General features: G+C 50.4%; 51 protein-coding genes and 1 tRNA gene (2 of these 52 only partly in view). 16 read left to right on the forward strand and 36 right to left on the reverse strand.

The window, feature by feature from the left end:
- The 24 genes from rplE to DKB62_RS03975 all read right to left on the reverse strand — a co-directional run.
- On the reverse strand, positions 1–42 hold the 5' portion of the coding sequence (gene rplE / locus DKB62_RS03860; RefSeq protein WP_087478751.1) for a 50S ribosomal protein L5. 498 nt of this gene lie to the left of the window's left edge; the window shows 42 of its 540 coding nt (coding positions 1–42); it begins with the start codon at positions 40–42; its stop codon lies beyond the left edge, outside the window.
- 23 nt (positions 43–65) lie between these two features.
- Positions 66–383, reverse strand: a complete 318-nt coding sequence (gene rplX, locus DKB62_RS03865) for a 50S ribosomal protein L24 (RefSeq protein WP_087478752.1) — start codon at positions 381–383, stop codon at positions 66–68.
- Between the two features lie 18 nt (positions 384–401).
- A complete protein-coding gene (gene rplN / locus DKB62_RS03870) occupies positions 402–770 on the reverse strand; it encodes a 50S ribosomal protein L14 (RefSeq protein ID WP_007391728.1) in 369 nt (122 codons plus the stop codon).
- Between the two features lie 26 nt (positions 771–796).
- Positions 797–1051 carry a 30S ribosomal protein S17 gene (rpsQ, locus tag DKB62_RS03875; protein WP_087478753.1) on the reverse strand — a complete coding sequence of 85 codons (255 nt, stop codon included), beginning with the start codon at positions 1049–1051 and terminating at the stop codon, positions 797–799.
- A 44-nt stretch (positions 1052–1095) separates the two neighbouring features.
- Complete coding sequence (rpmC, locus tag DKB62_RS03880) at positions 1096–1296, reverse strand: 50S ribosomal protein L29 (protein WP_014015743.1); 201 nt, start codon at positions 1294–1296, stop codon at positions 1096–1098.
- Position 1297: 1 nt separating this feature from the next.
- A complete protein-coding gene (gene rplP / locus DKB62_RS03885; RefSeq protein WP_087478754.1) occupies positions 1298–1723 on the reverse strand; it encodes a 50S ribosomal protein L16 in 426 nt (141 codons plus the stop codon).
- Entirely contained in the window at positions 1723–2394 is a 672-nt protein-coding gene (rpsC, locus tag DKB62_RS03890; RefSeq protein WP_087478755.1) for a 30S ribosomal protein S3, read from the reverse strand. Before rpsC ends, rplP begins: the two co-directional genes overlap by 1 nt.
- Positions 2395–2407: 13 nt before the next feature.
- Positions 2408–2743, reverse strand: a complete 336-nt coding sequence (gene rplV / locus DKB62_RS03895; protein ID WP_087478756.1) for a 50S ribosomal protein L22 — start codon at positions 2741–2743, stop codon at positions 2408–2410.
- 14 nt (positions 2744–2757) lie between these two features.
- Complete coding sequence (gene rpsS, locus DKB62_RS03900) at positions 2758–3033, reverse strand: 30S ribosomal protein S19 (protein ID WP_087478757.1); 276 nt, start codon at positions 3031–3033, stop codon at positions 2758–2760.
- 23 nt (positions 3034–3056) lie between these two features.
- Complete coding sequence (rplB, locus tag DKB62_RS03905; protein WP_087478758.1) at positions 3057–3884, reverse strand: 50S ribosomal protein L2; 828 nt, start codon at positions 3882–3884, stop codon at positions 3057–3059.
- Positions 3885–3915: 31 nt separating this feature from the next.
- Positions 3916–4200 carry a 50S ribosomal protein L23 gene (gene rplW / locus DKB62_RS03910; protein ID WP_087478759.1) on the reverse strand — a complete coding sequence of 95 codons (285 nt, stop codon included), beginning with the start codon at positions 4198–4200 and terminating at the stop codon, positions 3916–3918.
- Positions 4200–4823, reverse strand: a complete 624-nt coding sequence (rplD, locus tag DKB62_RS03915; protein WP_087478760.1) for a 50S ribosomal protein L4 — start codon at positions 4821–4823, stop codon at positions 4200–4202. The genes rplW and rplD overlap by 1 nt, the downstream gene beginning before the upstream one ends.
- A 32-nt stretch (positions 4824–4855) precedes the next feature.
- Positions 4856–5494 (reverse strand): 50S ribosomal protein L3, encoded by a 639-nt coding sequence (gene rplC, locus DKB62_RS03920; RefSeq protein ID WP_087478761.1) that lies wholly within the window; start codon positions 5492–5494, stop codon positions 4856–4858.
- 14 nt (positions 5495–5508) lie between these two features.
- Positions 5509–5820 carry a 30S ribosomal protein S10 gene (gene rpsJ, locus DKB62_RS03925; RefSeq protein ID WP_006791160.1) on the reverse strand — a complete coding sequence of 104 codons (312 nt, stop codon included), beginning with the start codon at positions 5818–5820 and terminating at the stop codon, positions 5509–5511.
- Between the two features lie 312 nt (positions 5821–6132).
- Positions 6133–7320, reverse strand: coding sequence for an elongation factor Tu (tuf, locus tag DKB62_RS03930; RefSeq protein ID WP_115759885.1), 1188 nt, complete (start codon positions 7318–7320; stop codon positions 6133–6135).
- A gap of 29 nt (positions 7321–7349) precedes the next feature.
- Positions 7350–9422 carry an elongation factor G gene (gene fusA / locus DKB62_RS03935; RefSeq protein ID WP_087478714.1) on the reverse strand — a complete coding sequence of 691 codons (2073 nt, stop codon included), beginning with the start codon at positions 9420–9422 and terminating at the stop codon, positions 7350–7352.
- A 36-nt stretch (positions 9423–9458) separates the two neighbouring features.
- Positions 9459–9929: a 30S ribosomal protein S7 gene (gene rpsG / locus DKB62_RS03940; protein WP_087478713.1), complete on the reverse strand. Its 471-nt coding sequence runs from the start codon at positions 9927–9929 to the stop codon at positions 9459–9461.
- 57 nt (positions 9930–9986) lie between these two features.
- Complete coding sequence (gene rpsL, locus DKB62_RS03945) at positions 9987–10358, reverse strand: 30S ribosomal protein S12 (protein WP_087478712.1); 372 nt, start codon at positions 10356–10358, stop codon at positions 9987–9989.
- 79 nt (positions 10359–10437) lie between these two features.
- Positions 10438–10683, reverse strand: coding sequence for a ribosomal L7Ae/L30e/S12e/Gadd45 family protein (locus DKB62_RS03950; protein WP_087478711.1), 246 nt, complete (start codon positions 10681–10683; stop codon positions 10438–10440).
- Positions 10684–10898: 215 nt separating this feature from the next.
- Positions 10899–15149 (reverse strand): DNA-directed RNA polymerase subunit beta', encoded by a 4251-nt coding sequence (gene rpoC, locus DKB62_RS03955; protein ID WP_107195751.1) that lies wholly within the window; start codon positions 15147–15149, stop codon positions 10899–10901.
- An 18-nt stretch (positions 15150–15167) separates the two neighbouring features.
- Positions 15168–18887 (reverse strand): DNA-directed RNA polymerase subunit beta, encoded by a 3720-nt coding sequence (gene rpoB / locus DKB62_RS03960; RefSeq protein WP_087478709.1) that lies wholly within the window; start codon positions 18885–18887, stop codon positions 15168–15170.
- A 224-nt stretch (positions 18888–19111) separates the two neighbouring features.
- Complete coding sequence (gene tyrS / locus DKB62_RS03965) at positions 19112–20368, reverse strand: tyrosine--tRNA ligase (protein ID WP_107195752.1); 1257 nt, start codon at positions 20366–20368, stop codon at positions 19112–19114.
- A gap of 121 nt (positions 20369–20489) precedes the next feature.
- The gene (nhaA, locus tag DKB62_RS03970) at positions 20490–21698 is read right to left on the reverse strand and encodes a Na+/H+ antiporter NhaA (protein WP_232818763.1); all 1209 of its coding nucleotides are present in this window, start codon (positions 21696–21698) and stop codon (positions 20490–20492) included.
- Between the two features lie 201 nt (positions 21699–21899).
- A complete protein-coding gene (locus DKB62_RS03975) occupies positions 21900–23819 on the reverse strand; it encodes a fructose-1,6-bisphosphatase (RefSeq protein ID WP_107195753.1) in 1920 nt (639 codons plus the stop codon).
- Positions 23820–24312: 493 nt separating this feature from the next.
- On the opposite strand from DKB62_RS03975, the gene gdhA reads away from it, so the two are divergent.
- Positions 24313–25662: an NADP-specific glutamate dehydrogenase gene (gdhA, locus tag DKB62_RS03980; protein ID WP_107195754.1), complete on the forward strand. Its 1350-nt coding sequence runs from the start codon at positions 24313–24315 to the stop codon at positions 25660–25662.
- A 75-nt stretch (positions 25663–25737) separates the two neighbouring features.
- Here gdhA and DKB62_RS03985 read toward each other — a convergent pair whose 3' ends face one another.
- From DKB62_RS03985 to DKB62_RS03995, 3 genes are read right to left on the reverse strand one after another with little or no spacing between them, the layout of a single operon-like run.
- Positions 25738–26904: an amidohydrolase gene (locus DKB62_RS03985; RefSeq protein ID WP_107195755.1), complete on the reverse strand. Its 1167-nt coding sequence runs from the start codon at positions 26902–26904 to the stop codon at positions 25738–25740.
- Positions 26905–26927: 23 nt separating this feature from the next.
- Complete coding sequence (locus DKB62_RS03990) at positions 26928–27884, reverse strand: AEC family transporter (protein WP_107195756.1); 957 nt, start codon at positions 27882–27884, stop codon at positions 26928–26930.
- Between the two features lie 18 nt (positions 27885–27902).
- Positions 27903–28688, reverse strand: coding sequence for a carbon-nitrogen family hydrolase (locus tag DKB62_RS03995; RefSeq protein WP_107195757.1), 786 nt, complete (start codon positions 28686–28688; stop codon positions 27903–27905).
- Between the two features lie 200 nt (positions 28689–28888).
- Between DKB62_RS03995 and ybaK the strand changes: the two genes are divergently transcribed.
- The 4 genes from ybaK (at position 28889) to DKB62_RS12530 (ending at position 32287) form a co-directional block, all read left to right on the forward strand.
- Entirely contained in the window at positions 28889–29401 is a 513-nt protein-coding gene (gene ybaK / locus DKB62_RS04000) for a Cys-tRNA(Pro) deacylase (RefSeq protein ID WP_087478702.1), read from the forward strand.
- Positions 29398–30057: a uracil-DNA glycosylase gene (locus DKB62_RS04005; protein ID WP_087478701.1), complete on the forward strand. Its 660-nt coding sequence runs from the start codon at positions 29398–29400 to the stop codon at positions 30055–30057. The genes ybaK and DKB62_RS04005 overlap by 4 nt, the downstream gene beginning before the upstream one ends.
- Before the next feature lie 148 nt (positions 30058–30205).
- On the forward strand, positions 30206–31873 hold the full coding sequence (locus tag DKB62_RS04010) for an AAA family ATPase (protein WP_107195758.1): 1668 nt from the start codon (positions 30206–30208) through the stop codon (positions 31871–31873).
- 129 nt (positions 31874–32002) lie between these two features.
- On the forward strand, positions 32003–32287 hold the full coding sequence (locus DKB62_RS12530) for a hypothetical protein (protein WP_157949671.1): 285 nt from the start codon (positions 32003–32005) through the stop codon (positions 32285–32287).
- 150 nt (positions 32288–32437) lie between these two features.
- On the opposite strand, the gene DKB62_RS04015 is transcribed toward DKB62_RS12530, so the two are convergent.
- Positions 32438–32511 (reverse strand) — tRNA-Gly (locus DKB62_RS04015).
- Positions 32512–32706: 195 nt separating this feature from the next.
- Here DKB62_RS04015 and DKB62_RS04020 point away from each other — a divergent pair.
- Positions 32707–33180 (forward strand): hypothetical protein, encoded by a 474-nt coding sequence (locus DKB62_RS04020; RefSeq protein ID WP_087478699.1) that lies wholly within the window; start codon positions 32707–32709, stop codon positions 33178–33180.
- 169 nt (positions 33181–33349) lie between these two features.
- Here the strand turns inward: DKB62_RS04020 and nifJ are convergent, their stop codons facing one another.
- The gene (gene nifJ / locus DKB62_RS04025) at positions 33350–36859 is read right to left on the reverse strand and encodes a pyruvate:ferredoxin (flavodoxin) oxidoreductase (protein ID WP_107195759.1); all 3510 of its coding nucleotides are present in this window, start codon (positions 36857–36859) and stop codon (positions 33350–33352) included.
- 209 nt (positions 36860–37068) lie between these two features.
- On the opposite strand from nifJ, the gene DKB62_RS04030 reads away from it, so the two are divergent.
- Genes DKB62_RS04030 through DKB62_RS04040 form a run of 3 tightly spaced genes read left to right on the forward strand, consistent with a single transcriptional unit; the run spans position 37069 to position 39857 of the window.
- The gene (locus DKB62_RS04030) at positions 37069–37971 is read left to right on the forward strand and encodes a LysR family transcriptional regulator (RefSeq protein WP_107195760.1); all 903 of its coding nucleotides are present in this window, start codon (positions 37069–37071) and stop codon (positions 37969–37971) included.
- Between the two features lie 54 nt (positions 37972–38025).
- Complete coding sequence (locus DKB62_RS04035) at positions 38026–38943, forward strand: ketopantoate reductase family protein (protein WP_107195761.1); 918 nt, start codon at positions 38026–38028, stop codon at positions 38941–38943.
- The gene (locus DKB62_RS04040; protein ID WP_107195762.1) at positions 38940–39857 is read left to right on the forward strand and encodes a ketopantoate reductase family protein; all 918 of its coding nucleotides are present in this window, start codon (positions 38940–38942) and stop codon (positions 39855–39857) included. Before DKB62_RS04035 ends, DKB62_RS04040 begins: the two co-directional genes overlap by 4 nt.
- A 243-nt stretch (positions 39858–40100) precedes the next feature.
- On the opposite strand, the gene DKB62_RS04045 is transcribed toward DKB62_RS04040, so the two are convergent.
- From DKB62_RS04045 to DKB62_RS04075, 7 genes are all read right to left on the reverse strand, one after another.
- Positions 40101–40517, reverse strand: a complete 417-nt coding sequence (locus tag DKB62_RS04045) for a MaoC family dehydratase (protein ID WP_087478693.1) — start codon at positions 40515–40517, stop codon at positions 40101–40103.
- A 39-nt stretch (positions 40518–40556) separates the two neighbouring features.
- Entirely contained in the window at positions 40557–42098 is a 1542-nt protein-coding gene (locus DKB62_RS04050; RefSeq protein WP_107195763.1) for an acyl CoA:acetate/3-ketoacid CoA transferase, read from the reverse strand.
- Between the two features lie 64 nt (positions 42099–42162).
- Positions 42163–43578 carry a GntP family permease gene (locus DKB62_RS04055; protein ID WP_107195764.1) on the reverse strand — a complete coding sequence of 472 codons (1416 nt, stop codon included), beginning with the start codon at positions 43576–43578 and terminating at the stop codon, positions 42163–42165.
- Positions 43579–44370: 792 nt separating this feature from the next.
- Positions 44371–44787 carry a MaoC family dehydratase gene (locus DKB62_RS04060; RefSeq protein ID WP_087478870.1) on the reverse strand — a complete coding sequence of 139 codons (417 nt, stop codon included), beginning with the start codon at positions 44785–44787 and terminating at the stop codon, positions 44371–44373.
- 38 nt (positions 44788–44825) lie between these two features.
- On the reverse strand, positions 44826–46367 hold the full coding sequence (locus tag DKB62_RS04065; protein WP_107195765.1) for an acyl CoA:acetate/3-ketoacid CoA transferase: 1542 nt from the start codon (positions 46365–46367) through the stop codon (positions 44826–44828).
- Between the two features lie 53 nt (positions 46368–46420).
- Positions 46421–47836, reverse strand: coding sequence for a GntP family permease (locus tag DKB62_RS04070; RefSeq protein ID WP_107195766.1), 1416 nt, complete (start codon positions 47834–47836; stop codon positions 46421–46423).
- Between the two features lie 311 nt (positions 47837–48147).
- Complete coding sequence (locus DKB62_RS04075; RefSeq protein ID WP_087478515.1) at positions 48148–49029, reverse strand: LysR family transcriptional regulator; 882 nt, start codon at positions 49027–49029, stop codon at positions 48148–48150.
- 867 nt (positions 49030–49896) lie between these two features.
- Between DKB62_RS04075 and DKB62_RS04080 the strand changes: the two genes are divergently transcribed.
- From DKB62_RS04080 to aroD, 7 genes are all read left to right on the forward strand, one after another.
- On the forward strand, positions 49897–51450 hold the full coding sequence (locus DKB62_RS04080; protein ID WP_107195767.1) for an acyl CoA:acetate/3-ketoacid CoA transferase: 1554 nt from the start codon (positions 49897–49899) through the stop codon (positions 51448–51450).
- A gap of 25 nt (positions 51451–51475) precedes the next feature.
- Positions 51476–52384: a VOC family protein gene (locus DKB62_RS04085; protein WP_107195768.1), complete on the forward strand. Its 909-nt coding sequence runs from the start codon at positions 51476–51478 to the stop codon at positions 52382–52384.
- 27 nt (positions 52385–52411) lie between these two features.
- Positions 52412–53188, forward strand: a complete 777-nt coding sequence (locus DKB62_RS04090) for an acyl-CoA dehydratase activase (RefSeq protein WP_087478518.1) — start codon at positions 52412–52414, stop codon at positions 53186–53188.
- A 16-nt stretch (positions 53189–53204) separates the two neighbouring features.
- On the forward strand, positions 53205–54491 hold the full coding sequence (locus DKB62_RS04095) for a 2-hydroxyacyl-CoA dehydratase subunit D (protein ID WP_107195769.1): 1287 nt from the start codon (positions 53205–53207) through the stop codon (positions 54489–54491).
- Positions 54491–55612 (forward strand): 2-hydroxyacyl-CoA dehydratase subunit D, encoded by a 1122-nt coding sequence (locus DKB62_RS04100; protein ID WP_107195770.1) that lies wholly within the window; start codon positions 54491–54493, stop codon positions 55610–55612. The genes DKB62_RS04095 and DKB62_RS04100 overlap by 1 nt, the downstream gene beginning before the upstream one ends.
- A gap of 105 nt (positions 55613–55717) precedes the next feature.
- The gene (locus DKB62_RS04105; RefSeq protein ID WP_087478521.1) at positions 55718–56863 is read left to right on the forward strand and encodes an acyl-CoA dehydrogenase; all 1146 of its coding nucleotides are present in this window, start codon (positions 55718–55720) and stop codon (positions 56861–56863) included.
- A gap of 155 nt (positions 56864–57018) precedes the next feature.
- Positions 57019–57671, forward strand: the 5' portion of a protein-coding gene (aroD, locus tag DKB62_RS04110) for a type I 3-dehydroquinate dehydratase (protein ID WP_107195771.1). Its footprint extends 106 nt past the window's final position; 653 of the gene's 759 nt are visible here — the first part of the coding sequence; it begins with the start codon at positions 57019–57021; the stop codon falls past the right edge of the window.

Raw genomic sequence — 57671 nt, forward strand, 5'->3', positions numbered from 1 at the left:
TTTAGTGACTTCGGAAAGATATTTATCTTTTAATCTGGACACTTCTCAAGGGCCTCCCTTCTCAATTAGATGTTCTTGCCGCTCTTAACGGCAACGCGTACTTTCGTACCGTCGGCCTGCTGAACCGTTCTGACGCGGGTCGGCTTGCCGCTTTCAGGATCTACGAGCATAACGTTGGAAACGTGGATAGCTGCTTCCTTCGTGATAATGCCGCCTTGAGGATTGTTCTGACTCGGTTTCGTATGGCGCTTAACCAGATTAAGGCCTTCTACTACAACGCGGTCCTTTTTCGGATATGCTGCAATGATTTTGCCTTTTTTGCCTTTTTCTTTGCCGGCGATGACGATAACCGTATCGCCTGTCTTAACGTGCATTTTTCCCATCGAGAACACCTCCTCCGATTATAATACTTCCGGAGCCAGGGAGATGATCTTCATGAAATCTTTTTCACGCAGTTCTCTGGCAACCGGCCCAAAAATACGAGTGCCTTTAGGGCTTTTATCATTATTGATTACGACAGCTGCATTTTCGTCGAAACGGATGTACGAACCGTCTACGCGGCGCAATCCTTTTTTAGAACGAACGATAACAGCCTTTACTACGTCGCCTTTCTTGACAACGCCACCGGGTGATGCATCTTTAACAGACGCTGTAATGATATCGCCAATGTTGCCATATTTACGATATGAGCCACCCATGACCTGGATGCACAAAAGTTTCTTGGCACCGGTGTTATCGGCAACATTCAACATAGTTTCTTGCTGAATCATGGCTTAACCTCCTAGTTAATTCAAGCTTATTTAGCTGCTTCTACGATCGTCACAACTCTCCAGTGTTTCTGCTTGGACAGGGGACGGGTTTCTTCGATGCGTACGATATCGCCGATATGGCATTCGTTGTTTTCATCATGCGCTTTGAATTTTACAGTCGAAATAATCGGTTTTTTGTACAGCTTATGCTGCGTCTTATATTCTACAGCAACAACAACGGTTTTGTCCATTTTATCGCTGACAACTTTACCTACGCGGATTTTCCGTTCGTTTCTTTCCATCTGTGCTTGTAACCTCCTTTTAGATTCCAATCGAGTACGTTATCTTACGCCTGCGCTTTCAATTCTGCTTCACGCTGTACCGTTTTGATGCGGGCGATAGTCTTTTTAACTTCGCGGATACGCATTGGATTTTCTAATTGGCCGGTCGCATGTTGAAAACGGAGGTTAAACAATTCTTCTTTAAGGCTAACCACCTTTTCATCCATTTCGGCAGCGCTCAGAGCACGGATTTCTTTAACCTTCATTTTATTCACCACCTAATTCCTGACCTCTAACAACAAACTTCGTTTTAATCGGCAGTTTATGGCTTGCAAGACGCATAGCTTCGCGAGCTACTTCTTCGCTTACACCGCCCATTTCAAAAAGTACGCGGCCCGGTTTAGCAACGGCTACCCAGTATTCGGGAGCGCCTTTACCGGAACCCATACGAGTGCCAGCCGGTTTAGCCGTAATCGGCTTATCCGGGAAAATTTTAATCCAAACTTTACCGCCACGTTTGATATAACGAGTCATAGCAATACGGGCAGCTTCGATCTGACGGTTTGTAATCCAAGACGGTTCTGCTGCTACCAAACCGAAATCGCCGTGAGCGACTTTATTGCCGCGCTGAGCCTGACCTTTCATGCGGCCGCGGAACTGTTTACGATATTTAACACGTTTTGGAATTAACATTATGCTTCACTCCCTTCGTGTTTTTTCTGCGGAGCTTTTTTAGCTTCCGGCAGGATTTCACCTTTGTAAATCCAGCATTTTACGCCGATGCAGCCGTATGTCGTATGAGCTTCGGCAAAGCCGTAGTCGATATCGGCACGGAGCGTATGCAGAGGAATGGAGCCGTCGCGAACGCTTTCGCTGCGAGCGATTTCAGCGCCGCCTAAACGGCCGGAGCACATAATTTTAACGCCTTTAGCGCCCATGCGCATCGTACGGCCTACGCACTGTTTCATAGCGCGGCGGAAGCCGATACGGCGTTCGAGCTGGCTGGCTACGTTTTCAGCAACGAGGGTTGCGTCCATTTCAGCCTGTTTGATTTCGGCGATGTTAACGTCGACAGTTTTCGTCGTGAAAGCTTTCAGCGCTTTCTTAATATCTTCAATGCCTGCGCCGCCGCGGCCGATAACCATGCCCGGTTTAGCAGTATGGATAATCAATTTGATACGTTTTGCAGAACGTTCGATTTCAATACGAGAAACGCCTGCGATGAACAACTGTTTCTTTAAGAATTCACGGATTTTTACGTCTTCATTCAGAAGTGTTGCATAATCCTTTTCAGCATACCATTTCGCATCCCAGGGTTTTACAACGCCAACACGAAATCCATGGGCATTAACTTTTTGACCCACTACGTTTCCCTCCTTATGCTCTTTCTTTTACGACAACAGTCAAATGACTGGAATGTTTCAAAATCTTGAAAGCCTGTCCACGGCTGCGCGGGTGAATACGTTTCATCGTGGAGTCCTGGTCGACAAAAATTTCCGAAACATACAATTTATCTACATTCATGTCGTTGTTGTGTTCCGCGTTCGCTACGGCGGAGCGCAGTGCTTTTTCAACTACGCGGGAACCGACTTTCGGCGTAAATTTCAAGATAGAGAAAGCTTCGCCTACGTTTTTGCCCCGAACCAAATCAGCTACGATTCGAATTTTACGGGGGGCAATGCGGATATGTCTAGCAATTGCTCTTGCTTCCATTGATGTTACCTCCCTTATTTCGTTGCTTTTTCAGATTTAGCGTGGCCTTTGAACGTACGAGTCGGCGCAAATTCGCCCAACTTATGACCTACCATGTCTTCTGTAACATATACAGGAACGTGTTTCCGGCCGTCGTGAACAGCAATCGTATGACCTACGAAGCTAGGCAAAATCGTGGATGCACGAGACCAGGTTTTTACTACTTTCTTTTCATTAGCTTCATTCATAGCGTCGATCTTCTTCAGCAGGTGGAATGCTACGAATGGGCCCTTTTTAACGGATCTGGACACTTAATTATCTCCTTTCCACAATCTTATTTACGTCTCTTCACAATAAATTTATTGGAAGCTTTTTTAGATTCACGAGTCTTAACGCCATAAGCAGGTTTACCCCAAGGAGTAACCGGACGTTTACGGCCGACAGGAGACTTGCCTTCGCCGCCGCCATGCGGATGGTCGCACGGATTCATAACGACGCCGCGGTTGCCCGGACGGATACCCTTCCAACGGGAACGGCCGGCTTTACCGACGGTAATGTTTTCATGGTCCGTATTGCTGACTACGCCGACCGTAGCGCGGCATTTGATATGGACCTGGCGAAGTTCGCCCGAAGGAAGACGGAGCAGCGCATAGTTGCCTTCTTTAGCCATGAGCTGTGCCGATTCGCCGGCAGAACGAACCATCTGGCCGCCTTTGCCGATTTTCAATTCAACGTTGTGCACCAACGTACCGAGAGGAATATTAGCCAAGGGCAATGCGTTGCCGATTTTGATATCCGATTCGGGGCCGCTGTAAACAACGTCACCTACTTTAAGGCCGTTCGGAGCGATGATATAGCGTTTTTCGCCGTCTGCATAGAACAGAAGGGCGATATTAGCAGAGCGGTTCGGATCGTATTCGATCGTCGCTACTTTTGCAGGAATGTTATCTTTAATACGTTTGAAGTCGATCAAACGATAACGGCGTTTGTGACCGCCACCCTGATGACGGACTGTCATTCTGCCGCTGTTATTACGACCGCCCTTGCTGCTTACTTTAGCCAGCAAGGATTTTTCCGGTTTGGACGTCGTGATGTCTTCGAAAGTCGAAACAGTCATGAAACGACGGCCGGCGGAATACGGTTTAAATGATTTAATGGCCATTGTAGTGCCTCCTCCTTTATTTCGTTATCCCTTAAGCTCCTTCAAAGAATTCGATTGTTTCGCCTTCCTGAAGTGTTACGATGGCTTTCTTGTAATCCGGGCGTTTGCCGATATATTTGCCCATGCGTTTGAATTTACCCATCATACGAATCGTGTTGACGCTCTTTACTTTTACGCCGAACACAGCTTCAACAGCTTTACGGATTTCGATTTTATTGGCATGGAGCGGTACTCTGAAAGTATATTTGCCATCAGACATCATCATCGTTGTCTTTTCAGTAATAACCGGTTTTAACAAGATATCATGCATCATCATTACGCGAGCACCTCCTCAATCTTGGCTACAGCGCTCTTTGTGACAAACAATTTTGTGTGGTGGAGCAAATCAAAGATGTTCACGCCTTCAGTGGAAACAGCTTTGACGCCAGTGATGTTACGGGCGCAGCGCGCGACGATTTCGTCATTATCCGTAATGAAGAGAACTTTTTCACCGGCAAACTTGAAGTTGTTGATGATGTTGACGATTTCTTTCGTCTTCGGAGCTGCCAAGGTGATTTCGTCCAATACGAACAATTCATTCGTATTTACTTTATCGCTCAGAGCAGATTTAACAGCCAGACGTCTTGCCTTGCGAGGCATTTTCTGAGCGTAAGAACGCGGATGGGGACCCCAAATGGTGCCGCCGCCAACCCACAACGGGCTGCGGGTGCTGCCTACACGGGCCCGGCCGGTTCCTTTTTGTTTCCAAGGTTTCTTGCCGCCGCCACGAACCAAACCTCTGGTTTTCGTGGAGTGCGTGCCTAAACGTTCGTTAGCGAGCTGACGAAGAACGGCCTGTCTCATGACAGCTTCGTTTACTTCAACGCCAAATACGCTATCGTTTAATTCGATTTCACCGGTCTGTGCGCCGGCAATATTATACGTGCTTACTTTTGGCATTATTATTTATCCTCCTTCCTGTGTGACAACAATTAGCGGGGTTTTACAGTATCACGGATCATGACAAGGCTGCCTTTAGCACCCGGAATACCGCCTTTGATCAAGATAAGGTTTTTATCCATGTCGACTTTTACGACGGAGAGATGAAGAACCGTTGCCTGATTACCACCCATTTGTCCAGGAAGTTTTTTACCTTTGATGACTTTACCGCCACCGCCGCTGATCATAGGTCCGAGAGAACCAGGTTCACGGTGAGATTTAGAGCCGTGAGTCATTGGCCCGCGATGGAAGCCGTGACGTTTGATGGTACCTGCAAAACCTTTCCCCTTGCTGGTGCCAATTACGTCGACGAGATCGCCGCTTGCGAATATATCAGCTGCCAGAGTTTGGCCTACCGTGTATTCCGGCGTATCTGTCAAACGGAATTCGCGAAGATACTTAACAGGAGCTACGCCTGCTTTGTCGAATTGACCCTTAACGGGTTTTGTCAGATGTTTTTCTTTGATTTCGCCATAGCCCAGCTGAATGGAGTTGTATCCGTCCGTATCAACGGTTTTTACGCGGACAACGACATTCGGCGAAGCTTCGACGACTGTTACGGGGATGACTGCGCCTTCTTCAGTAAAAATCTGAGTCATACCCAACTTTTTCCCCAAAATAGCTTTAGACATAATCGCACCTCCTCCTATAATTTGATTTCAATGTCTACGCCAGCCGGCAGGTCGAGTCTCATCAAAGCGTCAACAGTTTTATTGGAAGCTTCGAGAATATCGATCAAGCGTTTGTGCGTACGCAGTTCGAACTGTTCACGAGAATCTTTGTTTACGTGGGGCGAACGCAGAATCGTGAAGATGTTCTTTTCCGTCGGAAGCGGAATCGGGCCAGATACCATAGCACCTGTCCGTTTCGCCGTATCGACGATTTTCGCCGCGCTCTGATCCAACGTCTTGTGGTCATAAGCTTTGAGGCGAATTCTGATTCTTTCCTGTTTTGCCATTACTTAATTCCTCCTAACGTCCATTTCTTAGAATAGACTGCTCCATAGGAGTTTCCCCGCAGGGCGGGCAACATCCTATATCATAGTTTTTTTACGCATAGTCAGGGCATCCCCTGTTGTCGCGTACTTAGATAGTTTACTACAAAAAGAGCGGGCATGCAAGGATTTTTCTACGTTTTTCCGTACTTTTTCTAGGGAGCCGAATCAATTTTGCATGGAATTTATTCTGTAAAATCATGGTAAAGAAAAGAGCTGCAAGCCAATGCTTGCAGCTCTTTCTATGTCTTAATCTGCTCGTAATCTTACGGCGAATTACGCTTCGATTTCAGATACGACGCCTGCGCCTACCGTACGGCCGCCTTCGCGGATAGCGAAGCGGAGGCCCGGTTCAATAGCGATCGGCGTAATGAGTTCTACGTCCATCTTTACGTTATCGCCAGGCATGCACATTTCCGTGCCTTCCGGCAATTTGATGACGCCCGTTACGTCCGTCGTGCGGAAGTAGAACTGCGGACGGTAGCCGTTGAAGAACGGCGTATGACGGCCGCCTTCATCCTTCGTCAATACGTATACCTGTGCTTTGAACGTCGTGTGCGGATGAATCGTTCCCGGTTTTGCCAATACCTGGCCGCGTTCGATTTCCTTACGGTCGATGCCGCGGAGCAGTGCGCCGATGTTGTCGCCGGCTTCTGCCAAATCGAGGAGCTTACGGAACATTTCTACGCCCGTTACGACGGTCTGTTTCGGTTCGTCGGACAAGCCTACGATTTCGACTGCGTCGCCTACTTTAACCGTACCGCGTTCTACACGGCCCGTTGCTACAGTGCCGCGGCCCGTAATCGTGAATACGTCTTCGACAGGCATCAGGAACGGTTTGTCCGTCGGACGGTCCGGCGTCGGGATGTATTCGTCAACAGCGTCCATCAGTTTGAGGATAGACTGTTTTGCTTCTTCGTCGCCTTCGAGGGCTTTCAATGCGGAGCCTACGACGATAGGTACTTCGTCGCCGGGGAAATCGTAGGAGCTCAGGAGGTCGCGGACTTCCATTTCTACGAGTTCGATCAGTTCGGGGTCGTCAACCTGGTCGGCTTTGTTGAGGTATACGACGATAGCCGGTACGCCTACCTGGCGGGCCAACAGGATGTGTTCGCGAGTCTGAGGCATCGGGCCGTCAGCTGCGCTTACGACGAGGATTGCGCCGTCCATCTGAGCAGCGCCGGTGATCATGTTCTTAACATAGTCGGCGTGGCCCGGGCAGTCAACGTGAGCATAGTGACGGTTGTCCGTTTCATATTCAACGTGAGCCGTATTGATCGTAATGCCGCGTTCGCGTTCTTCCGGAGCCTTATCGATATCAGCATAGTCTTCGAATTTAGCATAGCCTTTTTCGGACAATACTTTCGTAATAGCAGCCGTCAACGTCGTTTTGCCATGGTCAACGTGACCAATCGTGCCGATGTTAACATGGGGTTTGGTTCTTTCGTAATGTTCTTTTGCCATTTTGCAGTTCCTCCAATGTAATTAAAATATTAGCCTTTGTCATTAATGACTTTTTCAGCTACGTTCTTAGGAACTTCTTCGTAGTGATCGAAAGTCATCGTATAAACGCCACGTCCCTGCGTCTTAGAACGCAAATCCGTTGCATAGCCAAACATTTCAGCCAAGGGTACGAAACCGTTGATATGTTCAGCGCCGCCGCGCATTTCCATGCCGTCAACGCGGCCGCGACGAGAGTTCAAGTCGCCGATGACATCGCCCATGTATTCTTCAGGGACGACGACTTCGACTTTAACATACGGTTCGAGAAGAACAGGATCGGCTTTCTTTGCGCCTTCTTTAAAGCCCATGGAGCCGGCAATCTTAAATGCCATTTCCGAAGAGTCGACATCATGATAGGAGCCGTCGAATACGATAACCTTGATATCGACCATGGGGAAACCAGCCAAAACGCCTGTTTCCATAGCTTCTTTTACGCCGGCTTCGACAGAGCCGATATATTCTTTCGGAATTGCGCCGCCGACAACTTTGTTTTCAAATTCAAAGCCTGCGCCGGCTTCCTGCGGGATAAGTTCAAGCCAGCAGTCGCCGTACTGACCGCGGCCGCCGGACTGACGAACGAAACGGCCTTCCTGCTTGACGCTCTTGCGAATCGTTTCGCGGTAAGCAACCTGCGGCTTGCCGACGTTGCAGTCTACCTTGAATTCACGAGCCATACGGTCGACGATAATATCCAAGTGGAGTTCGCCCATGCCGGAAATGATCGTCTGACCTGTTTCGGCATCGGTCTTAACCTTGAAGGTCGGATCTTCTTCAGCCAAGCGAGCCAATGCAATACCCATTTTTTCCTGGTCAGCCTTGGTCTTCGGTTCTACGGCAACAGAAATAACCGGTTCAGGGAATTCCATCTTTTCAAGGATGATGGGGTGTTTTTCATCGCACAGCGTATCGCCTGTCGTCGTATCTTTCAAGCCGACGATAGCGCCGATATCGCCGCAGTATGCTTCCTGTACTTCTTCGCGATGGTTTGCGTGCATACGCAGGATACGCCCTACGCGTTCTTTCTTGCCTTTCGTGGAGTTGAACACGTACGTGCCGGACTGAAGCGTACCAGAATAAATACGGAAGAAAGCTAATTTACCGACAAAGGGGTCAGCCATGATCTTAAAGGCCAAGGCAGAGAACGGTTCTTTGTCGTCAGCTTTGCGGCTGTCGTCTTCACCTGTATCGGGATTTACACCGGCAACAGGCGGAATATCGAGCGGAGACGGCATATAGTCGACAACGGCGTCGAGGAGCATCTGAATACCCTTATTCTTGTAAGCAGAGCCGCAAAGTACGGGGAACATCTTGTTGCTTACAACGGCGTTACGGATAGCTGCCTTGATTTCGTCGATGGAGATTTCTTCACCGTCGAGGTATTTCATCATGAGCTCATCGTCCGTTTCGCAGACGGCTTCAAGCATAATCTGATGATATTCTTCAGCTTCGTCTTTCATGTCGTCGGGAATATCAACGACTTCGATTTCCTTGCCGAGAGCATCGTCATATACTTCAGCTTTCATCGTAACGAGGTCGATGATGCCGCTGAACGTCGCTTCAGAGCCAATCGGCAGCTGGATCGCTACGGCGTTAGCCTGGAGGCGGTCCTTCATCATCTGAACGCAGTTCAGGAAATCAGCGCCCGTCGTATCCATCTTATTGATGAAAGCGATACGGGGAACATGGTAGTGTTCAGCCTGACGCCATACCGTTTCAGACTGCGGTTCTACGCCGCCTTTAGCCGAAAATACGGCAACAGAGCCGTCCAAAACGCGAAGAGAACGTTCAACTTCAACTGTAAAGTCAACGTGCCCCGGGGTATCGATGATGTTGATACGATGACCTTTCCAATGAGCCGTCGTTGCAGCGGAAGTGATCGTAATGCCGCGTTCCTGTTCCTGCGCCATCCAGTCCATCGTTGCGGCGCCGTCGTGAACTTCGCCGATTTTATGAACGCGGCCGGTGTAGAAAAGGATACGTTCTGTCGTCGTGGTTTTACCGGCATCGATGTGGGCCATGATACCAATATTTCTCGTTTTTTCCAAGGGAAATTCTCTTGCCACGATTTTTTCCACTCCTCAAATAAAAAACTTAAATAATTACCAGCGATAATGAGCAAAGGCCTTGTTGGCTTCTGCCATCTTGTGGGTATCTTCTTTCTTTTTGATAGCTGCGCCAGTATTGTTGAAAGCGTCCATCAATTCAGCGGCAAGCTTTTCTTTCATCGTACGTTCGCCGCGTTTACGAGCGTAGCCGACAGTCCAGCGGATGCCGAGGGACAGGCGGCGGTCAGCGCGTACTTCAACGGGAACCTGGTAGTTGGCACCGCCTACACGGCGAGCGCGAACTTCCAAAACAGGCATTACATTGTTGAGAGCCTGTTCAAAAACTTCTAAGGGATCTTTATTCATCTTAGAACGGATGATATCGAATGCGTCGTATACGATAGATTCAGCGACGCCTTTTTTACCGTCCAACATAACTTTGTTGATGAAGCGCGTTACCAATTTAGAATGGTACACCGGATCCGGCAGCACATCGCGCTTCGGCACAGGGCCTTTTCTTGGCATGTCTAATTCCTCCTTTGTAATATGCAGGTTATCGGTTCATCTGATCAGGCAATACGATTATTTACCCTTTTTAGCGCCGTATTTAGAACGGGACTGCTGACGGTTTGCAACGCCAGCCGTATCCAAGGCACCGCGGATGATGTGATAACGTACACCAGGAAGGTCTTTAACACGACCGCCTCTGATTAATACTACACTGTGTTCCTGTAAATTGTGACCAATGCCAGGAATATAAGCTGTTACTTCGATGGAGTTCGTCAAGCGAACACGGGCAACTTTACGCAGAGCAGAGTTAGGTTTTTTCGGCGTAGCCGTGTATACACGAGTGCAGACGCCGCGTTTCTGCGGGCAGTTTTTCAAAGCCGGCGCTGTGGATTTCGTTACGGAATCCTGACGACCCTTACGAACTAATTGGCTGATTGTTGGCATGTGGGCACCTCCTCTCCAAACAATTAGATTTATAATGTAATCATCATCAGAAAAATATCTGACGATGATATTACCAAAGTTACTTCAACACTCCAACGGCCGCTGCCTTGACTTTAATGCGACAGGCTATACCGAGCTCTGCCATCGTATTGGAACGGTCGACGGCGATGCCTGCCTCCTCCGCATACGCGAGAAGCGGCGCGACGACCTGTTCGTCACAGTCGTTAGCAACATACAGCTGGGTGACTTCGTTTCGTTTCATTGCTTTAAGCGTTTGCTTTGCCCCTACGGTCTTGCGGACATTGCCCGCCAGTTCCAAGCTCACGAAACATCACTCCTTACATCTTGCAAATTGCGCGCAGCACCTTCGCCGCGACACTTAGACATTGTAGCATTCCCCCATAGGAATGTCAATGTGTTTTTCGTAAAAACTGCGTAACTAAGACATTTTTTATTACACTCATCCGGGTGTATCTTACAAGGTAAAAAACAGAGACCTCTCTTACGAGAGGTCTCTGTACAGTGCTATAACGTCAGAGCTTAATGGCCCGCTTCGGGAGCTGTCGCCGTTACGTCGTCGCAGTCTACGACGGAGCCGTCTTCATCTTCATACGATATGGACGGTACGGTTTTGACAACCTTTACCTTGCGGTACCGGCTCATGCCGGTGCCGGCGGGAATCAGCTTGCCGATAATAACGTTTTCCTTCAAGCCGAGCAAGGGATCAATCTTGCCCTTGATAGCCGCATCCGTCAATACGCGGGTCGTTTCCTGGAACGACGCAGCCGACAAGAACGATTCCGTCGCCAACGCGGCTTTCGTAATACCGAGCAGCATCGGCTTGCCGATGGCCGGCTTGCCGCCTGCAGCCTGAATACGGCGGTTCGTGTCTTCGAAAATATTGACGTCGACGTAATCGCCCGGCAGCATATCGGCGTCACCGGCGTCTTCAATCTTCATCTTGCGGAGCATCTGACGCACGATAACTTCGATGTGTTTGTCGTTGATACCAACGCCCTGGGACTTATATACCTTCTGCACTTCGTATACGAGGTAGCGCTGCGTAGCTTCTACGCCCAAAATGCGAAGGATGTCGTGAGGATTGATGGAACCCGACGTAATACGGCTGCCCTTCGTGATAACGTCGCCTTCATGAACGACTAAGTGGGCTCCGTACGGAATGGTGTAGCTGCGTTCTTCGCCGTCTTTATTTACGACGTGAACGATATTGATGTCATGGTGGTCTTCTTTTTCCGTAATGGAAACGACGCCGTCGATTTCCGTGACGATAGCGTTGCCCTTCGGCTTACGGGCTTCAAACAATTCTTCGACACGGGGAAGACCCTGGGTAATATCCCCTGCCGACGCAACGCCGCCTGTGTGGAACGTACGCATCGTCAGCTGCGTGCCCGGTTCGCCGATGGACTGGGCCGCAATAGTGCCGACCGATTCGCCGACATTTACCTTGCTGCCCGTGCCTAGGTCGCGGCCGTAGCATTTAGCGCAGACGCCGTAACGGCTGTGGCAGGTAAGGACGGAACGAATCCGGACCTTATCGTAATATTTAGCGATTTCTTTCGCTTGGTCGGCCATGATTTCTTCATTAATCGGAACGATGACTGCGCCCGTATTCGGGTTGACCAAGGTTTCCGCCGCCGTACGGCCTTCGATTCGTTCTTCCAGCGGTTCAATGACGCCGTCGCCTTCGACGATAGCCGTAACTTCTACGCCGCGGATATCGTTATTGCGTACTTTTACTTCCGTTACGTCGCTGGAAAGGATGCGTTCGATAGCATCTTCTGTCAGTGCCGTGCCAGCCGGGCAGATTTCCATGCCGTTGGAATCAATCACTGCCGTTTCAACGGTTTTGCCAAGCATATTATCGACCATAGACTTGCGAAGCGCCGCGCGGAAGCCTTCTTCCGGAGCTCCCAGCGTAACGACTTCAACTAAGTTCGTATGGTTCATATCATCGTTTATATCCATCTGACTGCCCTGGAGATACAGCTTCGGCAGCTTGTGCTCGATAACCGTATCCATATCGTCTGTCGTCAGCAAATGGCCTTCTTCGAACACGACGTCTGCCGTTTCCGGATCGATTGCCGGTTTCGCCAAGACGCGGCCAATCAGTTTTTCCCGCAGGAGGTTGACAGCCTGACGGCACGAGCTGGCCAAACGGGCCCGTTCGCGGACGAGGTCGATGCCGAATACGTCGCAGTCGTCTTCGCGAACGATGACGTCCTGCGATACGTCGACGAGACGACGGGTCAGGTAGCCCGAGTCAGCCGTACGCAGAGCCGTGTCGGCCAAACCCTTACGGGCGCCGTGGCTCGACGTAAAGTAATCCAATACGGACAGGCCTTCGCGGAAGTTCGCCTTGATCGGCAAGTCGATGATACGGCCGGACGGGTCAGCCATCAAGCCGCGCATGCCGGCAACCTGACGAATCTGCTGCTTGTTGCCGCGGGCGCCGGAGTCAGCCATCATAAAGATGGAGTTGAACGGGTCCATGTTATCCATCATGGCTTCCGTCACATCGTCCGTCGCCTTTTCCCAAATGGAGCAGGTCTTGCGGTACCGTTCGTCTTCAGTAATCAAGCCGCGGAGGTACATTTTCGTAACATTTTGAACCTTCTTATCGGCTTCGTTGAGAATATCCCATTTTTCAGCAGGAATCTGAATGTCCGAAATAGCGATGGACATGCCGGCCTGCCGCGCGTAATGATAGCCGATAGCCTTGATGCGGTCAAGGAGGGCCGCTGTCTTCGTATTGCCTACGAGATGGAAGCAGGCGTCGACAAGCTTGCCGATTTCCTTCTTATTCATCAGTACGCCAAGGCAGTTGACGTCGACAAATTCTTTTCCTTCTTTGAAGGCGGCTACCGCTTCTTTATCTACCTTATTAGCCGGCAGCGGACGAATTGCCAAGAGGTCTACGCCGAAGGCTTCCTTCAGCTGGGAGAAACCATAGTCTAAAATATGGCCGTTTTCATCTTTAATCTTTACGAGATGCGTCGAATCGATGATGCCGTTTTCATAGGCAAACTTCGTATCTTCCGGATTGGTAAATACCATGACCTTGTCCGTATGATACAAGCGGAGTGGTTCGTACACCTGATAGTTGTACAGCAGCTTGCCCGCCGTCGTTTCGATAATACCGTGGCCGGGAATGCGGACCTTGATGACCGCTTCGATATCGATAGCCTTGGCATCATACGCCAGCATGACTTCATCGTAATTAGAGAACATCTTGCCTTCGCCCAAGGCTCCCGGTTTAACAAGGGTCAGGTAATAAGCACCAAGCACCATATCCTGCGTCGGTACGGCAACAGGCTTGCCGTCCTTCGGCGCCAAAATGTTGTGTGCCGAAAGCATGAGCGTTCTCGCTTCAGCCTGGGCTTCTACGGACAAGGGCAGATGGCAGGCCATCTGGTCGCCGTCGAAGTCGGCGTTGAAGGCGGTGCAGACCAGAGGATGCAGCTTAATGGCCCGGCCTTCCCAAAGAATCGGTTCGAAGGCCTGAATACCTAAACGGTGCAGCGTCGGGGCGCGGTTCAAGAGTACCGGATGTTCCTGAATAACGTCTTCCAGCACGTCCCACACTTCCGGGCTGACGCGTTCAACCTTTTTCTTAGCGTTTTTAATGTTCGTAGCAATACCTTTTTCTACGAGCTTTTTCATGACGAAGGGCTTGAACAATTCCAAAGCCATTTCTTTCGGCAGACCACACTGATGCATTTTCAGCTCTGGTCCGACGACGATAACGGAACGGCCGGAATAGTCGACACGCTTACCTAACAGATTCTGACGGAAGCGGCCTTGTTTCCCCTTGAGCATATCCGACAAGGATTTAAGAGGACGGTTGCCCGGCCCGGTGACAGGGCGGCCGCGGCGGCCGTTGTCGATCAGGGCGTCGACAGCTTCCTGAAGCATGCGCTTTTCATTGCGGACAATGATATCGGGAGCGCCTAATTCCAGCAGCCGGCTCAGGCGGTTATTTCGGTTAATGACGCGGCGGTACAGGTCGTTTAAGTCCGACGTAGCAAAGCGGCCGCCGTCGAGCTGTACCATCGGGCGCAGTTCCGGGGGAATGACGGGAATCACGTCCATGACCATCCATTCCGGTTTGTTGCCGGAATGGCGGAAGGCTTCGACGACTTCCAGGCGGCGGATCGCCCGGACCCGGCGCTGGCCGGAAGAATCGCGCAGCTCGTCGCGCAGTTCTTTATTGAGTTTTTCCAAGTCCAGTCCCTGGAGTAATTCCTTAACGGCTGCCGCGCCCATGCCGACGCGGAATTTATCGCCGTACATATCGAGATACTGGCGGTATTCCGTTTCCGTCAGGAGCTGCTGCTTCGTCAGCGGCGTATCGCCCGGGTCCAGGACGATATACGAGGCAAAATACAATACCTTTTCCAGCGAACGGGGCGAAATGTCGAGAATCAGGCCCATCCGGCTGGGAATTCCTTTAAAATACCAAATATGAGATACAGGCGTAGCCAGTTTGATATGGCCCATCCGTTCGCGGCGAACCTTCGCTCGCGTTACTTCAACGCCGCAGCGGTCGCAGACAACGCCTTTATAGCGAATGCGTTTGTATTTTCCGCAATGGCATTCCCAGTCTTTCGTAGGCCCGAAAATGCGTTCGCAGAATAAACCGTCCCGTTCCGGTTTCAATGTACGGTAATTGATCGTTTCCGGTTTCTTTACTTCGCCGTGCGACCATTCAAGGATCTTTTCCGGAGAAGCCAGTCCAATCCGCATGGAATCAAATTCGTTCACGTCTAGCACTAATACCGCTCCCTTCTATTAGTCTTCATCTTCGTTAATAGTATCGTCGTTCAGATGTTCCGCTTCGGCAACGGCGTCGAGGCTCATGGCGCTCATAATATCATCTTCATCGCCGTTGGCAACCGGTTCTTCTGCCGGTTCGCCGTCTCCGGCTTCATCAGCCAGGGGCGCCGACGGGCTGTCCATGCCTTCGCCTTCCATAACGCGGCGGAGTTCATCTGTCTGTTCCGGTTCTACATCGTCTTCGTCATCCAGTTCCTTGATGACAACTTCTTCGCCGTCTTCATTGAGAATCTGGACATCTAAGCCGATAGCCTGCAATTCTTTAAGCAATACCTTGAAGGATTCAGGAACGCCCGGTTCAGGAATATTTTCGCCTTTAACAATTTTTTCATACGCTTTGACACGGCCGACGACATCGTCAGACTTGACTGTCAGCATTTCCTGCAGCGTGTATGCCGCGCCGTATGCTTCCAAAGCCCAAACTTCCATTTCGCCGAAACGCTGGCCGCCGAACTGAGCTTTACCGCCCAGAGGCTGCTGCGTAACCAGGGAGTACGGGCCAGTCGAACGAGCGTGGATCTTATCGTCGACCAGATGATGCAGCTTGAGGAAGTACGTGTAACCGACGGTTACGCGGCGGTCCATCGGTTCGCCCGTACGGCCGTCGTACAGGACGGATTTGCCGTCTTCCGGCAACCCGGCGATGCGCAGGGATTCGAATACGTCTTCAGCCTGCGCGCCGTCAAATACCGGCGTCGCAATGTGAATGCCGGCCTTATCGGGCTGCGGCATGCCGTACGTATCGAAATCGTAACCGGCTTCGCGCAGCTTCGCTTCCAAATTCGGGTTCATCTTTTTGATCTGAACGCCCAGTTCGTGCATAGCCCAGCCAAGGTGGGTTTCCAAAATCTGACCGATGTTCATACGAGACGGTACGCCCAAGGGATTCAGCACGATCTGAACAGGCGTGCCGTCGGGAAGGAACGGCATGTCTTCCTGGCGCATTACGCGGGATACGACACCCTTGTTTCCGTGACGGCCAGCCATCTTGTCGCCTTCGTGAATCTTGCGCTTCTGTGCAATGTATACGCGGACGAGGCGGTTGACGCCCGGCGGCAGTTCATCATTGTTTTCGCGGGAGAAAATGCGGACGTTGACGACCTTGCCCGATTCGCCGTGAGGCACGCGCAGCGACGTATCGCGGACTTCCCGTTCCTTGTCGCCGAAAATAGCGCGCAGGAGGCGTTCTTCCGGCGTCAGCTCCGTTTCGCCTTTCGGCGTGACCTTACCGACGAGGACGTCGCCGGGGAATACGTCGGCGCCGATCATGATGATGCCGTTTTCGTCGAGGTTTTTCGTGCTGTCTTCGCTGACGTTCGGAATTTCGCGGGTAATTTCTTCAGAGCCCAGCTTCGTATCGCGGGCATCGCATTCGTATTCTTCAATATGGATAGACGTATATAAGTCGTTCTTCGGCAATTCTTCGCTGAGGAGAACGGCGTCTTCGTAGTTATAGCCTTCCCAAGGCATGTACGCTACGAGGATGTTGTAGCCCAATGCCAATTCGCCGCCGTCCGTAGCCATGCCGTCGGCCAATACCTGGCCTTCCGTAACGCGTTCGTTCTTGTATACCAAGGGACGCTGGTTAATGCAGGTGCTCTGGTTGGAACGGACGAATTTAATCAAGCGGTATGTATCAATAGAGCCGGAATCGGTTCTTACTTTAATTTCATCGCCAGTTACGCGGCATACGACGCCGTCGTGCTTAGCCAGTACGCATACGCCCGAGTCACAGGCAGCCTTGTATTCCATGCCCGTACCGACGAGCGGAGCCTGCGTGCGGAGGAGCGGCACGGCCTGACGCTGCATGTTCGCGCCCATGAGCGCGCGGTTGGCGTCGTCGTTTTCCAGGAACGGAATCATGGATGTACCGACGGAAACAACTTCCTTAGGCGATACGTCCATGAAATCGACGCGGTCGGCCGGGAATTCACGCGTATCTTCACCGTGACGGCAAGCGACGCGGCTGTGTACAAAATGACCGTCTTCGGTCAGCGGTTCGTTAGCCTGGGCGATGATATACTGTTCTTCTTCATCTGCCGTGATATACCAAACGTCGTTTGTAACGACATGGGTTTCCTTATCGACGCGGCGGTACGGCGCTTCAATAAAGCCGAATTCATTTACCTTGCCGAAGCAGGCCAGCGAAGAAATCAGGCCGATGTTCGGACCTTCAGGCGTTTCTACAGGGCACATGCGGCCGTAGTGGGAGTGATGAACGTCGCGGACTTCAAACCCTGCCCGTTCACGGGACAAGCCGCCGGGGCCCAAGGCGCTGAGACGGCGTTTATGCGTGATTTCAGCCAGCGGGTTCGTCTGGTCCATGAACTGGGACAACTGGCTGGAACCGAAGAATTCTTTAATCGCTGCAACGACAGGACGGATATTGATCAGGACCTGAGGCGTAATGCTTTCGGCGTCCTGAATCGTCATGCGTTCGCGGACGACGCGTTCCATACGGGTCAGGCCGATGCGGAACTGGTTCTGGAGCAGTTCGCCGACGCAGCGGAGGCGGCGGTTGCCCAAATGGTCGATGTCGTCGACGGTGCCGAAGCCGTCCATGAGGTTCAGCAGGTAATCTATGTTGGCGATAATATCTTCGCGGGTAATCGTGCGGTGATCGTACGGCAGATTGCTGTTATTGCAGATAATCTTATATACAGACCCGTCAATTTTTTCTACGAAGGCTTCTACGAGCCCTTCGCCGGCGAATACGCCGCTTTCTTTAATTTTGTTTACTTCAGCTGCGCCGATTTCCGTATGAGCGTCGACGATCACTTCACCCGTTTCGGGATGAACGATCGGCTCGTGGAGCGTCAAGCCGAATAACCGGCGTTCCCAGCCCAGCTTTTTGCCGGCTTTATAGCGGCCGACGCGGGCCATATCGTACCGGCGGGAGTCGAAAAACAGCCCTTCGAACAAATTGCGGGCGCTTTCTACTGTCGGCGGTTCACCGGGGCGGAGTTTTTTATAGATTTCTACGAGGGCTTCATCCTGGTTTTCCGTCGTATCTTTTTCAAAGGTATCCTTGAGCCGCTTATCATCGAAGAACAAGTCGAGGATTTCTGCATTGGAAGACCAGCCCAGGGCGCGGATCAGCACCGTGACGGGGATTTTGCGGTTGCGGTCTATACGGGCATACACGATACCGTTCACGTCCGTTTCCAATTCAATCCAGGCGCCGCGGTTCGGAATGACCGTAGAGTTATACAACATGGTGCCCATCGGATCGCGTTCGCAGCCGTAATATACGCCCGGCGAGCGCACGAGCTGGCTGACGATAACGCGTTCTGCCCCATTGATAATAAATGTACCTGTATCTGTAATCAGCGGGAAATCCCCCATGAATACTTCCTGGTCTTTAATTTCCCCTGTTTCATGATTGACAAGACGGATCTGAACCCGAAGCGGCGCGGCATATGTCGTGTCTCGTTCCTTGCATTCCCGGATGTCATACTTAGGTTCCCCCAGTTTGAAATCTTCAAAGGATAAAGACAAGTTGCCCGATGCATCTTCGATGGGCGAAATATCTTGAAAAATATCTTTCAGCCCTTTTTCTAAGAACCATTCATAAGATTTGTTCTGCAAATCCAACAAATGAGGCATTTTTAAGACCTCGTTAATCTTAGCATACGTGTATCGAGTTCTTTTCCCTACTTGTACAGGTTTGAACATGCTGATTCTTCACCCCTTATAAAAAGTAAACCATGATATAATCGCGTCGTAAAGGCATCTTCAAAAGCGACAAAAAAGCAAGGCTCCGTAATAAAACTTGAACCTTGCTTAATTTTTGTTCACCGGAAGCGCTTCCTCCATGTACCTCATAATATCATCAATTGAACATTTTGCAATGAGTTATTATAGCACACGTTTCTGCTTCCGTCAATATTTATTTTTTCTTATTTCTGAATACGGGCCAGCGTGTAGTTCTTTTTGCCCTTGCGCACGATAACGTATTTGCCGTTTGAGTTTTTATGAGGCAGGACGATTTCGTCGAGAGCCTGGACCTTTACGCCGTTGATCGTCACGGCGCCGTTCGTAATATCTTCGCGGGCCTGACGCTTGGATTTGTAAATCGTCGAATCGACAAGCCAGTTTACGACGTCCTTTTCTTCGTTCGATACGTCGACTGTCGGCATCTTGCCAAAAGCCTGGGTCAGTTCGTGCTCCGTCAAATCGGCAATGCTGCCGTGATAGAGGGCTTCCGTAATATTCTGCGCTTCCTTCAGCGCTTCAGGGCTGTGGACGAAGGTCGTTACTTCTTCCGCCAAACGGCGCTGAGCCAGACGTTTTTCCGGTTCCGTCTTGACGGCTTCTTCCAGGGCGTCGATTTCTTCCTTGCTGAGGAAGGTGAAGTATTTCAAATATTTGACGACATCGGCGTCGTCCTGATTCAGCCAGAACTGATAGAATTCAAAAGGAGATGTCTTTTCCGGATCCAGCCATACGGCTCCGCCGGCGGTCTTGCCGAACTTCGTGCCGTCCGACTTCAGCATGAGGGGAATCGTCAGGCCGTAGGCTCGGGCGTCGCTGCCGTGCATCTTATGAATCGTATCGATGCCGGCCGTAATATTGCCCCACTGATCGGCGCCGCCAATCTGAAGCTGGACGTCGTTGTGCGTAAAGAGATGCTCAAAGTCGATAGACTGCAGTATCTGGTAGGAAAATTCCGTAAAGGAAATGCCCGCTTCCAGACGGCTTGCGACAACTTCCTTCGCCAGCATCGTATTGACGCTGAACAGCTTGCCGTAATCGCGGAGGAAGTTCAGCAAATCGATTTTGCTCAGCCAGTCGTAGTTATTCATAAAAGAAATATTCGAGCTTTCGCCGAACAAATGAATGAACTGGGCTTTTAATTTTTCCGCATTTTCATGGATTTTTTCAATCGTCTGCAGCTGCCGTTCCGTCTTGCGGCCGCTCGGATCGCCGATAACGCCTGTGCCGCCGCCGATGACGACATAGGGATGATGACCTGCCAAGGCAAAGCGTTTCAGCATCATAAAGGGAATTAAATGGCCGATATGCATGCTGTCTCCCGTCGGGTCTACGCCGCAGTACAAGGACACGCTCTTTTCTTCCGTCAGCTTGCGCAAGCCTTCTTCGTCGGTCATCTGATTTACGGCGCCGCGCCAAGACAATTCATCAATAATATTCATCGAACCCGCTCCTTTTACCGTTATATTTATGGATATGCAAAAAGTATCTTTACCGTACTAATTATACTCATCCGACATGCGTCCGTCAACAAAAGCCTGAAACCCCGCACTGCCTTCTGTTTTACGGCGTCCCGCGCTGAAGCCACTTAAACATGGCCGTCCCTGCCAGACCGGACAACACAGACGCGGCTACAATGGCAGTTTTGGCCGTCATCAGCACCTGTCCGTCCGTAAAGGCCAGTGCGGCGATAAACAAGGACATGGTAAAGCCGATGCCGCCCAGCATGCCGGCGCCTAGAAAGTGAGCCGTCCGGACGCCGGCCGGCAATGCTACGACGCGAAGGCGAATCAGGCCGTACGCCGATAAGAAAATCCCCAGGGGCTTGCCGAGAAACAGCCCTGCCATGATGCCCAAGCCGACAGGCGTCAGCAAGTTTCCCACGCTGCCGCCGTCTATGGCGATGCCGGCGTTGCTCAAGGCAAATACGGGCATGACGAAAAACGCCGACCACGGCGTCAGCCTATGCTCCAGTTTTCTAAGCAGGCTCTCGCCGTGCGTTTCTTCCGTCCCGGCCGGAATGGAAAAGCCCAAGAGGACGCCGGCAATCGTCGGATGAATCCCGCCCTGCAAAAACGCATACCACAGCAGCCCTCCCCCAATCAGGTACAAAAGGACCGATTGGACGTTGCGCCGCGACAGCCAAAACAACACGAGCAAAACGGCGGCTCCAGCCAACAGAGACGGCCCGTGCAAATCAGACGAATAAAACAGGGCGATGACTAAAATGCCGCCCAAGTCATCGACAATAGCCAAGGCCGTCAAAAACACGACGACAGCCCGCGGCGCCCGCGGCGCAGCAAAAGCCAGTACGCCTAAGGAAAAGGCAATATCCGTAGCCATAGACACGCCCCAGCCGGAAATTGTCGGCTTTCCAATGTTAAAAGCCGTATATAACAGCGCCGGCATGACCATGCCGCCAACGGCCGCCGCAATGGGAAGAAGCGTAGACGACGGCGATTTCAGTTCGCCGAATAAAAATTCCCGCTTGATTTCCATGCCGATAACGAAGAAAAACACAGCCATCAACCCGTCGTTAATCCAGTGAAGCAGCGACATGGACAGCAGGAAATCCCCTGCCCCAACAGACAGCTTCCAATGCAGGATCTCTTCATAGGCGGCCGCCCACGGAGAATTGGCAAGGCCCATCGCCACGACGGCAAAGACGAGAAGGACGATGCCGCTGGACGCTTCCTGCTTGAAGAATCGTTGAAACGGCATGATCATTTGGCGCGATTGTTCTTGAATACGTTCGTAAATATCTTTGTTCATGTAACCCTCCTTTTATGGAATCCGCAAAAACAGCGTCACATGCCGCGCTGTTTTCAGCGTTATCATATTATATCATAAGGGCATCACATTTCTGCATACTCTATAGGTGCAAAATATGCAACATCTATATCAAAAACGTACGATATGCAAAAAGAGGAAACAGACTTGACGCCTGTCTCCTCTTACGCCCTGTATTGCCAGTTATATTTCTTTTTCTTCAGGCCGCTCCAGGATAATACCCTGACGATACGCATGCAGCAGCGCTTTCAAATCGTCGATCATCTGCAGCAGCTTTTTGCCGTTGTCCGTGTCGCCGATCATAACGCGCTTTGGCTCCAGTTCGACCTGCGTCGATTCCGAATCGATATCGGCGTTGTTCATCAATACCTGCGTGACATCCTTAAAGGGATAATGGGCTTTGATGCGGATGCCGTGAGAATTGAAAATTAAGGTGTAGCCGGCAATGCCCGTCGATCCCTGATAGGCCTTGCAGAACCCGCCGTCTATGCAGATTTCCTTCCCTTCCGCACGAATCGGGCTTTCCCCTTTCTTGACCTTGACCGGCGTATGGCCGTTGATGATATGGCCCTGGGGAGAATCGATGCCGAATTCATGGAGGATTTTTATGCATTCATCCCGATCCCGGTTGAGATGGTAATAATCGTTCTGCGGTTCTTTCCACGTCGACTGATCGACGATATAGCTTCGTTCAAAGGTCTTGACAATCCGGCCCGATACAGGAGAATCTATGCCGCACCACATGTACCACATATAGTCCAGGCTGTTCGTATCCCGCTTGTCATAGGCCTGACGGGCGATAAAATCGACCATATCCATGAAAGCCTTTCCCTTATACGGCTTGCCGTTGAGATAAATTGCTTTAAAGCTGCCGTCTTCATTGAGAGGAACGCCGCCATGGAACAAGAGGTTGTTGTTATAGCTGCGGTACAGCGAGCCGTGACTGTATAAGAATCGGATATGGCGCTGCAGCCGTTCGCTTTCCAGGAATTCCGATTGAATGGCCGCCATGATGCGGTGTTCTTCCGGCGACAATTTATAAGGATCCTGCGGATCGACTGTCGGAAAATCCGTCGTCGTCAGCTCATAGGTCTGGCCGTCCAGCGTAATCGTCCCCTGCTTCCAGTCAATTTTATGGAACATCAGGCGGTCGTCCATGTTGTATTCCGGATGGCGGATGATGACTTGTCCTTCCAGCTTGCTCAAAATGACGTTAATCGCCTTGACCATCGGCTCGATGCCGTCGTCTTTTTTATAGGTATCCAACGCGAAAATAGCCAGAGGCCGGAGACTGATGCCGTAACCGCTTTCCAATATTTCCATATTATGATAGCGAATATTATTTCGCAGCGCATTGGCAATGCAGGCCTCGCTGCCGGCGGCCGCCCCCATCCACAGGATATCGTGATTCCCCCACTGGATGTCGAGGGAATGATGATGCATAAGATAGTCCATGATCTTGTCGGCATGGGGCCCGCGGTCGTAAATGTCGCCGATAATGTGCAGGTGGTCTACGGCCAGCCGCTTGATCAAATCCGTCAGGGCGTAAATAAACTGCCGCGTGCTGCCCGTTTCTAAAATCGTATTCAATATCTTCATATGATATGCCCGGCGGTTTTTATCTTCGTCCGGCTGGGCATGGAGCAGTTCGTCAATGACGAAGCGGAACACCTTAGGCATAGCCTTACGCACTTTAGACCGCGTATATTTCGACGACAGCAGCTTGACCAGGCGAATCAGATGGCTCAGCGTCTTTTTCGCCCACTGATCGGTAATTGCTTTTTCCCGCTGCAGCATATCCAGCTTTTCCTTAGGATAATAAATCAGCGTCAATAAATCGTCCCGCTCCTCTGCCGTCATGGAGTTGGCGAATATCATTTCGACCTTTTCCCGAATGACGCCGGAGCAGTTATTTAAGATATGATAAAACGCTTCATATTCGCCGTGAAGGTCGCTCATAAAATGTTCCGTCCCCTTCGGCAAGTTGACGATAGCCTGCAAATTGATGATTTCCGTGAATGTTTCGGCCTGCGTTTTATATTCCTTGGACAGTAATTCCAGATACCGCAAGTATTCCGGAGAATATTTTTCACACGTTTCCATAAGACATAAATCCCCTTTTCTTCATGATATGGTATACAACGTATAGTCTTAATTTCTTTCTATTGTACACTATCTTATGGCATGTGACTAGGGATAAGTACAGAAAATCACAGTTCATCGACTATAAAAGACAGCAAGAGCGTTCTACATAATCTTTTAACCAAAAGATTACTATAATATAGTATTATTAATGCGCCGTTTTTCCATAATTATCTATGCTAATTCAAAATATATATAGCTCTTTTTCATGGTTGCATTTTTATTATAATTCAAATAATTATTAGGAATGCATTTGCCTATGTATTTAAATTATGCGGTGTTTTAAATCGATTTTTACTATATTTAATGGTAATACTTAAAATTTACTCTTAAATTTTCAAAAACAGAAACTCATTTTCATATTACGATGTTTTCAAACGACAAAAAACATGCTATGATAAGGCTATAGAAAGACGATTTGTGGGATACTAAATTCTTAGATGAGGTGATTTTCATGAACAAATATCTTGAATCAGTTATCGAAGGCGTACGTACGAAATATGCTAACGAACCGGAATTCGTCCAGACCGTAGAAGAAGTATTGTCGTCTCTGGAACCGGTTGTAGAAAAACATCCGGAATATGAAAAATTCGACTTGCTGAACCGCTTGGTCGTACCGGAAAGACAATTCACCTTCCGCGTCGTATGGCAGGACGATGCCGGCAACTATCATACGAATACAGGCTACCGCTTCCAGTTTAACGGCGCAATCGGGCCGTACAAAGGCGGTCTTCGCTTCCAGAAAAACGTATATCCCGGCATCATTAAATTCCTGGGCTTCGAACAGATCTTCAAAAACGCCTTGACGGGCCTCCCGATCGGCGGCGCAAAAGGCGGTGCGGACTTCGACCCGACAGGCAAATCCGACGCAGAAATCATGCGTTTCTGCCAGAGCTTCATGCAGGGCCTCTATCGCTACATTGGTCCCGACATCGACGTTCCTGCTGGTGATATGGGCGTTGGCGGCCGTGAAATCGGCTACCTCTTCGGCGAATACCGCCGCTTAAAGGGCGCATTTGAAAACGGCGTATTGACGGGCAAGGGCTTCAGCTTCGGCGGCTCCCTCATTCGTCCGGAAGCAACGGGCTACGGCGCCGTATACTTCTTGGAAAACGTCCTGAAAGACGACGGCCAGGATATCAAAGGCAAGACCATTGCCGCTGCCGGCTTCGGCAACGTAACCTGGGGCATCTGCAAAAAAGCTACGGAATTGGGCGCTAAAGTCGTTACGCTGTCCGGTCCTGACGGATACATCTATGATCCCGATGGCGTCGCTACGGAAGAAAAGATCGAGTACTTGTTAGAAATGCGCAACAGCGGCCGCAACCGCGTACAGGATTATGCGGATAAATTCGGCGTAGAATTCTTCCCGGGCGAAAAACCGTGGGGCAGAAAAGTCGACATCGTTATGCCGTCTGCTATGCAGAACGACGTTCATATGGAACAGGCAAAACAGATCGCGGCCAACAAGGTTCGCTACTACATCGAAGTCGCCAACATGCCTACGACGAACGACGCATTGAAATACTTAATGGAACAGAAAGACATGATCGTAGCTCCGTCCAAAGCTGTTAACGCCGGCGGCGTAGCCGTATCGGCCCTCGAAATGAGCCAGAACAGCGAACGTCTCGTTTGGACGGCTGAAGAAGTCGACGCACGTCTCCACCAGATCATGAATACGATTTACAACAACTGCAAAGACGCAGCAGCTCGCAACGGCTTAGGCTACAACCTCGTCGCCGGCGCCAACATCGCTGGTTTCGAACGCGTTGCCGACGCAATGCTCGCTCAAGGCGTATTCTAAAAACATACTCCAACATAAAAAATACTGTGCAGCTTCGGCTGCACAGTATTTTTTATGTCCTGGTAACGGACGATGTTACAGAGTATGCTTTTTAAAGTCGTCTTGCACGGCCCGGCGCAATCCTTCATTTTCCAAGAGCTTAAATACGATGCGGCCCATAATTTCCGCCCCCTGGGCGATAACCGGCTCGATAGCTTTATTTTTTACGGCGTCGGCAATTTGTACGGAATGTTCCGGATAATACGTATCTCCCATGGCCAGGCACAGATGAAGCGCCGGACATTGATGGCTGATATTGCCGATGTCCGAGCTCTGGCACTCTTCCGTATCGGTAAAGGGAATGCCCATTTCACGCAGCACCGACCGCGATACTTCCGTCGCCGCTTCATTCCAAACCATATTGTCAAATTCATATCCCATCTGCGTCACTTCATACGTCGTTTCTGTCGCAATGGCCGCCCCTTCGAAGCATTTCATGATTTTAGCAATGACTTCGTTTAAATACGGCCGATCGCTGTGACGAACGCAGCATTCAAGCTCTGCATAGTCCGGCACGACGTTCGACGCCGTGCCGCCGTTGACGAGATACACGCCAATCCGCGTTTCTGGCCGCACGTGCTGGCGCAGCATGTCGATAGCGTGAATCGCCAGCATCGCGCCGTTCAAGGCGTTGCGGCCATTCCAGGGGCTGCTCGCCGCGTGAGCCGTTTGCCCATGAAAGGCGACGCGATAATCGCTAAGAGCCAAGAAATGAGAGTTAGCCATCGTCTTATCGGGCATGACGTGCGTCATCATCGCTAAATCGTAGTCGTGAAAGATCCCCTGCTCGCACATGGCGACCTTGCCGCCCCGCAGCTCTTCGTCAGGCGTACCGATGAGGTCAACCTGTACGGGAAGATCAGCCATATCCCAAAAAGCGGCCGCCGCCAGAAAGCTCATAGCCCCATTTGCCGAGTGGCCGCATCCATGGCCGATTTCCGGCAGGGCGTCATATTCGGCCAGAAGAGCCACTTTCAAAACCGGGTTGGAAACCTTCCGTACCGTCGCCTTAAACGCCGTCGGCAAACCGGCAAACTGCTCCGTCACCTCCATGCCCAGGGCACGGCAGGCTTCGACATAGGCCGCGCAGGCATGATATTCTTCGCCCGACAGCTCCGGGTCGTCGGCAATGCGGTAATTTAAAGAAAAAGCTTGCGGACCATATTTCTGCACGCTTTGTGCAAACTGATTTATGAAAGACATATATACACCTATTTCCTATAAATTTATAGAACGTACTGAATCAAGAACATATACGACGGAATCACGATAAGCCCCAATACTACCGTGATAAAGCTGATCTCCGTAGCATACTTCACATCAGCTCCAACCGCCTTGGCGACGACGGTCATCTGCGTCATAGCCGGCATACTGGCCTGCATTGTAAACACCTGAGCCGACATCGGTGTAACAGACACAAAGGGAAGCAAGGCCAATACGCACAGCGGGCAAACGATAAACCGCCCCGCCAGAGCCCCTATCAAGTCGCGATCCCACTGTACGCTGCGCAGCGGCAGCGAACTCATTTCAATGCCGATGACGATAAGAGACAGCGGCGTCGCCAGATTTCCTACGTACTGGAAAGATACGTGAAGGAATTCAGGCAGCTTGATGTCGGCCATAATCAACGCCAGGCCAATGAGAAAGGCCACCAGCGGAGGCGAAAACACCTTTTTGACAGTCTGCAGCGAAAATAAGGGCATATTTCCCTGTCCGCCCGTGCTGTCGTTGACGATGTGATAAATCCCCAAGGTCCAGAACATCGTCGTATTCGCCATATAATACAGCATGACCGAAGGCACGCTCTGCGTACCGAATAAGGCCAGGTTAACGGGAAGGCCGATGAAGATCGTATTGGCGACAAAAAAGCAGGTAATAAAGATGCCCTGCCGCTCCCTGCGTATGTGCAGCGCCGCAGCTGCCGCCCGGCCCACGACGTAGGCCAGTAGGATAGACAAAAAGGGCAGAGCCAAATCCGGCGCAATCCGCAGCAGCGAATCATGTGTAAAATCCCGCTCCAACTGGCAAATCATGAACAACGGCAAGGCGACCTTCATGATAAGCCGGGTCAATATTGCGCTGGTATCCGGTCCAAACCACCCTTTCTTCGACAACACAAAACCGATGCCAATCATAAACAATATTTCAAAAATACCCTGCAGCCCATGAAGCACAGCTTCCACTATCAATCCATCTCCCTCTTATGTCAAGTCGTATAGCCCAGGCTGTCGGTCATGAAATATATTGATACGGCTTCGAATATCGGTGACGCTGTCCAAGTCGATATCCGTGCAAAGCATCTCTTCGCCGTCTCCCCCCTGCGCCAAGACATTCCCCCACGGGTCGATAATCATCGAATGGCCGCCGAACTGCATGGAATCCGTACTGCCGCAGCTGTTGACCGCCACGATGAACAGCTGGTTTTCAATCGCTCTGGCCTGATTCAATATGCACCAGTGATCCACGCGGGACGCCGGCCAGGCCGCCGGCACAAAAATAATCTGCGCCCCCGTCAGCGTCGCCATCCGCACCCATTCGGGAAAACGGACATCATAACAAATCACGGCAGCCATGGGAATGCTATCCAAGGAAAACGCGCAGCCCTTTGTTCCCGGCGTAAATTTTTCATCTTCATGGCCCGGCGCAAATAAATGCACCTTGTCATACGAGCTGACAATACGGCCGCTGCGATCTGCCACGTACATCGTATTATACAGCTTACCTTCCCGACGGACAGCTGCAGAACCGCCGACAATATGAACGCCGAACCGAGCCGCTGACTCTGATAAGAAGGCCTGCGTCCGCCGCCCGTCCTCATCGGCCAATTCACGGATATTGTCGGGATAAAAGGACGTATTCCACATTTCCGGCAGTACGATAATATCGGGCCGCTCCTGTGCAGCGTTTCGTATCCAGTCTTCTACTTGCTTATAATTATGCTCTACATCCCCCAGCCGCAGAGACATCTGAGCCGCTGCAATCTTCATATCTGTCCCTTCTTTCTACTGTATATTTTTGATAACATCTCGCCATAAATCATTATAATAGAAATATAAGAGAAACACAATATCCGATTGTATGAGAGCCTGCGGCAACAAAACGAAACATCCCCTATCCTTGCCGGGGCTTGAAAAAAGGACTGTATATTGATATAGTAAAATGAATAGCATATGAGAGAAGGGATAGTATGGCTAAAACGAAAAAGACCAACGTCATGCGCATTTTAGATAAACAAAAAATTTTCTATACAACGAAAGCTTATGAATATTCTGAAGACGACCTGTCCGGCGTTCACGCCGCCGCCGAGCTCGGCATGGATCCGGCTCAGGTATTCAAAACGCTGGTAGGCCAAGGAAACAAGACAGGACCCGTCGTATTCTGCATTCCCAGCAACAAGGAGCTCGATTTAAAGAAGGCCGCATCCTGCAGCGGCAATAAATCGGTTCAGCTGCTCCACGTCAAAGATCTGCTCGGCTTGACGGGATACATCCGCGGCGGCTGCTCCCCTATCGGTATGAAAAAGCAGTTTCCTACATATATCGACGAGTCAGCCCTGCAGTACGAAGCCGTCAGCCTCAGCGCCGGCATGCGGGGACAGCAGGTCCTCGTAGCGCCGCAGGACGTCGCTCAGTTGATTCACGCAGAATTCCATCAGCTCACGATGAAGGACATTACATTGACGGAAGGAAGAGTACGATGACAGACAAAGAAATGGAACCTTGGCTGCATGAACTCATGCAGTGTTCACAATGCGAATTGCGTCACGAAGGCAACCGCGGCCCGACGCGATACTCCGGCGACCCGGCATCGCCCCTCATGTTCGTCGGCGAAGGACCTGGCGGTGTGGAAGATGAGTACGGCGTGCCCCTTGTCGGCCCATCGGGACAGCTGCTGGACAAAGCCCTGTGGAGCGTAGGACTGACGCGCGACCACGTCTACGTTACGAATATTGTCAAATGCCGCCCCAAGAACAACCGGACGCCGACGCTGGAGGAAGGAAAGCGCTGTGCCAACATCCATCTCCTCCGTGAAATCGAAATGGTACAGCCGAAGGTCATCGTCTGCCTAGGAAAGGTCGCCTTTCAGTATTTCTACGGAAAAACAGCCAGCATTATGCGCAACCGCGGCATCTGGTTCAACTATCACGGCATTCCCGTCATGCCGACGTATCATCCGGCCTTTTTGCTGCGCCAAACCGGCAAAGACCTCGTAGAATCTAAATGGCAGGTATACTACGATTTTAAGGCCGCCGTAGACAAAGCCAAGGAAGCCATGCCGGACTATGTATACCAAAGCCCGGAAAAGCCCAACCTGATGGAGCAATTCGAAGACCTCCATAAATCCCGCCATTTTTAACCGACTGCAGCACACGCCCCTTTATATCCCTCCGATGTGAAGAGGCGTATGTTATACCGCGAATACAGATGAGCCCTACCTTATCTCTGGACAGCAAAGATAGCCCTATCATATAATGAATGCAAAGGATATTCGGGAGGTGAAATACATGAGCACAGCGATGCCCATCGGCGTTGATGACTTTAAAAAAGTACGGGAAAACTATTACTTTGTAGATAAGACGGATTTTATTCGGCAATTGATAGATTCGCATAGTGACGTAACATTGATTACACGTCCCCGGCGTTTTGGGAAAACGCTGACCATGAGCATGTTAGAGTATTTCTTTTCCATTGATCGGAAGAAAGAAAGCCAAGGCTTGTTTTCGGGATTATCGGTAGAAAAAAGTGGGACGGCGTACATGAAACATCTTGGCGCGCATCCCGTTATCTTCATATCGTTAAAAAATGTATCAGGCGACACATGGGAAAGTATCGTTAAGAGTCTGGGCTTTGCGTTAGCCGATTTGTATAGAAGTTTTAACTATCTGTCTCAAAGTGCGGTTGTAGACGACTCATTAAAAATTTATCTTCAAAAAGTCATATATGAGAATGCTACGCAGGATGAATTGGCTGTTTCTTTATTGAGATTGACTACAATGCTGCATCAGCATTATGGAAAACCAGTGATTCTGCTTATAGATGAATACGATGCGCCAATACAGCAGGCTTGGGAACGGGGATTTTACGGCGAATGTATTCGGTTTATGCGGCAATTTTTAGGCAGCGCTTTAAAGACAAATGCATCATTAGATTTTGCGGTTCTAACAGGCGTACTTCGTATTGCCAAAGAAAGTATTTTCAGCGGCCTGAATAACCTAGATGTCTGCTCTGTCCTGCGCGATAAATACAGTACGGTCTTCGGATTTACGCCGGAAGAAGTCGCTAAATTAACGGAAGATATAGGCAAATCAGAAGTACTGCCGGAACTGAAACAGTGGTACGACGGCTATCGCTTTGGCAGCAGTGAAATATATAATCCCTTATCGGTCATCAGCTACATCGATAACCAATGCCTCCCTCGGCCCTACTGGATGAATACGTCCAATAACAGTATCCTGCGCGAGCTAGTTTCCCACGCCGATTACTTACAAATCAAGGCGCTGCGTGGACTCCTCCATGATACACCCGTTTCTGTCAGCTTGAATGAAGGCGTGATCTATGACCAGATTGGAAAAGACCGAAGCGCCTTATATACCATGCTGCTTACAACAGGGTATTTGACCGTATCGGAAAATATCCCGACGAGCTACGACCGCTACTTACTGCGCATTCCCAATGAAGAAATCAAACGGGTATACAGCATGGAAATCCTGAATACCATCGTAGAAGGAATGGATCGGGACACCTTCGACGGTTTATTTGATTTGCTGTTTACCGGCCAGAGCGAAGACTTTGCGTACCTGCTGCAAAAAATATTGCTGCGGTTTGCCAGCACCTATGATACGGCAAATAAAGAAAGCTTTTATCACGGCTTCATGTTGGGCATGGCCGCTCTGTTTTTAGGCCGAAATTATACGGTCGAATCGAATAGAGAAAGCGGCTACGGCCGGTTTGATCTCGCAATTTTCCCCAAAGATACAAATAAAGCCGGCGTCTTGATGGAGTTTAAAGCCACCAACAGCGAAGCGCAGCTGGAAGATAAAGCCGACGAAGCGCTGCGGCAGATTGAGGGAAGGCAGTACGGGACAGAATTTGAAAAACGGGGAGTTTCAAAAGTCTGGAAATACGGCATTGCCTTCTGCGGCAAGCAAATTCATGTAAAAATGAAAATATAAGCACGATAGCAGCCCTAGCCAGTATCGGCTAGGGCCTTTTGCAATTAATGAAAAATGTCAAAATCTGTGCTGTTAGGGTTAATATATTGTTGGAGATTACTAATCCACGCGGCGCATACAATACGGGATATGGCAGAAACAGCCGCTATCAAGTATGCCTATATGTTAAGTTTAGCGATTAGTACAGGTGATGATCCAGAAGCCGATATACAGACCGACCTTTCGACGACAAAACAAAAGCCAAAAGCTACTGCACAGTCTTCTGCCCCGATGCAATCAGTAAGAAAGAAACAACCACTGAAATGTGCCGATTGCGGAGCAACAATCAGCGATAAAGTCAGTAGTTATTCTCAAAAGCAATTCGGACGTCCCCTATGTATCCGGTGTCAGCATCAAGTATCTCATATTGCATAATCTTAGAATAAAAATCCGTTTTATGTAAACTTTATGTATTGTTAAAAAAGTTCATATAAATTAAATATCTTCAAAATAAGGTGCCAAAAAGCTCTTTTTTATAAAATATGGCCTCATGGAAAACACCCATGAGGCCAGTTTCTATCTGTATGGAGCGGATGAAGGGGATCGAACCCTCGTACCAAGCTTGGGAAGCTCGTATTCTACCACTGAATTACACCCGCATGTTATGGTACTTATTAAGTATATCAAATACACGAGCCCTTTGTAAAGAGATTAGAGCTGAAAATATGATAAAATCCCAGGCACGGCCTCCGTCATGTTACTGTTTTGTTACAGTTTCGCCTCTTCTCTATTCCTAAGGCAGACTTTATGTTATAATGCATTCACAAGGATTTTAGAAAGGATAGTGATATGCTATGAAAAAAATCTTAACTGCCGTCGCAATGGCCGGGACGCTCCTGATGGGCTGTGCCGCCGTCGGCGCAATGGACTCGACGACATTGCTGAATAACCCCGACCGGTACCGCGTCGTAAGCACCCAGCCCGACGGCGTCGTATACGTCGATATGGATTCTATAAAGAGCATGCAGACCCGGGACTTCCCCAACAGCATCGAAAATATTTCCTGCACGCTGTACGTAGAAAAGTACAACAGCACCTTGGATGCCATGGCTTTCCAGCAAAATCAGGTCATCCGTCAGATCAACGAATATTCGGCGACGCTTCACGGCAATAAGCGCGACAACACGTACGATTTAAAAGCGGAATTGCAGCAGGTCTACTCTCCCCAGGGTGAAGCAAAGGAAATCAGCATCGACACGATTCAATTTAAAAATATCAAAGACATGTTTGTCAATACCCATCGCCTGGCTGCATTGCCGAAGCAGTAAAGACATATTTTTCCAGAGATACAAAGGGCTTGCCGCACGTCATACGTGCAGCAAGCCCCTTTATCATGTCATGCAGCAACAAACAAAACACGCCCTATCCCGAAGGATAAGGCGTGTTTTGCTGTATGTGATTCTATGAGCAAATAGAGTTATACACTAACGTATCGGCTTATTTTCCAGCCAAGGTCTTGTATGCTTCGAGACGGTCTTTCATGTCTTCAGCCGTCTTTTCGAAGAATTCGTCAGCCTTTTCAGGGAATACGGTCTTCAGCGATGCATAGCGGACTTCGCCCATGAGGAAGTCTTTAATGTCGCTGACCGGTTCTTTAGAATCGAGGATGAACGGATTCTTGCCTTCAGCTTTCAGAGCCGGGTTGTAGCGATACAGGTGCCAGTAGCCAGCTTCAACGGCTTTCTTAGCTTCGATCTGGCTGTTGGCCATACCGGCTTTGATGCCGTGGTTGATGCACGGTGCATAGCCGATGATCAAGCTCGGGCCGTCATAAGCTTCAGCTTCCTGAATCGCTTTCAGGCACTGGTTCTTGTCGGCGCCCAAGGCAACCTGAGCAACGTATACATAGCCATAGGTCATAGCGATGCGGCCCAAGTCTTTCTTTCTCGTCTTCTTGCCGCCAGCTGCGAACTTAGCGATAGCCGAGGTCGGCGTAGCTTTGGAGGACTGACCGCCCGTGTTGGAGTAAACTTCCGTATCGAATACGAAGACGTTGACGTTTTCGCCCTGAGCCAATACGTGGTCCAAGCCGCCGAAGCCGATGTCATAAGCCCAGCCGTCGCCGCCTAAGATCCACTGGCTGCGTTTTACCAAATTGTCGCGGCGTTCATAGATGCGTTTGCAGATCGGGCATACGTCCTTAGCTGCTTCTACGACGGCGACAACTTTGTCAGCCCGTTCGCGCGTGCCTTCGCTTACATCCTTATTGTCGAGCCATTCCTGGAATACGGCTTTCGCGTCGGCCGGCGTATTCGGGTTGTCGATGGCTTCCTGAATATCCATAGCCATTTTTTCGCGAACCTGCTGCGTAGCCAAGAACATGCCCAAGCCGAATTCGGCGTTGTCTTCGAACAAGGAGTTCGCCCAGCCCGGGCCGTGGCCTGCTTCGTTCGTCGTGTACGGCATGGACGGTACGCTGCCGGACCATACGGAGGAGCAGCCCGTAGCGTTAGCAACCATCATGCGGTCGCCGAAGAGCTGCGTAATGAGTTTTGCATACGGTGTTTCGCCGCAGCCTGCGCAGGCACCGGAGAATTCGAGCAGCGGCTGTTCGAACTGGCTGCCTTTAACGGTGAATTTATTCATGGGGTTCTTCTTAGCAGGGAGATTGACGGCATAATCCCAGAGGGGAGCTTTTTCTTCCTGAGAACCGAAGGGTTTCATTTCCAGGGCTTTTTCCTTAGCCGGGCAAACCTGAGCGCAGCTGCCGCAGCCTAAGCAGTCGAGGACGCTGACAGCCATGGTGAAGTGCATGCCGGGAACGCCGACAGCCGGTTTCGTCTTGAGGCCGGCCGGAGCAGCGGCGACTTCTTCATCCGTCAAGAGAACCGGACGAATAGCTGCGTGCGGGCAGACGAAGGAACACTGGTTGCACTGGATACATTTTTCTGCATCCCATTCCGGTACGTTGATAGCAACGCCGCGTTTTTCATAAGCAGCCGTGCCCTGCGGGAATGCGCCGTCTTCCAGGCCGATGAACGTGCTGACCGGCAAGGAGTCGCCTTCCTGTGCGTTGACCGGTTCCAAAATCTTCGTAACGAATTCGGGAACGTCTTTGACAGGAGCAGCTTCATCGGCAACGTCAGCCCAGCTGGCCGGAACGTCGATTTTTACGATGCCTGTTACGCCATTGTCGATAGCGGCGTTGTTCATGTCGACGACTTTCTGGCCTTTTTTGCCGTACGAGGAAACGACAGCGTCTTTCAGGTATTTAACAGCATCGTCAATAGGAATGATGTCGGCGATCTTGAAGAACGCAGCCTGCATGATCATGTTGAAGCGGCCGCCTAAGCCGATTTTCTGAGCGATGTTTACAGCGTCGATCGTGTAGAACTGAATATCGTTCTGCGCGATGTAGCGTTTCATCGAAGCCGGCAGGTTCGCGTCCAGTTCTTCCGGAGTCCAGAGGGTGTTCAGGAGGAAGCTGCCGCCTTTCTTCAGGCCGGACAATACGTTGTATTTATGTACGTACGACTGCTGCGAACAGGAAACGAAAGCAGCTTTGTTGATGAGGTACGTCGATTTGATCGGGTTTTTGCCGAAGCGGAGGTGAGATACGGTAATACCGCCGGATTTCTTGGAGTCATAGGCAAAGTAAGCCTGAGCGTGCATATCCGTGTGGTCACCGATAATCTTAACAGCGCTCTTGTTGGCGCCGACCGTGCCGTCGGAGCCAAGGCCCCAGAACTTGCAGGCCGTCGTGCCTTCCGGCGTCGTGTCGATGTCTTCGCCGAGGGGCAGGGACGTGTAGGTAACGTCGTCGACGATGCCGATAGTGAACTGATCTTTCGGCTGGTCGAGCTTCAAGTTTTCGAATACGGAAAGAATGTGGGTCGGAGTCGTGTCTTTTCCGCCGAGGCCAGCGCGGCCGCCTACGATAAGAGGCTGTTTTTCCTTGCCGGCATATACGCCCTTGACGTCGAGGTACAGCGGTTCAGCAACGGAGCCCGGTTCTTTCGTGCGGTCAAGAACAGCGATCTTCGTAACCGTTTCCGGAATATATTTGAAGAAGTATTTTTCCGAGAACGGGCGATAGAGGTGAACTGCCAGGAGTCCGACTTTTTCACCGCGTTTGTTGAGGAAGTCTACCGTTTCTTCGATAGCGTCCGTCAAGGAACCCATAGCGACAATCATGCGGTCTGCGTCGGGAGCGCCGTAGTATCTGAAGGGATGGTATTCCCGGCCCGTGAGAGCGGAAATTTTTTCCATGTAGTCTTCAACGATATCCGGCAGCGCTTCGTAGTACTTGTTCTGTACTTCCTGCTGCTGGAAGTAGATATCCGAGTTCTGCAGCGTGCCCTTCGTCGTCGGATGATCCGGGTTGGTAGCGCGGTCGCGGAATTCTTTAACAGCGTCCATGTCGACTAATTTTGCCAAATCGTCGTAGTCGAAGGCTTCGATTTTTTGAATTTCATGAGACGTGCGGAAGCCGTCGAAGAAGTTGAGGAACGGAACGCGGCCTTTAATTGCCGATAAGTGAGCGACAGCCGACAAGTCCATAACTTCCTGAACGCTGCCTTCAGCCAGCATAGCAAAGCCGGTCTGACGGCAAGCCATGACGTCGCGCTGGTCGCCGAAAATGCACAAGGTGTTCGTGCCGAGAGCACGAGCTGCAACGTGGAATACGCCCGGGAGCAATTCGCCGGCGATTTTGTACATATTCGGAATCATAAGGAGCAAGCCCTGAGAAGCCGTGTAGGTCGTCGTCAAAGCGCCTGCCTGCAAAGAGCCGTGAACAGCGCCGGCAGCGCCGCCTTCAGCCTGCATTTCCTGAACGCGGACAACTTGTCCGAACATGTTCTTAACGCCCTTAGTCGCCCATTCGTCCATTTTTTCCGCCATCGTGGAAGAAGGCGTAATAGGATAAATAGCGGCAACATCAGTAAACACGTAGGACACATAAGCGGCAGCGGTATTGCCGTCCATGGTCATCATTTTTTTTGCCATGAAAATCCCTCCAACTAATAAAAAATAGTCTTCAATGGCTTTATTATAACGCACAATTCTATATCTGTATAACAAATGAAATTAATCGCTTTAATCAATATTTTTGATTGTCAAGCCTGATGTAAGCCACTTTTCAATATTTTATAAAAATCATTGACGGAGAAAAGAAAATCTTGCATACTAGTCATATGAAGGAGAGATTATAAATTATGGAAATACGAAACTTAAATACCTTTCTTCAAGTCGTTTCTATAAAAAACTTCACGCAGGCGGCGAAAATCCTCGGCTATTCCCAGTCCAACGTCAGCGCGCAGATTCAGCAGCTGGAACGGGAGGTCGGCGCGCCCTTATTCAACCGCATCGGCCGCCAGGTCACGCTGACTCAGCATGGCGAGGAGCTGATTCCCTACGCCCAGAAAATCGTCGCGACGGCCCTACTGATGGAAAATTTCCTGAAATCCAAGGAATCCCTCGGCGGCACCCTGCGCATCGGCATGGTAGAATCGCTGTACGAAATCCTGTTCGAATCATCCCTTCTCCGTTATCATCAGCACTTTCCCAACGTCAAAGTCGAGTTAGTCGTCGACGATACGGCGACCCTGAAAAATCGGATGCAGACCGGCGTTCTTGACTTCGCCTGCCTCATTGCCGAGCCCCTGCCGAAAACGCAGTGGCACACATGGTATTCCCGAAAGGAAGACATCGTCGTCATCGCCAATCCCGGCAATCACCTGTGCCGGCAGAACTCTCTGACCCTGAGCGATTTAAAAGACGAGGAGTTCATCTTGATGGAGTTGACAGCTCCCTACATCGTCACCTTTCAGAGCGCCATGTCCGCCCAGAATATTACCCTTCGCCCATTCTTGACGCTGCAAAGCGCCAACACGGCAACGCGCCTCGTCAGCAAGGGCAATTTTTTATCGGTCCTGCCCCAGTACACCGTCGTGCAGGCAGCCAAGCAGGGCGACGTCGTCATCCTGCCGATCACCGACTTTTGCGACAGCTCGTACGTCCAGACGGTACTCCACGCCAACAAGGTCATGACGCCTCAGATAGAAGGCTTCCTGCAGGAAATACAGGCGGTTATCGAGACGGAAACGTCCCGGCTCTAGGCATTCCGCCTTTTTATTACTACAATACACGCTGATTAAGAAGGTGAATACGTTATGAAATTAATGGTATCAGGCATCGGCGGCGTCGGCGGCTACATTGCCGCCGTTCTCTGCCGCTATTATCCCGGCAGCGTCACGCTGATCGCCCGGGGCAAACGGAAGAAGGCCCTGGAGCAGCGGGGACTGGTCGTCCACAGCGCCGTCTTAGGAGAGCAAACCTATCATCCCGCCGTGACGGATTGTCCGGCCGACGCCGGCATTCAGGACGTAATTTTTGTCTGCGTCAAGGCCTTTTCCCTTGATGAAGCCCTGGCCGCCCTTCGCCCATGCGTCGACGAGCACACCGTAGTCGTCCCTGTTATGAACGGCATCGACCATGCCGACCGGACCCGGGCCGCCCTTCCTGCGGGCCGAGTCGTAAATTCGCTTATTTACATCACATCATCCTACGACGGCGAATACGCCATCTGCCACGCCAGCCCCTACGTCCGCATGCGCGCAGACAGCCCCGACCGCGACGCCGCAGCCCTGGTCTGCCGCTTGCTGCATCACGAACAGGCCATGGAATGTACGATTCCCCAGGATATGAAAAGCGAAGTATGGAAAAAATACATCATAAACTGCGCCTACAACACGATTACGGCCTACTACACCTGCACGACGCGGGGCCTGCTGGAGCATCCGGAACGACTGACAGAGTTCCAGGCCCTTCTCGATGAAGCCTACGCCGTAGCCATAGCCGACGGCGTGCAGCTCCCAGCCGGACTGACGGCGGAGATTTTCGAAGACATGATGCATTACCGCAATGCCGACGCGACGAGCTCCATGGCCCGAGACGCCATGGCTCATAAGCCGACGGAGCTTGAGACGTTCAGCGGCCATCTCGTCCGCCTGGCCGATCGGCTAGGCGTGCCGGCACCCGTGTCCAAACGGTTTTATCAAGAGCTGCTGAAACGGGAGGTAGGGAAATGAAACTGATGGTAACAGGCATCGGCGGCGTCGGCGGCTACGTCGCATCTGTATTATGCGCCGCCTACTCCGACGTCACGCTGATCGCCCGGGGACCGCGCAAAGAAGCGCTGCTGAAAAAGGGCCTCGTCCTCCACAGCGACGTATTCGGAGAGCATACGGCCTTTCCCGCTGTAACGGACGACCCGTCGACAGCGGGCATACAAGACATGATATTTGTCTGCGTAAAAAATTACTCCCTTGCCGACGCGCTGACGGCAATTCTTCCCTGTGTCAGCCGGCATACCGTCGTCGTCTTGATTTTAAACGGCGTCGACCATAGCGCCGCAGCGAAAAAGATCCTGCCGAAATGTCCCATCGTCGACACGACGATTTACATTACGTCAGCCTATGAAGCAGATTTTTCTATACGCCAATCGGGAACCTTCGCCCGTCTGTTCATCGGCTCCGACGATAAGGAAGCGGCACAGCGCGCCTACGACGTGCTCAACTGCGAAGGCCTGACGTGCCGACTCTCCGGCGATATTACGGCGGAAATCTGGAACAAATACATTACAAACTGCGCCTACAATGTCATTACGTCCTATTACGAAGGGACGATCGGCTACGTCTTTTCCCAGCCCAAGGGCAAAGAGGAGTTCCGTACCCTCCTGGATGAGGCCTATGCCGTCGGCAAGGCATTGGGCATCGCCCTCTCGCCAACCCTTCCCGAGGAAATTTACGACCGCGTCATGCGCCAAAAGGATAAAGACGTCTCCAGCTCCCTGGCCCGCGATATCATGCAGGGCCGTCAAAGCGAGCTGGAAACCTTCAGCGGATACTTGGTAAAAACGGCTGACGAGCTGCATATTCCCGTTCCCTTCTCAGCCCATTGCTACCACACGATTTTGCAGCGCCTGCAGCATACGGCGACATAAGCATAATACCAAAGGCCCTCGTGCTCTATGGATAGATTTCATAGAGCACGAGGGCCTTTTTCTTATAAAAAGACTCTTGCCAACCTGCCGGTCATAGCCACAACAAGTTGGCAAGAGCTTGTAAGCACTTAAAAGGTTGTTTTCGTTTACTACAGACCGGACATCCCGTCGGTGAAACATGTAAGCGGTGAATCATCGGCTTTGAATTCTATGTCCGGGTACTACCTTTGACAGCAGCTCGTCTTATTTTTTCATGACGCGAGCTTCGCCGTCGGTGACGACTTTGCCGTCCTGATTGGTGACAGTCGTCTTGAAGATAATGCGGTGTTTTGCATCGTCTTTTTCCTTGCATTCTACCGTCGCGGTCAGCGTGTCACCGTAGAATACCGGTGCCAGGAAGCTGAGGGACTGATTCATGTAAATCGTGTTCACGCCCGGCAGCTCCGTGCCCAGTACGGCCGAAATCAAACCTGCAGAAATCATGCCGTGGGCAATGCGCTGTTTGAACATGGAATTCTTAGCGAATTCTTTGTTGATGTGGACGGGGTTGAAGTCTGTCGTTACGCCGGCAAAGGCATATACGTCGAATTCGGAAATCGTCTTCGATACGGATGCTTTATCACCGATCTTAATATCTTCATATTTTACATCACGTGCCATTTTTTCATCTCCTCTCTTTGTGAAGTATATAACTGCATATTACAGTTCCAAACCCATGGGTTTGTCTTCAAAGATACGAGCGTCCATCAGCTTGACGTCTTTGACGATGGGCTTGAAGTCCATGTATGCCAATACGTCTTTTTCGATGTCGATGCCCGGTGCGACTTCGATCAGTTCCAAGCCTTCCGGAGTCAGTTTGAATACGGCGCGTTCCGTGACGTACAGTACGGGCTGGCCTACGGCATTTGCATAAGCGCCGCTGAACGTAACCTGTTCTACCTGTTTCAGGAACTTCTTGTTCCGGCCTTCGCTCGTGATGACCAGTTTGCCGTCTTTGACTTCTTCCTTCAGGCCGCCGGCTGTGAAGGTGCCGCAGAAGATTACCTTCTTGGAGTTCTGCGTGATGTTGATGAAGCCGCCGCAGCCTGCTACGCGGCCATTGAACTTACTTACGTTGATATTGCCGTTGACGTCCGATTCAGCCAAGCCGAGGATTGCCAGGTCTACGCCGCCGCCGTCATAGAAGTCAAACTGGTACGGCTGGTCGAGGATAACCGAGGCGTTCGTGGCTGCGCCGAAGCTCAGGCCGCCGGCCGGTACGCCGCCGATGGTGCCTGCTTCTGTCGTCAGTACCATGCTGTCGATGCCTTCTTCAGCAGCGACTACCGATACGCCTTCAGGCATGCCGATACCGAGGTTTACAACTGCGTCGGGAATCAGTTCCATAGCGCAGCGGCGGGCAATGATCTTGCGGTTGTTCAGTTTCAGCGGAGCTACCGAATCCAGAGGAACTTTTACATCGCCGTTGAATGCCGGGTTGTACGCATAATCCCAAGTCATCATATGGTCAGCTTCGTCAGCTTTTACGACATAGTCGACGATTACGCCGGGGATCTTAACGTCTCTCGGGTCCAGCGTATTCTTGGCTGCTACATCTTTTACCTGAACGATAACGATGCCGCCGCAGGCTTTAGCCGCTTCAGCGATAGCCAAGGCTTCGCCCGTGCCGATTTCGCCGTCCATCGTAACGTTGCCGTCTTCGTCGGCTGTCGTGCCGCGGATGATAGCTACATCAATTTTGTGCGGATGATACCAGAGCCATTCTTCGCCGCCCAATTCAATAACTTCAACGATATCTTCCTTCGTTACATCGTTGATTTTGCCGCCTTCCAGACGAGGATCAACGAAGGTACGGAGGCCGACTTTGGTAATCGTGCCGGGACGGCGGCCCGCGATGTCGCGGAACCACTGGGACAACGTGCCCTGCGGCAGGTTGTAGGCTTCTACTTTATTGTTATTTACCAATTCGCCCAAACGCGGTGTCAGGTTGAAGTGACCGCCGATAATACGTTTCAGCATGCCTTCGTCGCCGAGGTGGTTCAGGCCGCGTTCGCCGCTGTCGCCCTGGCCTGCAGCATAAATAACTGTCATGTCTTTAGGCGTGTTGTTAGCTCTAAAGGAAGCTTCCATTTCTTTCAATACTGCTTCCGGAATCAAACCGCCGACGAAACCGCTCGTTGCGATGGTTGCGCCGTCTTTAATCTGTTGTACTGCTTCAGCAGCCGTTACAAATTTTGCCATGATGAGCATCTCCTTTTGCTTTACATCTTAAACTTTACAAAATTTTTGTATATGTTGATGTATCTTAGTGAAGCCCTGTTACAGAATAGATAAAGATGATGACGAATACGGTGAAGGTCTTCAGTACCGTAATTACGAAGATATCTTTATACGATTCTTTATGCGTCAAGCCGCAAACTGCGAGCAGCGTGATGATAGCGCCGTTGTGGGGCAAGGTATCCAAACCGCCGGAAGCCATGGAAGCAACACGGTGGAGGATTTCCGGACCCATGCCGATGGACTGTGCCCAAGCGAGCCAATCCTGGGACATTAATTCCAAAGCGATAGCCATACCGCCGGAAGCAGAACCTGTAATACCAGCAAGCACCGTTACGCTGACAGCTTCGGATACGAGCGGCGTGCCGCCGATATGAATGCTCATGAGGAAGCCTGCTACTTCAGCAAAGCCCGGGAGCTGGGAGATAACGTTACCATAACCAACTTCGGATGCCGTGTTCATAATAGCGAGCAGGGAGCCGATAGCGCCAGCGTTGAGGATCTTGGACATGCTGTCAACCGTCTTGATTTCGCGCCAGCCGGCAATCAAAGCGACGATGATGCCGCAGACAAGGGCGATAATCAAAGCCCAGATACTAACTACGTTCTGTACCTTAGCAGCTACGAGGGGAACGCCCTTCATATGCTGGAAGGGAACGAGGATATCGGGATTCCAGGTAACGAATTCAGTAACAGCAAAATTAACGACCAATACAGTCAGCAAGGGGAGGCAAGCAACCTGCCAGGAGAACAATTTTGCGTTCGGGTCCAGTACAGGTTCGTTCAGCGTATGATTGCCATAGCCTTCGCCTTTAGCGATGCAGGATTTCAAACGATGGATAATAAAGAAACCGCCAACGCCATAAATGATGACGGCGCCGATGATACCAGCAAGCGGGCCGGCATAAAGGTTCGTGCCGAAATATGTCGTCGGGATAATGTTCTGAATCTGCGGAGTACCGGGCAAGCAGTCCATCGTAGCCGTAAATGCACCTAAAGCGATGCAGGCCGGAATCAGGTGTTTCGGATAGTTAGCTTCTTTAAAGAGGGCTGCTGCGAACGGATATACTGCGAATACAACGACGAACATGAGAACGCCGCCGTAGGTCAGGATCGAACCTGCCAATACGATAGAAATAACGGCTTTTGTAGGTTCTTTGCCCAAGCCATTGATGATAGCGCTGGCCAAACCACGGGCAAGACCCGTTTCTTCCATGACCTTACCAAAAATAGCACCTAACATGAATACCGGGAAGTACGATTTGATGTACGTTACGGCTTTACCCATGAATAATTCGGTGTATGAAGGCATGAGGTCTAAACCAGTCAGCGTAGCCGCCAGGATAGCCATGATCGGGGCCATCATGATAACGGAGAAGCCGCGGTATGCGAACGTTATCAGGCCGATCAAGCTGAGTAAGATGACGAGAATGTTAAAATCCATGTGTACTCTCAACTCCTTATAACTTTGTGACAATTAGAACTTAAAAGGACTAAAAAATAAAACAGCCATGGCTAATGCATTCTTAATATTCAGGATATTGAAATCTAAAAATGCATTCTACACATTCATCATAGCATTTCCATTTCAGCAAAGTAAAATGGTCTGTCTTCATTTAATATATGAAATAATTTCATTCTTCGCTTGTAAAACGCTTTACGTCTCAAGAGCTATTTTATCCCATATTCTTTGACTTCCTTTGCATTCCTTGAATGAAAAAAAGTATAAAAAGTCTATTCCAGACACTATTGTTCCTTATTATGAAATACTGATAGACGCATGTATGCTGTACTTTAATTCAAGTCCTCGTAGCAGTTCTAAAAGAAAAAAACTTTTTTGTTTCTCTGCAATAAAAAACGAAGAAAGTATTATGCGTTTTTAATCTAGCTGAAAAAAGGAAGGGAATGATTCTTTTTGTTCAAAAATGAACATTCTTCCTCTATTATATCGCATATCCATATATTTAAATCAATATATACGGCACATATAGCACTATCCTCTTCTTCTCATTGCCATTTTTTATACAGTGTTTCACTGCTTCATTAGTAATTTTGTAAAAAAAAAGACTCTTGCCAACCTGTCATGTGGGTTAGACAAGTTGGCAAGAGCTTGTAAGCACTTAAAAGGTTGGTTTCGTTTACTTAACCGGACATGTTGTCGGTGAATCATGTAAGCAGTGAATCATCGGCTTAGGCTTCTAAGTCCGGATACATCGGATACGAGCGAGCGTTTGACTTATTTTTTCATGACGCGGGCTTCGCCGTCCGTTACGACCTTGCCGTCCTGATTGGTTACGGTCGTCTTGAAGATAATGCGGTGTTTTGCATCGTCTTTTTCCTTGCATTCTACCGTCGCGGTCAGCGTATCACCGTAGAATACCGGTGCCAGGAAGCTGAGGGACTGATTCATGTAAATCGTGTTCACGCCCGGCAGCTCCGTGCCCAGTACGGCCGAAATCAGGCCTGCCGACAACATGCCATGGGCAATGCGCTGTTTGAACATGGAATCCTTAGCGAATTCTTTGTTGATGTGAACGGGGTTGAAGTCCGTCGTTACGCCGGCAAAGGCATATACGTCGAATTCGGAAATCGTCTTCGATACAGATGCTTTATCACCGATCTTAATATCTTCATATTTTACGTCTTTTGCCATTTCTGCATCTCCTCCTTGCTTACCTTACGGATATACTATTACAGTTCCAAACCCATGGGTTTGTCTTCAAAGATACGAGCGTCCATCAGCTTGACGTCTTTGACGATGGGCTTGAAGTCCATGTATGCCAATACGTCTTTTTCGATGTCGATGCCCGGTGCCACTTCGATCAGTTCCAAGCCTTCCGGAGTCAGCTTGAATACGGCGCGTTCCGTGACGTACAGTACGGGCTGTCCTACGGCATTTGCATAGGCGCCGCTGAACGTTACCTGTTCTACCTGATTCAGGAACTTCTTATTCCGGCCTTCGCTCGTGATGACCAGTTTGCCGTCTTTGACTTCTTCCTTCAGGCCGCCGGCTGTGAAGGTGCCGCAGAAGATTACCTTCTTGGAGTTCTGCGTGATGTTGATGAAGCCGCCGCAGCCTGCTACACGGCCATTGAACTTACTTACGTTGATATTGCCGTTGACATCCGATTCAGCCAAGCCGAGGATTGCCAGGTCTACGCCGCCGCCGTCATAGAAGTCAAACTGGTACGGCTGGTCGAGGATAACCGAGGCGTTCGTGGCTGCGCCGAAGCTCAGGCCGCCGGCCGGTACGCCGCCGATAGTGCCTGCTTCTGTCGTCAGTACCATGCTGTCGATGCCTTCTTCAGCGGCAACGATGGAAACGCCTTCAGGCATGCCGATACCGAGGTTTACGACTGCGTCGGGAATCAGTTCCATAGCGCAGCGGCGGGCAATGATCTTGCGGTTGTTCAGTTTCAGCGGAGCTACCGAATCCAGAGGAACTTTTACATCGCCGTTGAATGCCGGGTTGTACGCATAATCCCAAGTCATCATATGGTCAGCTTCGTCAGCTTTTACGACATAGTCGACGATTACGCCGGGGATCTTAACGTCTCTCGGGTCCAGCGTATTCTTAGCTGCTACATCTTTTACCTGAACGATAACGATGCCGCCGCAGGCTTTAGCTGCTTCAGCGATAGCCAAGGCTTCGCCCGTGCCGATTTCGCCGTCCATCGTAACGTTGCCGTCTTCGTCGGCTGTCGTGCCGCGGATGATAGCTACATCAATTTTGTGCGGATGATACCAGAGCCATTCTTCGCCGCCCAATTCAATAACTTCAACGATATCTTCCTTCGTTACATCGTTGATTTTGCCGCCTTCCAGACGAGGATCAACGAAGGTACGGAGGCCGACTTTGGTAATCGTGCCGGGACGGCGGCCCGCGATGTCGCGGAACCATTGGGAAATCGTACCCTGCGGCAGGTTGTAGGCTTCTACCTTATTGTTGTTGATCAATTCGCCGAGACGCGGGGACAAGTTGAAATGACCGCCGATAATGCGTTTCATCAAACCTTCTTCGCCGAGGTGGTTCAGACCGCGTTCGCCGCTGTCGCCCTGACCAGCCGCATATACGATAGACAAATCCTTCGGCGTGCCGTTGGCTTTAAACGAAGCCTGGATTTCCTTCAATACGGCTTCTGCAAGCAAGCCACCGACAAAACCGCTCGTTGCTAACATGGAACCATCTTTAATCTGCTGAACCGCTTCAGCAGCCGTTACAAATTTTGCCATGATGAGCATCTCCTCCCATTCTATACTTCAACAAACGTCTATATATAAATCGTTTAGTGGAGCCCTGTTACAGAGTAGATAAAGATGATGACGAATACGGTGAAGGTCTTCAATACCGTAATCGCAAAGATATCTTTATACGATTCTTTATGGGTCAGGCCGCAAACTGCGAGCAGCGTGATAACCGCGCCGTTATGGGGCAAGGTATCCAAACCGCCGGAAGCCATAGAGGCGACGCGGTGGAGGATTTCCGGACCCATGCCGATAGACTGACCCCAAGCGAGCCAATCCTGAGCCATCAGTTCCAAGGCGATAGCCAAACCGCCGGAAGCGGAGCCTGTAATACCGGCCAGTACCGTTACGCTGACAGCTTCAGATACGAGCGGCGTGCCGCCGATATGGATGCTGATGAGGAAGTTAGCAACTTCAGCGAAGCCCGGAAGCTGGGAGATAACGTTACCATAACCAACTTCGGATGCCGTGTTCATAATAGCGAGCAGGGAGCCGATAGCACCGGCGTTGAGGATCTTGGACATGCCGTCGACCGTTTTGATTTCGCGCCAGCCGACAACCAAGGCTACCAAAATACCGCTTACGAGAGCGATGATAAGGGACCAGATACTAGCTACGTTCTGAACCTTAGCAGCTACGAGGGGAACGCCCTTCATGGAGTGGAAGGGTTCCAAAATAGCCGGGTTCCATGTAACAAATTCCGTAACTGCAAAGTTGACGACCAATACCGTTACCAGCGGCAGGCAGGCAACATACCAGGGGAACAATCTTGCGTTCGGATCGATAACCGGTTCGTTCGTCGTGTGGTTGCCGTAGCCTTCGCCCTTGGCAATCGCAGCTTTCAAACGATGGGTTACATAGAAAATACCTAAGCCGTAAATAATAGCCGAGCCGATGAAGCCGGCGAGAGGACCGGCATAGAGGTTCGTGCCGAAATATGTCGTCGGAATAACGTTCTGAATCTGCGGAGTGCCCGGCAAGGCGTCCATCGTAGCCGTAAACGCGCCGAGGGCAATGCAGACCGGGATTAAACGTTTCGGATAATTTGCTTCTTTAAAGAGAGCCGCAGCAAAGGGATATACTGCGAATACAACGACGAACAAGAGAACGCCGCCATAGGTCAGGATCGAACCTGCCAATACGATGGAGAGAACGGCTTTAGCCGGTTCTTTGCCCAAGCCATTGATGATGGCGCTGGCCAAGCCGCGGGCCAATCCAGTTTCTTCCATGACTTTACCAAAAATAGCACCTAACATGAATACCGGGAAGTACGATTTGATGTACGTTACAGCCTTGCCCATGAACAATTCGGTGTACGAAGGCATAACGTCAAGGCCAGTCAAGGTAGCCGCCAAGATAGCCATGATTGGAGCCATCATGATAACGGAGAAGCCACGGTATGCAAAGGTCATCAAGCCAATCAAGCTCAGCAGAATAACGAGAATGTTAAAATCCATATGTCTCTCATCTCCTTTACCAATATAAAGTTTTAAAAAGTGAAAACAGTAACAAATTAAGTCATGACAAATGTACGCTTTACATTTAACGAATGCATTCTATGCTTTCATGATAGCACTTTCTATGAGGCAAAGTAAAACGACGTGTCTTCATTTTTTATATGAAAATCATTCAATAATTCATATTTTCATTCATCTTTCCAGGTTAAACGTTTGATGTTTTGCATATTTGCCTTTTTATGGCAATAAAATAATGAGTTTTTGTCCAATGAATGCAAATAATGCAATCAGACAAAAACTCATTGACAAGTTTATTTTTTTATAAACGTTTGAATCATGTCTAAAAACAGCTGCATCGGCGTGGAAATGAATTTTTCCTTGCGATAGGCCAGCGTCGGAATCCAGGGAAATTCCGGGTCGGTCAAGTGAATCTGCACGACCTTTCCATCGCAGATCTTATCGATGACCGGCTTGGGCAGAATGGTAATCCCATTGCCGCAGTTTATGGCTTCAATAAGCAGATCCCACTGCCCGCTCTCCATGACGATATTCGGGGAAAAACCAGCTTTATGGCAGTTGTTGATAATGCTGTCATGAAGCATGAACGTATTATTCAGTATGTAAAAATCCTCCTGGGCCAGCTGCTTGAAGGAAATCGAATCGTATTCAGCCAGGCGGTGTCCCGGCGGCACGACGCATACGGCTTCGGACTGCAGAAAGGGGATCTGCACGAAGTCATCGTCGACAAAGGGCTGAATCAGGATACCCATATCTACGGCGCCGGCTTTGACCATAGAATAGGCCGTCTGCGCCCCTACTTCGGATATCTGAAGGTTAATGGCCGGATACATGGATTGATATTGATGCAGAATAGAATATACGACCGTAATGGTAACCGGCGGAACGCCTAAGGTCAAGGTTCCCCGCGCCGATTTCAGCAGCGCCGACAGCACTTCCGTTTCCGATTTATAATTCGACACGATCTTTACGGCGCCATGGTAAAAGATTTCGCCGGCAGAGGTTAATTTAAACTTTTTCGCCGTCCGGTCAATTAATTCCGTATCATAGGCTCTTTCCAGCGAACGAATGGCCTTGCTGATCGTCGACTGGCTGATAAACAACGATTCGGCTGCTTTTGTAAAGCTTTGTTTTTTTACGGTTTCGATGAAATAGATAAAATGGTCTATATTCATATGTGTGTCTCCTCTCCGACAGGTTTGTCCCGAATCCTTATCTTCTGGTCACATACAAAAACTTTTACGATTTATTAGAAAAAAGGATTTCACGCCCCGATTCCATACTATATTTTTTATTATGTCATACAACAAATAGCGTTTAAAATGAAATTATATCATTATCAGCACGCTTTCAATTCATTTTGTTGCCTTTTCTGGAATTCCATGGAATTATAAATTAAATTTTTCTTTGCTTTTGGCACGACACGATTCTATTCCAAAATATCCGCCTATTTATCAGAAAAAACATAGGCTCAAAAGCTCAAGCCGCCTATTTATCTTCTTAAATATTATAAACACAGCCTGTCGCAAGCAAATCGATATACTTTTTTCATTCTGACCATTCAAAAAAAGAAAGAAATATAATGCTAGTATACTGGGCGTTCTCATACTGCCGCACCACATATATCCACCAGCAGCGCAGCATATTTGTACAAAATTAATATAATATATAGAAAAGATTCACGTACTATAGAACAACGTTACGAACGCCTTATCCCATCTTTCATACAGGCAAAAAGCAGCGTTATTTCTTTATTCGCCGCTATATTCGTCTTTTCCTTCCCTTCATTGCATATCGTTATTGACTAAAGATTCCATACTTCTCCTTATCTATTCCTTGACGTTATTGATTTTTCCATAGTATAATTCTCTCAAGTAATTAAACATGTGATTTTTTTATCAATTATTTTCTAACTTTGTTTTTATAATTCTTATAAAGAATTATATTTTCCAATAAATAGTTCTCTATAAGAATTCTAATATAGCAATAGTTCTGTATTTTATGCGATTTAAGACAAAAAAGGGGAAGGGGAATTTTATGTTATGAAAAAAGTGAAAGTTATCACATCATCTCAAGCAGCCGAATTGGTCAAAGATAACGATACCATAACGTCTATCGGCTTCGTCAGCTGCGCTCATCCCGAGGCTTTGACCAAAGCCTTGGAAAAACGATTTTTAGAAACAGGCTCTCCTAAAAATCTGACGTATATGTACGCCGCATCGCAGGGAAAACGCGATGGCCGCGGCGGTGAACATCTCGCTCACGAAGGGTTGCTGAAGCGTATTATTATCGGCCACTACCAAACGGTACCGGCAATCGGCAAGTTGGCCGTAGAAAACAAAATCGAAGCGTATAACTGCTCTCAAGGCACGTTAGTTCATTGGTTCCGAGCCTTGGCCGGCCATAAAATCGGTGTGTTTACCGATATTGGTCTCGGTACCTTCCTCGATCCTCGTCAAGGCGGCGGCAAGCTCAATGACGTTACAAAGGAAGACATTGTAAAACTGTTGGAAATCGAAGGACAGGAACAGCTTTTCTACCCGACATTCCCGATCAACGTCGCCTTCCTGCGCGGTACATATGCCGACGAATGCGGCAATATTACGATGGAAGAAGAAGTAGCTCCGTTGGAAAATACGTCCGTAGCCCAGGCAGTTCATAACTGCGGCGGCATCGTCGTCGTTCAGGTTAAACAAATTGTCGAACACGGCAACTTGGACCCGCGCCTCGTAAAAATCCCCGGGATTTACGTCGATTACGTCGTAGTCGCCGACGAAGCCGACCATGAACAGGCCTTTGGCTGTGCATACGATCCGACGCTGTGCGGTGAACGTCGCGCCCCCTTAGGCGAAGCTAGCGAAGCGCTTCCTATGAGCGCCAAGAAAATTATCGGTCGCCGCGGCGCCTTGTTCCTAAAGGAAAACGCCATCGTCAATCTCGGCGTAGGCGCACCGGAATATGTCGCTTCCATCGCTGATGAAGAAGGCATTTCCGATACGATTACCTTAACGGTGGAAAACGGAGCCATCGGCGGCGTGCCCCAGGGCGGCGCGCAGTTCGGCTCAACGCGAAACGCCGAAGCCATCATCGATCACACCTACCAATTTGATTTCTACGACGGCGGCGGTTTGGATATGGCCTTTTTAGGCTTGGCGCAATGCGATAAAACAGGCAACATCAACGTCAGCAAATTTGGAACGAACATCGCCGGCTGCGGCGGTTTTCCCGATATTTCCCAGCAGACGCCAAACGTATTCTTCTGCGGCACCTTTACGGCCGGCGGCTTAAAAATCGCCGTTGAAGATGGCAAGGTACACATTGTACAAGAAGGTAAATCAAAGAAGTTTGTCGATGCCGTAGATCAGATTACGTTCAATGGAGCATACGCCGCCCGCCGCGGTCAGCATGTCTTTTACATTACAGAACGATGCGTTTTTGAATTGACGGCAGAGGGTTTGAAGTTGATCGAAGTGGCCCCTGGCATCGACGTCGAAAAGGATATCCTCGCCCATATGGATTTCAAGCCCATCGTAGGAGAATACAGCCTGATGGACAGCCGCATTTTCCAAGACGGGCCGATGGGCTTAAAACAGTAATATATAACATAAGGAGATACTACAAATGAAACCCATGAGATTACACCACGTCGGCATCGTATTGCCGACACTGCAGAAAGCGCACGACTTCATCGAAGCCAACGGCTTGGAAATCGACTATGCCGGCTTCGTCGACGCCTATCACGCCGACTTGATTTTCACCAAAAAGGGCCCTTTCAGCAGCCCTTTGGAAATGATCATCCCTCGCGAAGGTGTCCTGACGAAGTTCAATAACGGCAAAGGGGGCATCGCCCATATTGCCTTCGAAGTCGACGACGTAGAAGCTGTCCGCCAGGAAATGGAAGCTGAATGTCCCGGCTGCATGCTGGAAAAGAAAGCCGTATTAGGCACCGACGATATTATCGTCAACTTCCGCCGCCCCAGCACCAATCAGGGGATTCTCGTCGAATACGTTCAGACGACGGCTCCTATTACGGGCCGCGACGTCAACCCGTTTGAATCCTTGGGAGAAGCCGGCAAGCTCAATACATCATGGCATCCCATGCGCCTTCACCACGTCGGCATCGTCCTCCCGACGATGGAAAAAGCCGAAGCCTTTATCAAAGCCAACGGCCTTGAAGTCGATTACGCCGGCTTCGTCGACGCCTATCACGCCGACCTCGTCTTTACGAAGAAAGGCGAATTCAGTACGCCGCTGGAAATGATTATCCCCCGCGAAGGCGTCCTGACGAAATTCAACAACGGTAAAGGCGGCATCGCTCATATCGCGTTTGAAGTCGACGACGTAGAAGCCGTCCGTCAGCATATGGAAAAAGAATGCCCCGGCTGCATGCTGGAAAAGAAAGCCGTATTAGGCACCGACGACATCATCGTCAACTTCCGCCGCCCCAGCACCAATCAGGGCATCCTCGTCGAATACGTTCAGACCATCGCCCCGATCAACCGCAGCAACCCTAATCCCTTTGAAAAATAACAACGCAAACCAGAAAGGATGAAACCCATGTATACTCTTGGAATCGACGTCGGCTCGTCGTCGTCCAAAGCCGTCATTTTAGAAAATGGAAAACATATCATATCCCACGCTGTCGTGGAAATCGGCACGGGGTCGACAGGGCCGGAACGCGTTCTGGAAGACGTCTTCTCCGGCACGGGCCTTACGATGGACGACATGGCCCATATCATTGCGACGGGCTATGGGCGCTTCAACGTCGACTGCGCCAAAGGCGAAGTCAGCGAAATTACCTGCCACGCCAAAGGAGCCCTCTTCGAATGTCCCGGCACGACGACGATTCTTGACATTGGCGGCCAAGACGTAAAAGCAATAAAGCTAAATACACAAGGCTTGGTCATGCAGTTCGCCATGAACGACAAATGCGCCGCCGGTACGGGCCGCTTCCTCGATGTCATGTCCAAGGTATTGGAAATCCCTATGTCCGATATGGGCGACTGGTATTTTAAATCACAAAACCCGGCCCCGGTCAGCAGCACCTGCACGGTCTTCGCCGAATCGGAAGTCATTTCCCTGTTGTCTAAAAACGTCCCGAAGGAAGACATCGTCGCCGGCGTGCACCGCTCTATCGCCAGCAAGGCCAGCGCCTTGGTCCGCCGCGTCGGCGTCGGTCCCGACCTTACCATGACCGGCGGCGGTTCCCGCGACGCCGGCGTCGTAGACGCTATATCCAAAGAATTAGGCATTCCCGTCAATGTAGCCCTGCACCCCCAGGTAGTCGGAGCACTGGGCGCCGCATTGATTGCCTATGATAAAGTCACCAAATAACAAAGGAGAGATCTCAATGAGTGAAGAAAAAACGATTGATATTGAAAGCATGAGCGCTAAAGACGCTCTCGGCTATTTTCTGCCGAAAGTAGACGAAGACGCCCGCATCGCAAAAAAAGAAGGCCGCCTCGTCTGCTGGTCCGCTTCCGTAGCACCTCCCGAATTCTGCACCGCTATGGACATTGCCATCGTATATCCTGAAACCCACGCCGCCGGCATCGGCGCCCGTCACGGCGCGCCGGCTATGCTTGAAGTCGCTGAAAACAAAGGCTACAACCAGGATATCTGTTCGTACTGCCGCGTCAATATGGGCTACATGGAGCTCCTCAAGCAGCAGGCCCTGACAGGTGAAACGCCGGAAGCCCTGAAAAACTCCCCCGCTTCGCCGATCCCCTTGCCGGACGTCATTCTGACCTGCAACAACATCTGCAACACCTTGCTCAAATGGTATGAAAACATGGCAAAGGAACTGAACATTCCCTTAATTACCATCGACGTTCCGTTTAACCACGAATATCCCGTTACCAAACATGCCAAACAGTATATCGTCGGCGAATTCAAGCACGCCATCAAACAGCTCGAAGAATTATGCGGCCGTCCCTTCGACTATGACAAATTCTTCGAAGTACAGAAACAGACACAGCGTTCTATCGCCGCCTGGAACAAAATTGCCACGTATTTGACATATAAGCCGTCTCCCTTAAACGGCTTCGACCTGTTCAACTACATGGGCCTGGCCGTTGCGGCTCGTTCCTTAAATTATTCCGAAATCACCTTTAACAAACTCATCAAAGAATTAGACGCTAAATTAGCCGCTAAAAAATACGCTTTTGGCGAAAACGAAAAGACCCGCGTAACCTGGGAAGGCATCGCCGTATGGATCGCGTTGGGCCATACGTTCAAAGCCTTGAAGAATCAGGGCGCGTTGATGACCGGCTCAGCATATCCCGGCATGTGGGACGTTTCGTATGAACCGGGCAACCTCGAATCCATGGCCGAAGCTTACACGCGAACCTACATTAACTGCTGCCTCGAACGGCGCGGCGAAGTATTGGAAAAAGTCGTCCGCGACGGCCAGTGCGACGGCCTCATCATGCACCAGAACCGCTCCTGCAAGAACATGAGCCTCTTAAACGACGAAGGCGGCAAACGCATCCAGAAGAACCTCGGCGTCCCCTACGTCATTTTCGACGGCGACCAGACGGACCCCCGCAACTTCTCGGAAGCGCAGTTTGACACACGCGTAGAAGCATTATGCGAAATGATGAACGAAAAGAAAGCCAACGAAGGAGGCAATCACTAATGAGCCATATTGATGAACTGATCAGCAAATTTCAAGACGTAGCAAACCATCCGAAAAAAACGGTATTAGAATATAAAAAGAACACCGGCAAAGGCCTCGTCGGCATTATGCCCTACTATGCACCGGAAGAAATCGTATACGCCGCAGGCTATCTCCCTGTCGGACTCTTCGGCGCGCAGAAACCGCAGATTTCCGCAGCCCGCACGTATTTGCCGCCCTTCGCCTGCTCCCTCATGCAGGCCGACATGGAGCTGCAGCTCAACGGTACCTATGACTGTCTCGATGCGGTCATCTTCTCCGTCCCCTGCGATACGCTCCGCTGCATGAGCCAGAAATGGCACGGCAAAGCTCCGGTCATCGTATTTACGCATCCGCAAAACCGTAAAATCGATGCTGCTGTCGACTTCCTCAAAGGCGAATACGAACACGTCCGCAGCGAATTAGAACGCATTTTGGGCGTAACCATTACCGACATGGCTTTGCAGGAAGCAATCAAAGTCTACAACGAAAACCGCCGCGTCATGCGCGAATTCTGCGACGTCGCCGCTCAGTATCCGCAAATCTTTACGCCGGTAAAACGCCATGACGTCATCAAAGCCCGCTGGTTCATGGATAAAGCCGAACACACGGCCTTAGTCCGTCAGCTCATCGACGCCGTCAAAGCCGAACCGGTACAGCCCTGGAAGGGCAAGAAGATTATTCTGTCCGGCATTATGGCCGAACCGGACGAATTCCTCGACATCTTCAGCGAATTCAACATGGCCGTCGTCGCCGACGATTTGGCCCAGGAATCGCGCCAGTACCGCAACGACGTTCCCTCCGGCATCGATCCGTTGGAACAGCTTGCTAAATGGTGGCAGGACTTCGACGGTTGCCCCTTGGCTATGAACCCGGACAAACCGCGCGGACAAATGCTTATCGACATGGCGAAAAAATACGACGCCGACGCTGTTGTCGTCTGCTTGATGCGCTTCTGCGACCCCGAAGAATTCGATTATCCTATCTACAAAGTCGAATTTGAAGAAGCAGGACTTCGCTATACTGTTCTCGACGTCGATTTGGAATCGCCGTCTTTGGAACAGATGCGTACCCGTATTCAGGCATTCTCTGAAATGCTCTAATTCTTTCACATCGTTGTATAACGCCAAGGCTTACGCGCCTTCAAGGAGCCGGCCTTGGCGTTTACATATATTCACTTATTTTAATTTTTAGGAGGAATACAACTCATGGATTTTAAGCTCACAGAAATGCAGCAAGACATTGCAAACCTCGCGAAAGATTTCGCTGAAAAGAAATTGGCCCCGACCGTCAAAGAACGCGACGAAAAAGAAGTCTTCGACCGCGCTATCCTCGATGAAATGGGCACCCTCGGCCTCCTCGGCATTCCCTGGGAAGAAGAAAACGGCGGCGTTGGCGCCGACTTCCTCAGCCTGGCCGTTGCCTGCGAAGAAGTCGCAAAAGTCGACCCCTCCATCGCTTTGAGCTTCGAAGTTCACACCATGCTCTGCTCCTGGCCTATCTGGAAGTTCGGCACGGCAGAACAGAAAGAAAAATATTTGAAACCCCTGGCAGAAGGCACGAAGCTCGGCGCTTTCGGCTTGACCGAACCCAACGCCGGCACGGACGCCCTCAACGGCTCCACAACAGCCGTTAAAGAAGGCGACTACTACGTCCTCAACGGCTCCAAAGTGTTCAACACCAACGGCGGCGAAGCCGACGTAACCATCGTATTCGCAGCTACGGACAAATCCAAGGGCGCGAAGGGCATGAGCGCGTTCATCGTCGAAAAAGGTATGGAAGGCTTCACCTACGGCAAAGAAGAAGTTAAAATGGGTATCCGTGCTTCCGTACAGCGTGAACTCGTATTCCAGAACGTCAAAGTTCCGGCAGCCAACCTCCTCGGCAAGGAAGGCGAAGGCTTCAAGATCGCTATGATGACCCTTGACGGCGGCCGCGTAGGCGTCGGCGCACAGGCTCTCGGCATTGCAGAAGGCGCGTATAACGAAGCTGTGAAATACGCAAAAGAACGCGTTCAGTTCGGCAAACCCATCGCTACGAAACAGGCCATCGCCTTCATGCTCGCTGACATGAAGCTCAAGATTGAAACGGCTCGCCTCGCCGTATACAAAGCTGCCTGGAAGATGGGCCAGCCCGACGTGAAGTCTTACTCCATGGACGCGGCTATCGCTAAGAAATACGCTTCCGACATCGCTATGCAGGTCACGACAGACGCCGTACAGGTCTTCGGCGGCTACGGCTTCACCCGCGAATACCCGGTAGAACGGTACATGCGCGACGCCAAGATCACCCAGATCTACGAAGGCACGAACCAGGTACAGCAGATGATTATTTCCGGCTCTATCCTGCGGTAATCGTACTCTCCACACATACAGAGCTTGCCATTTCTGTTCCCCAAAGCATCTCCCGGCAGTTTCCGCCGAGAGATGCTTTTTTCATTGCCCATACGCCGCCAATGCGCTACAATAACATCAAACCCATTCACGCGATATACGCGAAGGAGGATATAATGATCACTATTGGCAACGCAGCCCTCGACAACGGCATGCCCAAAATCTGCGTCCCCATTGTCGGACGCACTGTCGAAGAATTGATACAGGAATGCCGTTACCTGCAAGATAAACCGTACGACGTCGTCGAACTCCGCATCGACTTCTTAGCAGACGTCACGTCCCTTCCCGCCGTCGGCGAAGCTCTGGCAGCCGTCCGCAGGGAGCTCCCGAACAGCGCCTTCTTGTTTACCTTCCGCACGAAGGAAGAAGGCGGCGAAACGGCCGTCCCGGAAGCCTATTATTTTGAATTAATCCAGTACGCCGTCGCCAGCGGCAAGGTCGACGCCGTCGATGTAGAATACTTCCGCAATCAGGACAGCATCTGCCAGACCCTGGCCGTCGCCAAGGAACATGGCGTCACCGTCGTCATGAGCAACCACGACTTCGAAAAAACGCCGTCTTTCGACGAAATCACGGGCCGCCTCATCGGCATGAAGCAATTAGGCGCCGACGTAGCCAAATTGGCCTGCATGCCGAATTCGGCTAAAGATGTGCTCACCCTCTTATCGGCTACGGAAGCCGTCAAAGCCCAATATCCGGACGAACCGATCATCACCATGTCCATGGGCAAATTAGGCGTCATCAGCCGTATCAGCGGCGAAACCTTTGG

The sequence above is a fragment of the Megasphaera stantonii genome (assembly GCF_003367905.1).
GTDB lineage: Bacteria > Bacillota > Negativicutes > Veillonellales > Megasphaeraceae > Megasphaera > Megasphaera stantonii.

What these genes read in the sequence shown, in the direction of transcription:
- rplX (WP_087478752.1), bottom strand. Translation starts at nt 383, where the DNA reads ATGGGAAAAATGCACGTTAAGACAGGCGATACGGTTATCGTCATCGCC.
- rplN (WP_007391728.1), bottom strand. Translation starts at nt 770, where the DNA reads ATGATTCAGCAAGAAACTATGTTGAATGTTGCCGATAACACCGGTGCC.
- rpsQ (WP_087478753.1), bottom strand. Translation starts at nt 1,051, where the DNA reads ATGGAAAGAAACGAACGGAAAATCCGCGTAGGTAAAGTTGTCAGCGAT.
- rpmC (WP_014015743.1), bottom strand. Translation starts at nt 1,296, where the DNA reads ATGAAGGTTAAAGAAATCCGTGCTCTGAGCGCTGCCGAAATGGATGAA.
- rplP (WP_087478754.1), bottom strand. Translation starts at nt 1,723, where the DNA reads ATGTTAATTCCAAAACGTGTTAAATATCGTAAACAGTTCCGCGGCCGC.
- rplV (WP_087478756.1), bottom strand. Translation starts at nt 2,743, where the DNA reads ATGGAAGCAAGAGCAATTGCTAGACATATCCGCATTGCCCCCCGTAAA.
- rplB (WP_087478758.1), bottom strand. Translation starts at nt 3,884, where the DNA reads ATGGCCATTAAATCATTTAAACCGTATTCCGCCGGCCGTCGTTTCATG.
- rplW (WP_087478759.1), bottom strand. Translation starts at nt 4,200, where the DNA reads ATGATGATGCATGATATCTTGTTAAAACCGGTTATTACTGAAAAGACA.
- rplD (WP_087478760.1), bottom strand. Translation starts at nt 4,823, where the DNA reads ATGCCAAAAGTAAGCACGTATAATATTGCCGGCGCACAGACCGGTGAA.
- rplC (WP_087478761.1), bottom strand. Translation starts at nt 5,494, where the DNA reads ATGTCTAAAGCTATTTTGGGGAAAAAGTTGGGTATGACTCAGATTTTT.
- rpsJ (WP_006791160.1), bottom strand. Translation starts at nt 5,820, where the DNA reads ATGGCAAAACAGGAAAGAATCAGAATTCGCCTCAAAGCTTATGACCAC.
- tuf (WP_115759885.1), bottom strand. Translation starts at nt 7,320, where the DNA reads ATGGCAAAAGAACATTACGAAAGAACCAAACCCCATGTTAACATCGGC.
- rpsG (WP_087478713.1), bottom strand. Translation starts at nt 9,929, where the DNA reads ATGCCAAGAAAAGGCCCTGTGCCGAAGCGCGATGTGCTGCCGGATCCG.
- rpsL (WP_087478712.1), bottom strand. Translation starts at nt 10,358, where the DNA reads ATGCCAACAATCAGCCAATTAGTTCGTAAGGGTCGTCAGGATTCCGTA.
- rpoB (WP_087478709.1), bottom strand. Translation starts at nt 18,887, where the DNA reads ATGTTCAAACCTGTACAAGTAGGGAAAAGAACTCGATACACGTATGCT.
- tyrS (WP_107195752.1), bottom strand. Translation starts at nt 20,368, where the DNA reads ATGAATATTATTGATGAATTGTCTTGGCGCGGCGCCGTAAATCAGATG.
- nhaA (WP_232818763.1), bottom strand. Translation starts at nt 21,698, where the DNA reads ATGAACAAAGATATTTACGAACGTATTCAAGAACAATCGCGCCAAATG.
- DKB62_RS03975 (WP_107195753.1), bottom strand. Translation starts at nt 23,819, where the DNA reads ATGGAAACGTGTGAAAAATATTCTCCGGAATACTTGCGGTATCTGGAA.
- gdhA (WP_107195754.1), top strand. Translation starts at nt 24,313, where the DNA reads ATGAACAAATATCTTGAATCAGTTATCGAAGGCGTACGTACGAAATAT.
- DKB62_RS03985 (WP_107195755.1), bottom strand. Translation starts at nt 26,904, where the DNA reads ATGTCTTTCATAAATCAGTTTGCACAAAGCGTGCAGAAATATGGTCCG.
- DKB62_RS03995 (WP_107195757.1), bottom strand. Translation starts at nt 28,688, where the DNA reads ATGAAGATTGCAGCGGCTCAGATGTCTCTGCGGCTGGGGGATGTAGAG.
- ybaK (WP_087478702.1), top strand. Translation starts at nt 28,889, where the DNA reads ATGGCTAAAACGAAAAAGACCAACGTCATGCGCATTTTAGATAAACAA.
- DKB62_RS04005 (WP_087478701.1), top strand. Translation starts at nt 29,398, where the DNA reads ATGACAGACAAAGAAATGGAACCTTGGCTGCATGAACTCATGCAGTGT.
- DKB62_RS04010 (WP_107195758.1), top strand. Translation starts at nt 30,206, where the DNA reads ATGAGCACAGCGATGCCCATCGGCGTTGATGACTTTAAAAAAGTACGG.
- DKB62_RS12530 (WP_157949671.1), top strand. Translation starts at nt 32,003, where the DNA reads ATGGCAGAAACAGCCGCTATCAAGTATGCCTATATGTTAAGTTTAGCG.
- DKB62_RS04020 (WP_087478699.1), top strand. Translation starts at nt 32,707, where the DNA reads ATGAAAAAAATCTTAACTGCCGTCGCAATGGCCGGGACGCTCCTGATG.
- nifJ (WP_107195759.1), bottom strand. Translation starts at nt 36,859, where the DNA reads ATGGCAAAAAAAATGATGACCATGGACGGCAATACCGCTGCCGCTTAT.
- DKB62_RS04030 (WP_107195760.1), top strand. Translation starts at nt 37,069, where the DNA reads ATGGAAATACGAAACTTAAATACCTTTCTTCAAGTCGTTTCTATAAAA.
- DKB62_RS04035 (WP_107195761.1), top strand. Translation starts at nt 38,026, where the DNA reads ATGAAATTAATGGTATCAGGCATCGGCGGCGTCGGCGGCTACATTGCC.
- DKB62_RS04040 (WP_107195762.1), top strand. Translation starts at nt 38,940, where the DNA reads ATGAAACTGATGGTAACAGGCATCGGCGGCGTCGGCGGCTACGTCGCA.
- DKB62_RS04045 (WP_087478693.1), bottom strand. Translation starts at nt 40,517, where the DNA reads ATGGCACGTGATGTAAAATATGAAGATATTAAGATCGGTGATAAAGCA.
- DKB62_RS04050 (WP_107195763.1), bottom strand. Translation starts at nt 42,098, where the DNA reads ATGGCAAAATTTGTAACGGCTGCTGAAGCAGTACAACAGATTAAAGAC.
- DKB62_RS04055 (WP_107195764.1), bottom strand. Translation starts at nt 43,578, where the DNA reads ATGGATTTTAACATTCTCGTCATCTTACTCAGCTTGATCGGCCTGATA.
- DKB62_RS04060 (WP_087478870.1), bottom strand. Translation starts at nt 44,787, where the DNA reads ATGGCAAAAGACGTAAAATATGAAGATATTAAGATCGGTGATAAAGCA.
- DKB62_RS04065 (WP_107195765.1), bottom strand. Translation starts at nt 46,367, where the DNA reads ATGGCAAAATTTGTAACGGCTGCTGAAGCGGTTCAGCAGATTAAAGAT.
- DKB62_RS04070 (WP_107195766.1), bottom strand. Translation starts at nt 47,836, where the DNA reads ATGGATTTTAACATTCTCGTTATTCTGCTGAGCTTGATTGGCTTGATG.
- DKB62_RS04075 (WP_087478515.1), bottom strand. Translation starts at nt 49,029, where the DNA reads ATGAATATAGACCATTTTATCTATTTCATCGAAACCGTAAAAAAACAA.
- DKB62_RS04080 (WP_107195767.1), top strand. Translation starts at nt 49,897, where the DNA reads ATGAAAAAAGTGAAAGTTATCACATCATCTCAAGCAGCCGAATTGGTC.
- DKB62_RS04085 (WP_107195768.1), top strand. Translation starts at nt 51,476, where the DNA reads ATGAAACCCATGAGATTACACCACGTCGGCATCGTATTGCCGACACTG.
- DKB62_RS04090 (WP_087478518.1), top strand. Translation starts at nt 52,412, where the DNA reads ATGTATACTCTTGGAATCGACGTCGGCTCGTCGTCGTCCAAAGCCGTC.
- DKB62_RS04095 (WP_107195769.1), top strand. Translation starts at nt 53,205, where the DNA reads ATGAGTGAAGAAAAAACGATTGATATTGAAAGCATGAGCGCTAAAGAC.
- DKB62_RS04100 (WP_107195770.1), top strand. Translation starts at nt 54,491, where the DNA reads ATGAGCCATATTGATGAACTGATCAGCAAATTTCAAGACGTAGCAAAC.
- DKB62_RS04105 (WP_087478521.1), top strand. Translation starts at nt 55,718, where the DNA reads ATGGATTTTAAGCTCACAGAAATGCAGCAAGACATTGCAAACCTCGCG.